Source organism: Sphingomonas sp. SP3 (genome assembly GCF_058514305.1).
Map to the genome: position 1 here is coordinate 936,578 of NZ_JBZSOE010000001.1, position 56,642 is coordinate 993,219.

At 64.1% G+C, this 56,642-nt stretch carries 52 protein-coding genes and 2 tRNA genes (2 of these 54 running past the window's edge); 24 read left to right on the forward strand and 30 right to left on the reverse strand.

Annotation, left to right across the window (positions count from 1 at the left end; genetic code table 11):
* Nucleotides 1–2,135 carry the 3' portion of an EAL domain-containing protein gene (locus AC4K8G_RS04975; RefSeq protein WP_491733065.1) on the forward strand. The gene continues 562 nt to the left of window position 1, outside the view, so the window shows 2,135 of its 2,697 coding nt (coding positions 563–2,697); its start codon lies off the left edge, out of view; the stop codon is at nt 2,133–2,135.
* Here AC4K8G_RS04975 and AC4K8G_RS04980 read toward each other — a convergent pair.
* From AC4K8G_RS04980 to AC4K8G_RS04990, 3 genes are all read right to left on the reverse strand, one after another.
* Nucleotides 2,132–3,409 (reverse strand): L,D-transpeptidase family protein, encoded by a 1,278-nt coding sequence (locus AC4K8G_RS04980; protein WP_491733066.1) that lies wholly within the window; start codon nt 3,407–3,409, stop codon nt 2,132–2,134. The two genes, AC4K8G_RS04975 and AC4K8G_RS04980, sit on opposite strands and share 4 nt — an antisense overlap.
* A 163-nt stretch (nt 3,410–3,572) precedes the next feature.
* The gene (locus AC4K8G_RS04985) at nt 3,573–4,070 is read right to left on the reverse strand and encodes a hypothetical protein (protein ID WP_491733067.1); all 498 of its coding nucleotides are present in this window, start codon (nt 4,068–4,070) and stop codon (nt 3,573–3,575) included.
* Nucleotides 4,071–4,198: 128 nt separating this feature from the next.
* Nucleotides 4,199–4,366 carry a hypothetical protein gene (locus AC4K8G_RS04990; RefSeq protein ID WP_491733068.1) on the reverse strand — a complete coding sequence of 56 codons (168 nt, stop codon included), beginning with the start codon at nt 4,364–4,366 and terminating at the stop codon, nt 4,199–4,201.
* Nucleotides 4,367–4,637: 271 nt separating this feature from the next.
* Between AC4K8G_RS04990 and AC4K8G_RS04995 the strand changes: the two genes are divergently transcribed.
* On the forward strand, nt 4,638–5,405 hold the full coding sequence (locus tag AC4K8G_RS04995) for a 2OG-Fe(II) oxygenase (RefSeq protein WP_491733069.1): 768 nt from the start codon (nt 4,638–4,640) through the stop codon (nt 5,403–5,405).
* Here AC4K8G_RS04995 and AC4K8G_RS05000 read toward each other — a convergent pair.
* Nucleotides 5,402–7,198 (reverse strand): acyl-CoA dehydrogenase C-terminal domain-containing protein, encoded by a 1,797-nt coding sequence (locus AC4K8G_RS05000; RefSeq protein WP_491733070.1) that lies wholly within the window; start codon nt 7,196–7,198, stop codon nt 5,402–5,404. The genes AC4K8G_RS04995 and AC4K8G_RS05000 overlap by 4 nt on opposite strands.
* Before the next feature lie 119 nt (nt 7,199–7,317).
* Here AC4K8G_RS05000 and msrA point away from each other — a divergent pair, with 119 nt between their 5' ends.
* The 3 genes from msrA to AC4K8G_RS05015 all read left to right on the forward strand — a co-directional run bounded on the left by msrA (nt 7,318) and on the right by AC4K8G_RS05015 (nt 10,211).
* Nucleotides 7,318–7,911 carry a peptide-methionine (S)-S-oxide reductase MsrA gene (gene msrA, locus AC4K8G_RS05005; protein WP_491733071.1) on the forward strand — a complete coding sequence of 198 codons (594 nt, stop codon included), beginning with the start codon at nt 7,318–7,320 and terminating at the stop codon, nt 7,909–7,911.
* Between the two features lie 116 nt (nt 7,912–8,027).
* Nucleotides 8,028–9,476 carry an amidophosphoribosyltransferase gene (purF, locus tag AC4K8G_RS05010; RefSeq protein WP_491733072.1) on the forward strand — a complete coding sequence of 483 codons (1,449 nt, stop codon included), beginning with the start codon at nt 8,028–8,030 and terminating at the stop codon, nt 9,474–9,476.
* An 18-nt stretch (nt 9,477–9,494) separates the two neighbouring features.
* Nucleotides 9,495–10,211: an SDR family NAD(P)-dependent oxidoreductase gene (locus tag AC4K8G_RS05015; protein WP_491733073.1), complete on the forward strand. Its 717-nt coding sequence runs from the start codon at nt 9,495–9,497 to the stop codon at nt 10,209–10,211.
* Here AC4K8G_RS05015 and AC4K8G_RS05020 read toward each other — a convergent pair.
* The 9 genes from AC4K8G_RS05020 to AC4K8G_RS05060 form a co-directional block, all read right to left on the reverse strand.
* Entirely contained in the window at nt 10,208–10,936 is a 729-nt protein-coding gene (locus AC4K8G_RS05020) for a TorF family putative porin (protein WP_491733074.1), read from the reverse strand. The genes AC4K8G_RS05015 and AC4K8G_RS05020 overlap by 4 nt on opposite strands.
* A complete protein-coding gene (locus tag AC4K8G_RS05025) occupies nt 10,887–12,113 on the reverse strand; it encodes a S8 family peptidase (protein ID WP_491733075.1) in 1,227 nt (408 codons plus the stop codon). Before AC4K8G_RS05025 ends, AC4K8G_RS05020 begins: the two co-directional genes overlap by 50 nt.
* Complete coding sequence (locus AC4K8G_RS05030; RefSeq protein ID WP_491733076.1) at nt 12,110–12,730, reverse strand: zf-HC2 domain-containing protein; 621 nt, start codon at nt 12,728–12,730, stop codon at nt 12,110–12,112. Before AC4K8G_RS05030 ends, AC4K8G_RS05025 begins: the two co-directional genes overlap by 4 nt.
* Nucleotides 12,731–12,739: 9 nt before the next feature.
* Nucleotides 12,740–13,357, reverse strand: coding sequence for an RNA polymerase sigma factor (locus AC4K8G_RS05035; protein WP_491733077.1), 618 nt, complete (start codon nt 13,355–13,357; stop codon nt 12,740–12,742).
* Nucleotides 13,358–13,715: 358 nt separating this feature from the next.
* Nucleotides 13,716–14,963 carry a class I SAM-dependent methyltransferase gene (locus AC4K8G_RS05040; RefSeq protein ID WP_491733078.1) on the reverse strand — a complete coding sequence of 416 codons (1,248 nt, stop codon included), beginning with the start codon at nt 14,961–14,963 and terminating at the stop codon, nt 13,716–13,718.
* A gap of 10 nt (nt 14,964–14,973) precedes the next feature.
* On the reverse strand, nt 14,974–15,948 hold the full coding sequence (locus tag AC4K8G_RS05045; RefSeq protein WP_491733079.1) for a metal-dependent hydrolase: 975 nt from the start codon (nt 15,946–15,948) through the stop codon (nt 14,974–14,976).
* A 14-nt stretch (nt 15,949–15,962) separates the two neighbouring features.
* Nucleotides 15,963–16,973, reverse strand: a complete 1,011-nt coding sequence (locus AC4K8G_RS05050) for a 2-oxoacid:ferredoxin oxidoreductase subunit beta (RefSeq protein ID WP_491733080.1) — start codon at nt 16,971–16,973, stop codon at nt 15,963–15,965.
* Between the two features lie 70 nt (nt 16,974–17,043).
* Complete coding sequence (locus tag AC4K8G_RS05055) at nt 17,044–18,924, reverse strand: 2-oxoacid:acceptor oxidoreductase subunit alpha (RefSeq protein WP_491733081.1); 1,881 nt, start codon at nt 18,922–18,924, stop codon at nt 17,044–17,046.
* 80 nt (nt 18,925–19,004) lie between these two features.
* Entirely contained in the window at nt 19,005–19,991 is a 987-nt protein-coding gene (locus tag AC4K8G_RS05060) for a DUF1176 domain-containing protein (protein ID WP_491733082.1), read from the reverse strand.
* Nucleotides 19,992–20,036: 45 nt separating this feature from the next.
* On the opposite strand from AC4K8G_RS05060, the gene AC4K8G_RS05065 reads away from it, so the two are divergent.
* The 4 genes from AC4K8G_RS05065 to AC4K8G_RS05080 are packed head-to-tail and all read left to right on the forward strand — an operon-like array spanning nt 20,037 to nt 24,023.
* A complete protein-coding gene (locus tag AC4K8G_RS05065; RefSeq protein WP_491733083.1) occupies nt 20,037–20,507 on the forward strand; it encodes an RNA pyrophosphohydrolase in 471 nt (156 codons plus the stop codon).
* Between the two features lie 44 nt (nt 20,508–20,551).
* On the forward strand, nt 20,552–21,760 hold the full coding sequence (locus AC4K8G_RS05070; protein ID WP_491733084.1) for a hydrolase: 1,209 nt from the start codon (nt 20,552–20,554) through the stop codon (nt 21,758–21,760).
* A complete protein-coding gene (locus tag AC4K8G_RS05075) occupies nt 21,757–22,773 on the forward strand; it encodes an arginine N-succinyltransferase (RefSeq protein ID WP_491733085.1) in 1,017 nt (338 codons plus the stop codon). The genes AC4K8G_RS05070 and AC4K8G_RS05075 overlap by 4 nt, the downstream gene beginning before the upstream one ends.
* Nucleotides 22,773–24,023: an N-succinylarginine dihydrolase gene (locus AC4K8G_RS05080; RefSeq protein WP_491733086.1), complete on the forward strand. Its 1,251-nt coding sequence runs from the start codon at nt 22,773–22,775 to the stop codon at nt 24,021–24,023. The genes AC4K8G_RS05075 and AC4K8G_RS05080 overlap by 1 nt, the downstream gene beginning before the upstream one ends.
* Before the next feature lie 70 nt (nt 24,024–24,093).
* On the opposite strand, the gene AC4K8G_RS05085 is transcribed toward AC4K8G_RS05080, so the two are convergent.
* From AC4K8G_RS05085 to AC4K8G_RS05095, 3 genes are all read right to left on the reverse strand, one after another.
* Nucleotides 24,094–24,216, reverse strand: coding sequence for a hypothetical protein (locus AC4K8G_RS05085; protein WP_491734463.1), 123 nt, complete (start codon nt 24,214–24,216; stop codon nt 24,094–24,096).
* A gap of 157 nt (nt 24,217–24,373) precedes the next feature.
* Nucleotides 24,374–24,709: a hypothetical protein gene (locus AC4K8G_RS05090; RefSeq protein ID WP_491733087.1), complete on the reverse strand. Its 336-nt coding sequence runs from the start codon at nt 24,707–24,709 to the stop codon at nt 24,374–24,376.
* A gap of 52 nt (nt 24,710–24,761) precedes the next feature.
* Entirely contained in the window at nt 24,762–25,022 is a 261-nt protein-coding gene (locus AC4K8G_RS05095) for a hypothetical protein (protein ID WP_491733088.1), read from the reverse strand.
* A 237-nt stretch (nt 25,023–25,259) separates the two neighbouring features.
* Here AC4K8G_RS05095 and AC4K8G_RS05100 point away from each other — a divergent pair, with 237 nt between their 5' ends.
* From AC4K8G_RS05100 to AC4K8G_RS05120, 5 genes are all read left to right on the forward strand, one after another.
* Nucleotides 25,260–25,436, forward strand: a complete 177-nt coding sequence (locus AC4K8G_RS05100; RefSeq protein WP_491733089.1) for a hypothetical protein — start codon at nt 25,260–25,262, stop codon at nt 25,434–25,436.
* A gap of 527 nt (nt 25,437–25,963) precedes the next feature.
* A complete protein-coding gene (locus tag AC4K8G_RS05105; protein WP_491733090.1) occupies nt 25,964–27,043 on the forward strand; it encodes a hypothetical protein in 1,080 nt (359 codons plus the stop codon).
* A 209-nt stretch (nt 27,044–27,252) separates the two neighbouring features.
* Nucleotides 27,253–29,718 carry a hypothetical protein gene (locus AC4K8G_RS05110; RefSeq protein WP_491733091.1) on the forward strand — a complete coding sequence of 822 codons (2,466 nt, stop codon included), beginning with the start codon at nt 27,253–27,255 and terminating at the stop codon, nt 29,716–29,718.
* A 72-nt stretch (nt 29,719–29,790) separates the two neighbouring features.
* Nucleotides 29,791–29,867: transfer RNA gene (locus AC4K8G_RS05115), tRNA-Arg, on the forward strand.
* A 22-nt stretch (nt 29,868–29,889) separates the two neighbouring features.
* Entirely contained in the window at nt 29,890–30,387 is a 498-nt protein-coding gene (locus tag AC4K8G_RS05120) for a hypothetical protein (RefSeq protein ID WP_491733092.1), read from the forward strand.
* Here the strand turns inward: AC4K8G_RS05120 and AC4K8G_RS05125 are convergent.
* From AC4K8G_RS05125 to AC4K8G_RS05140, 4 genes are read right to left on the reverse strand one after another with little or no spacing between them, the layout of a single operon-like run.
* Nucleotides 30,384–30,962, reverse strand: coding sequence for a GNAT family N-acetyltransferase (locus AC4K8G_RS05125; protein WP_491733093.1), 579 nt, complete (start codon nt 30,960–30,962; stop codon nt 30,384–30,386). The genes AC4K8G_RS05120 and AC4K8G_RS05125 overlap by 4 nt on opposite strands.
* Nucleotides 30,955–31,944 carry a porphobilinogen synthase gene (gene hemB, locus AC4K8G_RS05130; RefSeq protein WP_491733094.1) on the reverse strand — a complete coding sequence of 330 codons (990 nt, stop codon included), beginning with the start codon at nt 31,942–31,944 and terminating at the stop codon, nt 30,955–30,957. Before hemB ends, AC4K8G_RS05125 begins: the two co-directional genes overlap by 8 nt.
* 18 nt (nt 31,945–31,962) lie before the next feature.
* Complete coding sequence (locus AC4K8G_RS05135; protein WP_491733095.1) at nt 31,963–33,426, reverse strand: MATE family efflux transporter; 1,464 nt, start codon at nt 33,424–33,426, stop codon at nt 31,963–31,965.
* A gap of 9 nt (nt 33,427–33,435) precedes the next feature.
* Nucleotides 33,436–36,192, reverse strand: a complete 2,757-nt coding sequence (locus tag AC4K8G_RS05140) for a valine--tRNA ligase (protein ID WP_491733096.1) — start codon at nt 36,190–36,192, stop codon at nt 33,436–33,438.
* Nucleotides 36,193–36,298: 106 nt separating this feature from the next.
* On the opposite strand from AC4K8G_RS05140, the gene AC4K8G_RS05145 reads away from it, so the two are divergent.
* The gene (locus tag AC4K8G_RS05145) at nt 36,299–38,023 is read left to right on the forward strand and encodes a cellulase family glycosylhydrolase (RefSeq protein WP_491733097.1); all 1,725 of its coding nucleotides are present in this window, start codon (nt 36,299–36,301) and stop codon (nt 38,021–38,023) included.
* Here AC4K8G_RS05145 and AC4K8G_RS05150 read toward each other — a convergent pair.
* From AC4K8G_RS05150 to AC4K8G_RS05160, 3 genes are read right to left on the reverse strand one after another with little or no spacing between them, the layout of a single operon-like run.
* Nucleotides 38,020–38,448, reverse strand: coding sequence for a DUF2497 domain-containing protein (locus AC4K8G_RS05150; protein WP_491733098.1), 429 nt, complete (start codon nt 38,446–38,448; stop codon nt 38,020–38,022). The two genes, AC4K8G_RS05145 and AC4K8G_RS05150, sit on opposite strands and share 4 nt — an antisense overlap.
* Nucleotides 38,449–38,463: 15 nt before the next feature.
* Nucleotides 38,464–40,023 carry a TolC family outer membrane protein gene (locus AC4K8G_RS05155; protein ID WP_491733099.1) on the reverse strand — a complete coding sequence of 520 codons (1,560 nt, stop codon included), beginning with the start codon at nt 40,021–40,023 and terminating at the stop codon, nt 38,464–38,466.
* Between the two features lie 14 nt (nt 40,024–40,037).
* On the reverse strand, nt 40,038–40,688 hold the full coding sequence (locus AC4K8G_RS05160; RefSeq protein WP_491733100.1) for a protein-L-isoaspartate O-methyltransferase family protein: 651 nt from the start codon (nt 40,686–40,688) through the stop codon (nt 40,038–40,040).
* Between the two features lie 207 nt (nt 40,689–40,895).
* On the opposite strand from AC4K8G_RS05160, the gene AC4K8G_RS05165 reads away from it, so the two are divergent.
* Nucleotides 40,896–40,969, forward strand: a tRNA-Cys gene (locus AC4K8G_RS05165).
* Between the two features lie 48 nt (nt 40,970–41,017).
* Here the strand turns inward: AC4K8G_RS05165 and AC4K8G_RS05170 are convergent.
* The 6 genes from AC4K8G_RS05170 to AC4K8G_RS05195 are packed head-to-tail and all read right to left on the reverse strand — an operon-like array spanning nt 41,018 to nt 46,996.
* Nucleotides 41,018–41,881: an RDD family protein gene (locus tag AC4K8G_RS05170; RefSeq protein WP_491733101.1), complete on the reverse strand. Its 864-nt coding sequence runs from the start codon at nt 41,879–41,881 to the stop codon at nt 41,018–41,020.
* The gene (locus AC4K8G_RS05175; protein WP_491733102.1) at nt 41,871–42,896 is read right to left on the reverse strand and encodes a stage II sporulation protein M; all 1,026 of its coding nucleotides are present in this window, start codon (nt 42,894–42,896) and stop codon (nt 41,871–41,873) included. The genes AC4K8G_RS05170 and AC4K8G_RS05175 overlap by 11 nt, the downstream gene beginning before the upstream one ends.
* Entirely contained in the window at nt 42,893–44,197 is a 1,305-nt protein-coding gene (locus AC4K8G_RS05180) for a DUF58 domain-containing protein (RefSeq protein ID WP_491733103.1), read from the reverse strand. The genes AC4K8G_RS05175 and AC4K8G_RS05180 overlap by 4 nt, the downstream gene beginning before the upstream one ends.
* Nucleotides 44,194–45,150, reverse strand: a complete 957-nt coding sequence (locus AC4K8G_RS05185; protein WP_491733104.1) for an AAA family ATPase — start codon at nt 45,148–45,150, stop codon at nt 44,194–44,196. Before AC4K8G_RS05185 ends, AC4K8G_RS05180 begins: the two co-directional genes overlap by 4 nt.
* Entirely contained in the window at nt 45,147–46,364 is a 1,218-nt protein-coding gene (locus AC4K8G_RS05190) for a hypothetical protein (RefSeq protein ID WP_491733105.1), read from the reverse strand. The genes AC4K8G_RS05185 and AC4K8G_RS05190 overlap by 4 nt, the downstream gene beginning before the upstream one ends.
* Nucleotides 46,361–46,996 carry a DUF4129 domain-containing protein gene (locus AC4K8G_RS05195; protein ID WP_491733106.1) on the reverse strand — a complete coding sequence of 212 codons (636 nt, stop codon included), beginning with the start codon at nt 46,994–46,996 and terminating at the stop codon, nt 46,361–46,363. Before AC4K8G_RS05195 ends, AC4K8G_RS05190 begins: the two co-directional genes overlap by 4 nt.
* A 274-nt stretch (nt 46,997–47,270) precedes the next feature.
* Here AC4K8G_RS05195 and AC4K8G_RS05200 point away from each other — a divergent pair, with 274 nt between their 5' ends.
* Nucleotides 47,271–47,978: a hypothetical protein gene (locus AC4K8G_RS05200; RefSeq protein WP_491733107.1), complete on the forward strand. Its 708-nt coding sequence runs from the start codon at nt 47,271–47,273 to the stop codon at nt 47,976–47,978.
* On the opposite strand, the gene AC4K8G_RS05205 is transcribed toward AC4K8G_RS05200, so the two are convergent.
* On the reverse strand, nt 47,923–48,924 hold the full coding sequence (locus AC4K8G_RS05205) for a GlxA family transcriptional regulator (protein WP_491734414.1): 1,002 nt from the start codon (nt 48,922–48,924) through the stop codon (nt 47,923–47,925). The two genes, AC4K8G_RS05200 and AC4K8G_RS05205, sit on opposite strands and share 56 nt — an antisense overlap.
* A gap of 163 nt (nt 48,925–49,087) precedes the next feature.
* Here AC4K8G_RS05205 and AC4K8G_RS05210 point away from each other — a divergent pair, with 163 nt between their 5' ends.
* The 7 genes from AC4K8G_RS05210 to astD form a co-directional block, all read left to right on the forward strand.
* Entirely contained in the window at nt 49,088–49,459 is a 372-nt protein-coding gene (locus tag AC4K8G_RS05210) for a cupin domain-containing protein (protein WP_491733108.1), read from the forward strand.
* On the forward strand, nt 49,459–50,457 hold the full coding sequence (locus AC4K8G_RS05215; protein WP_491733109.1) for an alpha/beta fold hydrolase: 999 nt from the start codon (nt 49,459–49,461) through the stop codon (nt 50,455–50,457). The genes AC4K8G_RS05210 and AC4K8G_RS05215 overlap by 1 nt, the downstream gene beginning before the upstream one ends.
* Nucleotides 50,457–51,338, forward strand: coding sequence for a PhzF family phenazine biosynthesis protein (locus AC4K8G_RS05220; RefSeq protein ID WP_491733110.1), 882 nt, complete (start codon nt 50,457–50,459; stop codon nt 51,336–51,338). Before AC4K8G_RS05215 ends, AC4K8G_RS05220 begins: the two co-directional genes overlap by 1 nt.
* Before the next feature lie 76 nt (nt 51,339–51,414).
* Nucleotides 51,415–53,631, forward strand: a complete 2,217-nt coding sequence (locus AC4K8G_RS05225; protein ID WP_491733111.1) for a beta-glucosidase family protein — start codon at nt 51,415–51,417, stop codon at nt 53,629–53,631.
* Nucleotides 53,628–54,221 (forward strand): SCO family protein, encoded by a 594-nt coding sequence (locus tag AC4K8G_RS05230; RefSeq protein WP_491733112.1) that lies wholly within the window; start codon nt 53,628–53,630, stop codon nt 54,219–54,221. Before AC4K8G_RS05225 ends, AC4K8G_RS05230 begins: the two co-directional genes overlap by 4 nt.
* Before the next feature lie 6 nt (nt 54,222–54,227).
* The gene (locus tag AC4K8G_RS05235; RefSeq protein ID WP_491733113.1) at nt 54,228–55,577 is read left to right on the forward strand and encodes a protein adenylyltransferase SelO family protein; all 1,350 of its coding nucleotides are present in this window, start codon (nt 54,228–54,230) and stop codon (nt 55,575–55,577) included.
* On the forward strand, nt 55,564–56,642 hold the 5' portion of the coding sequence (gene astD / locus AC4K8G_RS05240; protein WP_491733114.1) for a succinylglutamate-semialdehyde dehydrogenase. The gene runs 385 nt beyond the window's last position; only the first 1,079 of its 1,464 coding nucleotides appear in the window; its start codon is at nt 55,564–55,566; the stop codon falls past the right edge of the window. Before AC4K8G_RS05235 ends, astD begins: the two co-directional genes overlap by 14 nt.

Here is a 56,642-nt window from a genome sequence, read left to right on the forward strand (position 1 = left end):
TCCTGCCGGCCTGCGTGGCGATCCTATCGCTGCTCCTGTTCTTCTACAGCATCGCCAGCGCGCGCAGCTTCCTCGCGGCCGGGCGAAAGCGCCTCCGGCTCGAGCTCCAGGCGCGCAAAGCGCAGCATTTTGTCGACGAGTTCGAATCGACGGGGCGCGGATGGTTCTGGGAAACCGATTATCTCGGCACCTTGTCCTACGTTTCCCAGCAGCTTGCCGACGATTTCGAGTTGCAGCCCGAAGATCTGCTGGGACGGCAGTTCACCGACCTGTTGTCAGTCGACACCGAGGCCTCGGACACGATCGAGGAGCGAAAGACGCTCGGCTTTCACCTGTCGGCTCGCTTTCCGTTTTCCGACGTCGTCGTTCGCCCGGCGAGCGACCAAGATGTCCACTGGTCCCTTTCAGGTAACCCGATATTCGACGACCGCGGCCGCTTCCTGGGCTTCCGGGGTATCGGCACGGACCTAACCGAGCAGCGCCGCTCGGAACGCGAGATCACGCGCCTCGCCCGCTTTGATTCGCTGACCGGCCTGCCCAATCGCGCGATGATGCGCCAGACGCTTGAGGAAGCGCAGCGCAACGCGGCTCACCGGCAAAAAGGCTGCGCGCTGTTCATGATCGACCTCGACCGGTTCAAGAACGTGAACGACACGCTTGGCCATCCAATCGGCGACGCGCTGCTTCGCCAGGTCGCCGATCGGCTCAAGTCGGTGATGGGCAACCACGGCCAGGTCGGACGGCTCGGGGGAGATGAGTTCCAGGCGGTACTTCCTGGAACGGTCGACATGGGCCTGCTCGAGTCCCTCGCGAGGACGCTGATCGACCAGGTCTCCCGCCCTTACCTGATCGAGGGCCATAAGGTGATGATCGGGGCGTCGGTCGGGATCGCGATCGGTGACCCGGGAAAAATCAGCGCTGATGCGATGGTCCGCAACGCCGACCTTGCGCTTTACGCCGCAAAAGGGGCGGGGCGCGGCAAGCACTGCTTCTATCAACCGTCGATGCACAGCGAAGCGGCCGAACGGCAGCTCCTCGAGAACGACCTTCGCCAGGCAATCGACCGGGGCGAGCTCAGCGTCGCTTACCAGCCCATAGTCCATGCCGCCGGCGAGGACATTTCCGGGTTCGAGGCGCTGGTCCGCTGGCAGCACCCGACCCGCGGGCCGATTTCGCCGACGGTCTTCGTTCCCCTGGCCGAGGAAGCGGGCCTCATCGGAAAGATCGGCGAATGGGTCCTGCGCACCGCGCTCGAAGAGGCGGCGAACTGGCCGAACCATGTGCGCATCTCGGTCAACCTTTCGCCACTACAGTTCAACGACCCCAATGTCGTCGCGATCGTCGCCAAGCATCTCAGGGGCACCAAGGTGCAGGCCGAACGGCTCGAGCTAGAGATCACGGAAGGAGTCTTCCTTGCGGAAGGCGACACCACCGATGAGACATTCGCCAAGCTGAAGGGCCTCGGGGTCCGGCTCGCACTCGACGATTTCGGGACCGGCTATTCGTCGCTTGGTTATTTGAAGAAAGCGCCATTCGATAAAATCAAGATCGACCAGAGCTTCGTCCGCGGCGCGGCATCAACCAGCGCAACCAACCGCAACGCAGCGATCATCCGCGCCATTGTTACCCTCGCCGAGACGCTGGGCATGGACACCTGCGCCGAGGGTGTCGAGACCCACGACGACCTCCAGCTGATCCGCGAGCTCGGAGTCAGCATGGTCCAAGGCTACATCTTCGGACGGCCCAGCCCCGCAGACGCCGCGCGCGAGCTTGCGAACAGCGTCACCGTCGAAGCGGATGGGTTCCAGTGCAGCCGCGAGCAGCGCCATCGCCTGATGCGCCGCGCGATCACCAGCATCGACGGCCAGAGCGTGGAAGTCAGGCTTCGCAACATCTCGTCGATGGGCGCGCTGGTCGAGTGCGACCTGTCGGTCTCACCCGGTACCGAACTCGCGATCGATATCGTCGGCGTCGGACCGGTGCGCGGCATTGTACGCTGGGCCCAGCCAGGCAAGTTCGGCGTGCAGTTCGGCAATGAGTTCGACCTCGCGCGGCTGGCGCCTAAACGCGAGAAATCGAATCCGGTCCAGATGCTTCGCCCGGCCTATTTCGACCAGCAGCGAGGCGCGGGTTAGCGGCTCGCGATCTGGCGCGTGGCGGCGCGATCCTTGCCGTAGAAATCGTCGAAATAAACGATCGAGGTCCCGCTCGGCACTGCCGTCAGATAGGTGATGTAGAGCGGTATCGGCGTCGGCAGGTTGACATTCTGCTCCGGCTTTGCACCCTGCGTCTTCGGCGGACGTCCGTTGAACAGCCAGCGGGCAAAGCGCGGCGCGTCTTCCAGGCGGACGCAGCCGTTGCTCTGGAGCCGCGCGGCCTCGTCGATCTTTTCCTTTTCGGGCGTGTCGTGCAGCCAGATGCCCTGCGGATTGGGGAACATGAACTTCATCTTCCCCATCGAATTCGCCGGACCGGGCTTCTGGCGCATGCGCACCTTCTGCCCCGCGGCGACCGCTTTCCAGTCGATCGACATCGGATCGATCACGCGCGCGTGGTCGGACCAATCCGAAAGGACCTCATAACCCCGGTTCTTGAAGTAGGCGCGCCCTTCCTTGAGGATGGTCGGCGCGAGCTTCCGCGACGTGATGTCCGACGGCGAGTTCCAATAGGGGTTCAGCGCCTCATAGCGGATGAACGCGTTCATCATCGGCGTCTGGGCGATCGGATCGGGACGGCCCGCGACCACCCGCATCGAATCCACGACCTGGCCGTTTTCGTACATGTACAAGCGGGCGGCCGGCGGATTCACGATCACATAGCGACCGTTTCCAGCCGGAAGCGCCCGAGCGCGCTCCAGATTGGCCCTGAGCAATCGGCGCTCGGCATCATTGCGATACACGTGCGCCGCGAGCGCGGTGCGAAGCTGGCCGTAGATCGGGTTCATCCAGGCCATCTTGGACACGTAGTCAGAAAGCGACGGCGCCGCCGCGGCCTGCGACAGCAGTTCACGCTCCGACGGAGGCGCCGGACGTAGCTCTCGATCGATGTAGATGATGCCGATGTTGGGGTCGCGCCGAGTATCGCGGGCATAGGCATAAAGTGCCGAGTTCAGCATCGCCGATGCCTGCTGCACGGCGGCCGGATTCCCACTTTGGGCGGCCGCGACCGCGCGGCTTAGCCCCTTAACGTTATAGCGCTTGGGGTTCAGGCCGTCGGCCTGGGCAGTTGCAAGCAACTGAACCAGTTGCTGCGCAGCGCCCCCCGATTCCGGCCCGAACCAGCGCGGCCCGTACGCCTGTAAGCCTGGCGCCGCGACCGTGGCAGCGCCAGCCGTACCGGTGGCGAATGTCGCCGGAAGGGTCGCGCCAGCGGCCAAGGCGGCCGCCCCGAAAGCAAAAAGACTTTTCATCGAATCCACTTCTTCCCTGAAGCGCGCAAGCGCCCGCTCGAGGGCTGTAACGCACAAATGGCCTGCGGGTTTAGTCGGAACGCCTGACCCCCGCCTGAACTGCTCACAAAAAGAGCGCCGACCCGAAGGCCGGCGCTCCCATTTGACCGCTCGTCAACCGCGATTAACGGCGGTTGATGTCGACGTCGCGGACATAACCGCGATAGTCGACGTCGCATTTAAACGACAGGTCGGCTGCCTGGTTATAACCATAGCCGAGCGCGCCGTAAGCGCCGACACCATAGGGGCTATAGTTATTGTAGGCATAGCGGCCGCTGCTCGCGATACCGCGGACACGCGTGTAACCGTTGTTCTGGGTCACTCGAGTGACACCGAGCACCCGCGACTGGTTCATAGTGTTTGCGCCGAGAAGAGCGCCGATGATCCCGCCGATCGAGGTCCGGTTATAAAGCCGGTTCTGGACGGCAGCGGTGCACTGTTGAGCAGCGACGCTGCCATTCGCCGCACCGTAGGCATTGTAGCCGTAAGGGTTGGCGTAGCCATACTGGCTGTAGCCGTACTGACTGCCATAGGCATAAGGATATTGCGCCGAGGCAGGAGCCGCGGCCGCAACGGCCGTAACGCCGGCGATGCCGGCAAGCATTTTGGTCATCATGGTCATGGCTCGTTCCTCCTTCCGTGTGGTTGGAGCCGTTCGGGATTCAAACGAGCGGGCGGTATTAGAGGTGCAAGTTTCGTCGCGCCGAGGGTTCGGCTCGTCGTCGTACCGTGAACGCGTTGTGAATGGGTCTAATCGGTGGCAGGCGGCGGCTGGCGCGCCTCAAGCCGATCGGCGGCCACCTCGAAATCGAGCGCCATTTGCGTCAACTTCGCGCGGGCTTCAGCACCTTCCGCCACCCGCGCAAGTCGGCGACAGCGCTGCGCATGCTCGCGCAGGTCGGCGATCTCCTCCCTCATGATATTACCCTATCGAAAGTTAAGGGTCGTTGCCAACAGGGCGATTTGGGCGTTCGGGCCATCCGTTCGTCGAACTGGGGTATCGACGAAGGGATTTTCGCGTGGCTTCGTCGAACCGCCGCCGCCGCCCAACGAAAGTTAATGGGCGACGGTGATCCGGCCGCGAATCTCGGTCCGTGCAATGCTCGGTAGCCATCCTGCGTTGGCCCTTCCCCCAGCTCCGCAACTGGATCTGGGCCGGGTGTGCGCACAGCGATAGCGCGGACGGCCTATGACAAAGGCGTTTCCTGCTGCCACCTTGGCGGGGTCGAACGATGCCGAGTTCGAACTTAATCCGTCTCTGGACATAGGCCGCCTTGCAAGCAGCTTCGCGTCGCGCAGCCGGTTGCAGATTATGGAATTCCTCACCCCAGCCTCCGCGAACATGCTTCGTGCCGACCTCGAGGCGAGCAGCCGCTGGCGGCACGTCTTCAATGCAGCGGATCGTACCTACGAGGTCCCTGGCGAGGATTGGGACCAAACGCCGGCTGCCAATCGTGAGCCCGTGCTCAAGGTGATCAATGAGGCGGCCGCATTCGATTTCCAATATCAATATGACAATATCCGGGTGCCGGATCGGAGAGAGGAGCGGCTTCGGTCGGACGCTGTCGTCGACCGCTTCGCATATTTCCTGTCGTCGCCATCCGTACTCGAAACGCTCATGCAGATAACGGGGAGTACGCATCTCAAGTTCGCGGACTGCCAGGCAACGCGCTACCGGACGGGCGACTTCCTGACCCCGCATGACGACACGCTCGAAGGCATGCATCGTTGTTTCGCTTATGTCCTGAGCTTGACGCCGGACTGGTTACCGCGGTGGGGCGGCCTGCTCCATTTCGTCGATCGCGACGGTAGCGTCGATGAGACGATCACGCCGCGCTTCAATGCGCTGTCGTTGTTCGCAATCGGGCAAAGCCATTACGTGTCGCAGGTCGCGACCTACGCGCCGACGCCGCGGATTTCAGTGACGGGCTGGCTGCGCAGCAAGGCCCCCCGCTAAAAAGCTTCAGCCGGGATTTTCATCAGGGTTTCGGCGCCTGCCTCGACCTTCCGACGGAATGCGGTCGACATCGGCAGTTCGCGCTGGGCGTAAAAAGCGGCGGTGGCGCGCTTGGCCTCGTGAAAGGCCCGATCGTCCGTTCCGTCATCGAGCGCGCGCTGGGCTGCAGCTGCCATCTTGAGCCACATCCAGCCCAAACTGACGAGGCCCATCAATTCCATATAGGCGTAGGCCCCCGCTCCGGCATTGTCGGGATCGGCCATGCCGTTCTGGGCCAGCCACATGGTCGCGGCCTGGAGGTCGCCGAGCGCAGGCTCGAGGGCAGAGCCGAGACCCGCCGGATCGCCAGCGCCCTTTGCATCGACGATGTCCTTGCCGATCAGCTCGAAGAAAGCGCGGATTGCCCGTCCCCCTTCGCGCGGCAGCTTGCGGCCGACGAGGTCCATCGCCTGGATGCCGTTGGTGCCCTCGTAAATCTGGGTGATCCGCGCATCGCGAACGAACTGCTCGATGCCATGCTCGCGGATGTAACCATGGCCGCCGAGCACCTGCTGCGCATGCACCGCCGCGGCGAAGCCCTTGTCGGTGAGGTAACCCTTGATCACGGGGGTGAGCAGCCCGAGCAGGTCGTCGGCATTCCGGCGCTCCGCCTCGTCTGGCGAGCGGCGCACGAGATCGACCAGCAGCGCACCCCACAGCACCAGCGCGCGGCCACCCTCGTTCCAGGCGCGCGCCTCCATCAGCATCCGGCGAACGTCCGGGTGGACGATGATCGGATCGGCCTTGGCGCCAGCCTCGCGCTCGCTTTCCTTGAGCGCGCGGCTCTGGCGGCGGTCCCGGGCGTAGGCGGCGGCATTCTGATACGCGACTTCGCCTTGCGCCAGGCCTTGCAACCCGACGCCGAGCCGCGCCGCATTCATCATGATGAACATGGCCTGGAGGCCCTTCTCCGGCTCGCCGACCAGCCAGCCCTTGGCCCCGTCGTAATTCATCACGCAAGTCGCGTTGCCGTGGATCCCCATCTTCTTTTCGAGGGCTCCGCAGCCGAGCGAATTGCGCTCGCCGAGACTGCCATCCTCGTTCACCAGGAACTTCGGGACCACGAACAGCGAGATGCCCTTCACATTGTCCGGCGCGCCGGTGATTTTTGCGAGCACCAGGTGGATGATGTTCTCGCTGAGATCATGCTCGCCCGACGAGATGAATATCTTTGTTCCGGTAATCGAATAGCTGCCATCCTGATTGGGATCAGCGCGGGTCTTCAACAGGCCAAGGTCGGTGCCGCAATGCGGCTCGGTCAGGTTCATTGTTCCGGTCCATTTGCCGGTCACCATGTTGGGGACGTAGGTCTGCTTGAGCTCGTCGGACGCCTTGACCAAGAGCGAGGCAATCGCGCCCGAAGTCAGACCCTGGTACATTTCGAAGCTGTGGTTGGCGGAAAGCACATATTCGCCGATCGCCGTGCCGATGATCTGGGGCATGCCCTGACCGCCATATTCCTCCGGCGCGGTCAAGGTCGGCCAGCCGGCCTCGCAGAACTGCTTGTAAGCGTCCTTGAAGCCCGGCGGCGTCGTGACCGAACCATCGTCGTTGCGCTTGCACCCGACCTCGTCGCCGACCTTGTTCAGGGGCTGGAGGACCTGTTCGCAGAACTTGGCCGCCTCCTCGAGGATGGCATCGACCAGGTCGGGCGTCGCGTTGGAGAATCCCGGCAGGTTCGAATAGCGGCTGAGCCCGAGGACGTCGTTGAGGACGAAACGCGTGTCCTTCACTGGCGCGTTGTATATGGGCATCCCGCTTACCTCCGTGTCAGCACGGTAAGGCGCGACGGCAGTAGCGACAAGCCGGTCTAGGGGCCAAGTGCAACCTTGGTTCAGGCTGTTCCGTATAAGGGTGGTAAAGGAGATTGATCATGAAGCTCGCGCTCACCCTTGTTCCGTTATTTGTCGCGAGTGCAGCAAGCGCTGCCCCGCACACCGAAACCGCCGTTCTCGCCGGCGGCTGCTTCTGGGGCATGGAAAGCGTCTACGAACATGTGAAGGGCGTGAAGGACGTCGTTTCTGGGTTTGCCGGCGGCTCGGCGCGCGACGCAAATTACGACAGTGTCAGCACGGAAACGACCGGCCACGCCGAAGCGGTCAAGATCACTTACGATCCGAGCCAGGTCAGCTACGCGCAGCTGTTGCAGGTGTTCTTCACGGTGGCGCACGACCCGACTCAGGTGAACCGCCAGGGCCCGGATAGCGGGCCGAGCTACCGCAGCGCCATTTTCCCGCAGAACGCCGGCCAGACCGCGGCGGCGAAGGCGTTCATCGCGCGCCTTCAAGCCTCTCACGCATACAAAGCGCCGATCGCCACGAAGATCGAGCGTGGCGGCTTCTATCCGGCCGAGTCCTATCATCAGGACTTCGCCCGGCTTCATCCCTTCTATCCGTACATCGTCATCAACGATCGGCCGAAAGTGATCGCACTGCAGCGAAAATTCCCCGCCCTTTACAAAGGCTAACGCGCCTAAGCGGTTAAAATTTCACGCTTTATTCAGCCTGGGGGCGACAAAGCCACCCCATCACACTATATGGCGCTCGAAACGGCCGCCGCTGGCGCTTGGGGACCTGACCAACCATGCTGACGACCAATCCCTTCGACGACGACAAGCTGCGCGAGGAATGCGGGATCTTCGGTATTTGGGGTGCCGACAACGCCGCGAGCTTCGTCGCGCTGGGGCTTCACGCACTTCAGCACCGCGGACAGGAAGCCGCCGGCATCACCAGCTATGATGGCAAGCATTTCCATTCGCACCGCGCGATGGGACACGTCGCCGGCAACTTCGACCGCGACGACATCATCCGGAAGCTGGCCGGCCGTTCGGCGATCGGCCACGTGCGCTATTCGACGACGGGCGAGACGGCGCTGCGCAATGTCCAACCCCTGTTCGCAGAGTTGAACGAGGGCGGCTTCGCCGTGGCCCACAACGGCAATCTGTCGAACGCGATGAAGCTCCGCCGCACGCTCAACCGCCGCGGCTCCATCTTCCAGTCGACCGGCGACACCGAGGTGATCATCCACCTGGTCGCGACGTCGGACCTGACCAACAATCTCGATCGCCTGACCGATGCGCTTAAGCAGGTCGAAGGCGCTTATTCGCTCGTCGTGCTGACCGACGAAGGTCTCGTCGCATGCCGCGACCCGCTCGGCATTCGTCCCCTGGTCATGGGCAAGCTCGGCGAAGCGACGATTTTCGCGTCCGAAACCGTGGCGCTTGACGTGGTTGGCGCGAGCTTCGTCCGCGACGTCGAACCCGGCGAGCTGATCCTGGTCAACGACAGCGGCATCCGGTCCTTCCGCCCGTTCGGGAAGGTCGCAGCGCGGCCATGCATCTTCGAGCATGTCTATTTCTCGCGGCCCGACAGCATAGCCGAGGGCAAGTCGGTTTATGAGGTTCGCAAGAACATCGGCGCCGAGCTCTCGCGCGAAGCGCCCGTCGAGGCCGATTATGTCGTACCCGTCCCCGACAGCGGTGTCCCTGCGGCCCTCGGCTTCAGCCAGGCGAGCGGCATCCCGTTCGAGCTTGGCATCATCCGCTCCCACTATGTCGGGCGCACCTTCATCCAGCCAAGCCAGGAAGTGCGTCACCTCGGCGTCAAGCTGAAGCACAACGCGAACAGCGCCTTGGTCGACGGCAAGAGCATCGTCCTCGTCGACGATTCGATCGTTCGCGGGACGACCTCGGTGAAGCTGGTGCAAATGATGCGCGACGCGGGTGCGCGCGAAGTGCACATGCGGATCGCCTCGCCCCCGACCCGGCACAGCTGCTTCTACGGCGTCGACACGCCCGAGCGGGCCAAGTTGCTCGCCGCGCAGATGAGCGTCGAGCAGATGCGCGACTATATCAACGCCGACAGCCTCGCCTTCATCTCGATCGAAGGCCTGTACCGCGCGCTGGGCGAAGAGCGCGACAACGGCGTGCCGCAACGCTGCGACGCCTGCTTCACGGGCGATTACCCGACGACGCTCACCGACCTTACCGACAAGGAAGGCCCGGCGGCGCTGTCTTTGGTCGCGAGCCGCTAAGCGGCTAGAGGCCGCTCGATGACCGATTCGAAGCCATTCTCGGGCAAGCTCGCCCTCGTGACTGGGGCCAGCCGAGGCATCGGCGCTGCGACTGCCGAAGCCCTTGCGGCTAAAGGCGCCCACGTGATCCTCGTCGCGCGCACCTCCACAGCGCTCGAGGAAGTGGAAGAGCGGATCCATAACGCCGGGGGGAGCGCGACGATCGCACCGCTCGACCTCACGCAGGGCGAAGCGATCGGCAAGCTCGCCGGAGCCGTCGCCGAGCGCTGGCAGAAGCTCGACGTGCTCGTCCTTAATGCGGCAATGCTCGGCTCGCTGACGCCGGTGCAGGACATCGATCCAAAGGAATATTCGCGCATCCTTAGCATCAACCTGCTCGCCAACCAGGCGCTGATCGCGGCCTTCGATCCGCTGCTGAAGAAGGCTGACAAGGCAGACATCGTCGGGCTGACGTCCTCGGTCGGGAGCGATCCGCGCGCCTTCTGGGGGGCGTATGGATCTTCCAAGGCCGCGCTCGAAGGCCTGCTCGGCGCCTACGCCGATGAGAGCGCGTATCTCGAGCGGATCAAAGTTCACATCGTCGACCCGGGCGCGACGCGCACGCGGATGCGCGCCAATGCGTTCCCCGGGGAGGAGCCCGAAAGCGTGAAGCCTCCCGAAGTGGTAGCGGAGGCGATCATCCAACGCCTGCTGGCGGACGCGCCGACGGGGCAGAGGGTTCGGGTCGAAGCTTAAAAGACGAAGGTCGCGCCAGCGATCAGGGCACGGCGGCGATGCACGCCATCGTCATAATAATCCCGGCCGGGGCCACCGTCGCTTAGCGCAACATGGAGCGAGACCGGGCCGATCTCCCGGCTCGCGCCAATGCGCCAATCATATTGGATCCGCGATCCGAAGCCCGGGTGAAATCGTACTTGGCTGCCGATGTGCGCAGTCAGCCGCAGCTTCCGCGCCGGCCTGAAACCGGCATCCACTTCTCCGTAAGCGGCCCAATGGCCCCAGTGATAATGGTTCGGCGCCAAGTAGATATGCGAGGAAAATATCCGCCCAATCAAACCCGCATAGATCTCCGTATAGCCGTTCGATGGCTGGTAAGCGCTGTATCGCGAGTAATGGGAATTGATGATCCCGACGTCGATGGTGGGGCCATTTTCCAGCCGCTTCGCGTAACCGACGTTTTCCTGCAGGGCGAGCGGGCGAATGCCATACTCAGAGCTCCGCAGGAGGCTTCCGGACAGGCTTCCGTAAAATCCGCTTGGGTCATCGTAGGAAAGGTCGAGCTGGCCGACGGGATCACCGCCGCTCAATGAAATCCCGCGAAAGCGCGCTTCGGTGAATAGGGATGCTGTCGCGCCGACGCCCGCCGCGGCGGGCACGCTCAAGCCAACCAAGATGAAAGCGGCGGCGGCCCTAACGGCGAAGCATGGCCCGCGCCGCGCCAGGGGCGCAGGAGCAATCACATCTCAGCCCCGCATAAGCCAGCGTCGCACAGGCATCGACAATTCCCCCCTGGGCAACGAGCGTTGGACTGAGCTTCGACTGGCGCTGGCGAACCAACGCAAACAGGCCGCTGACATTGGCGGCCGCAAACGAGCTTCCGTTGACCAGGAACCATCGTCCGCCGGGCTGCGTGGTAGGCACATCATGGCCAGGTGCAATGTACACGTGCGGATGTCTGACTGCCAACGAAGAGTCCGTCACCGCCACAACGCCTGGAACCGAAGCCGGGAAGCCACCATCGCGCTGGCTGCTGTCGAAGGCGGCGACCACGGTCTCGCCATTCGAGACCGCGAGCCGGATGAGCTGCCGGAGCAGCCGGTCGTCCGGGCCGCTGAGGCTCATGTTGATGATGGGCGCCTTCTGATTGATTGCAAAATAGAGAGCCTTGGCGAGGCTGAAACTGTCGCACAGCGTATTGCCCGGCGCCTGCCAGCATGCCCGGAGGCCGAGCAACTTTGCGGCGGGCGCAACGCCGGCGAGGCCGACACCGTTGCCGGCCTTGGCCGCGATAATCCCGGCGACGCCAGTACCATGCTGTTCTGCCGCCATCGAACGGCCGGATACGAAGTTGCGATTGACGATCACTTGGCCGGCGAGATCCGGGTGGGCGGCATCAATCCCGCTGTCAATTACCGCGACGCGCACGCCGTTACCGGTCGACAGGTGCTGGAGCTTCGCCAGTTGCCACTGCCGTGCGGTCGGCTGCGCCGGGAATAACGGGTCGTTGGGGGCCGCCTCGCTCTGCGCCTTGAAAACCTGAACCGGCTCGGTCCATGCGACGCGGGAATCCCGGGCCACATCGTTGGCGGCTTGTTCGACGGATCGGTCAGCGGGCACTGCCATGATCAAGCAATCGACCCCGAGCATCGGCATCGGCCAATCCTCGACGAAGGTGAGACCGAACTGCTTCGCAATGCGGCGCGCAAGCCGCTCGCGCGCACTTCGCGACAGGTCGTCGCCGTAGCTTCCCGCATAAGCCGCTCCGGGACGGAAATGGTCCGCCGGATGCGGGACCATCACCATGATCTGGCGGTCGGGTCGCGGCGCCTGCTGCTGCGCGAATGCAGGGATCATCCACGCAGCAGCGGCCGCGGCCAATGCGATCGCAACGATCTTGATGGCCTTGTTCGGTGTCATGACGCCTGTCCGTCGATCGGCTCTGCCATCACCACTTCGGGCCGCTTGCGCAGCGTAGCGATCGCGGCAGTGCGGCTCTGATCGGGAATATGGAGAACGTAAGCATCGGCATCGGTCGGGCCGCCGACAAGCTCCGCGCCCGTGTCATTGAGCAATCGCCGAAGCTGGTCTTCCCGCGTCTGCGGTTGGAAAATTACGATCGCATTGGCGCTGGCGACGACCGGAGCCGAACCAAGCGCGCGATAAGCGGCGGTCGGCTGGTTGAGGTAGCTCACCGTAACGGCAGTCACAGCCACCACAGCCAATTGCGCAGCCATCAGCCCGGCCATTCCAGGCCGGCTTATCGGATGCCACCAGTTGGAATTGGCGGCGACCGGGGACGCTGCTGCGGGACCGAGACGTTCGCGAAGGCTCGACCAGCTCGCTTCCACTTCAGGTGAATAGTCGCGATATTCCGCGGCCAGGGCGCGCTCGGCACGAAGCTCAGCCTGGCAGTCGGCGCATTCGGTCAAATGCTTCTCGACGCGCTCGCGGTCGGCAGCGTCAAGCTTACCGGTTACGTACCACGGAAGCAGTTCTTCGGCTTCATCATGCGGGTTGGCGGATGGGTCGTTCATCTTGAGCCTCTACAACCAATCGCGGGCATCGCCCGGAATAACGGTCTTCAGCTTGCGGCGAGCGTGAAACATGCGCGTCTTCACCGTGTCGATCGGGCAATCCATGATTTCCGCGATCTCGCGATATCCCAGGCCGTGGAAATAGGTGAGGTCGACCACCGCGCGATGATCGGCCGAAAGAGACCCCATCGCCTCGACGAGCGCGCTGTGGCTGCGGCGGTTATGAAGCTCTTCGTCCGGTGCGATGTCCGAGCTTTCCTGGTCGTTATCGGGCAGGTCTGGCAGCGGCTCGTCCCAGCGCATGCGGGCCTTCACCCCCTGGCGGTAGGCAATCGCAAAAATCCAGGTCGAGACCTTGCTCGCTCCCCTGAAATTTCCTGCCGTGGACCAAACTGCCATCATTGTGTCGTTCAAAACCTCTTCGACCAGCTGCGGCCGCTTCACGATGTTCACCAGAAAGCGCGAGAGCCGCGGCTGGTACTGCCGGTACAGCTGCTCGAACGCTTTCGGATCGCGCGCAGCGATACGCTCCAGCAACTGCGTGTCCCTGGGTGCTTCCTGTCTTTCAAAAGCCGTTTTCGGCCGAGCCCCCATCAATCGCACGATCACGCCTTCGATCTTGTTCATCGCGTGGGTGCCTCAGATGCGGAAAAAAGTTCAACGCCGACCCGTTTCCCGATTTTAAAGCAAAGCGAGACGCTTCACCAATCGACTTTTTATCCCCAGCAAAGTGCTGACTTCGTTAGATTTTCACCCGCCCGGAATTTGGGTGGAGACGCCGATCATGGTATAGACCGAGCCGCGAGCATTCCTGTTCGCGGGAAGGGCGCCGGATGCTCGCGCGTTTGAAACGCGGGAGGAGTATCCAGTCATGGAACGCACTTTCGGAGAGAATTGGCGCAACGCTGTGTTCGGGCTCGCGCTTACTGCCGCCGTGATCGGCGGCGGACTGGCAGCCGCCTTCTGGTGATCACGATCGCGGCGGTCAGTTCCTGACCATCGTGACCTGCGCGACATCGATCGCGCCGCCGCGAAAGCCGCCCTCGCAATACATCAGATAATAGCGCCACAAATTGTGGAACGCTTCGCCGAACTCGGCGAGATCGCCGCGTGCAACGGCGAGATTGTAGCGATTGCGCCAGCGCTTCAGCGTTTCGGCATAGTCAAGGCCGAAGCCATCGCGGTCTTCCCATGACAGTCCGTGCTCGCGAGCGAGGGTTTCGAACTGCAGCTCGTCGAGCAGCATTCCGCCCGGAAAGATGTAGGTCTGGATGAAGTCGGCGTTGCGCGCATAGCGGTCAAACAGTTCGTCACGCATGCTAATGAATTGAAGCGCCGCGCGACCGCCGGGCCTCAGGTTGCGCGCGATACAATCGACATAGGCCGGCCACCAGCGCTGGCCGACCGCCTCGACCATCTCGACCGAAGCGACCGCATCGAACTCATCAGCGGTGTCGCGATAGTCCTGAAGGCGGATCTCGATCCGGTCCGACAATCCTGCCTCGGCGATCTTCCGGTCCGCCCACGCCTTCTGTTCTTTTGACAGGGTGAGTCCGACGACGGAAACACCGCGCCTGGCGGCGGCAATGGCCAGGCTGCCCCAGCCGCAGCCGATCTCGAGCAGCCGCTGGCCGGGCTTGAGATCGAGCCGATCGAGCAGCAGCGCGACCTTGCGCCGCTGCGCGCCCTCGAGGCCCATTTGCCGATTGGCGAAGCGCGCCGAGCTGTAGGTCATCGTCTCGTCGAGCCACGACGAGTAGAAATCGTTGCCGAGATCGTAGTGCGCCGCGATGTTCTTGCGTGCCTTTCGCGGGGCATTGTCGCGCAGCCGGTGCGCGAGCGCGTTCACCAGCCGGAACGGCCCCTTGGCCCGCCCGACATCGCCAAGGGCGACGGCGTTGGCCGAAAACAGCTCGAAGATCGCGACCGGGTCGGGGCTTGACCATTCGCCAAGCGTCCAGGCCTTGTACCAACCGACCGAGCCAGAGGTTGCGAGCCGAACTAGCGAGAGCCAGCTCGACAGGTTGACCACAGCAGCGGGTCCCGCCGAGCGATATCCAATGCGGCGCATTGTTCCGTCGGGCAGGATCGCGTCGAACCCGCCGCACGCCATGCGCTCGTCGATCTGGTCGAGGACCATGGTGAAGGCAGGGGAGACTAAGCGGGCAAGAATCCCTCCGCCCGTCGAAAAGCGGCGGTCGGCGTGCACCAGATGTTCGCCCCGGGTGCTCATGATGGCCGAGTTATGAACTGGGAGGCGGATTGTCGAGCGGAACGAGGAAACTCGAATGCTGGAAGAAGCTGCGTACGCGCTTCGGCACGACCCGCGACCGCAGCGACGTGTAGAAGCGCTGGTCGGTCAAATAGGTCTTGCCGTCGAGGTGCAGCACGATCGGCATTCGCGACCAGACGAGAAAGGCGCGCACGTGGCGCTCACTCGCCTTGGCCTTCGCGAGCGCCGGATCATCGAGGCCGAGCGGCTGCACAGTCGGATCGAGCTTTACGCCATTGCGAAAATCGAACGACCCGCTGCCGAACGATTCCTTAGTCCTCCATTCGATCGAGCGCCGCCAAAAGGCGAACGGCGGCGGGCTGGAAACCACGAGCGTCGGCTCGAAGCCGCGATGGCGCAGTTGATCGGCCGCGGCATGCTCGACCCTCGCGCTCTCGCCGAGGTTGAAGGCGATGTAGCCCAGCATGAGCAAGCCTGCGATTTGAGCCGGCCGGCCGGGGTGCGGCTGGCGGAGGTCCCACCGGCGGGCTGACCAGCAGATACCGACGATCATCAGCAGCCAGTAAACCCAGTCGACGATGAAGATCGCGTCGCCGGAGCTCCAGCGCCAGCTGACCGGCGCGAGGAGAGCGATGGCGTAGGTCGTGAGCCAGTCGAGGAACGGGTGAGTGAGGACCGCGATGAAGGCGACAAGATACAATGGGGCGGGCCTGAATGCCAAAGCGTCCGGCCCGCCCGGTCGAAGGCGGTTGAGCAACCACAGGAAGCCGACGATCGCTGCGGCGAGAAACGGCCACGCGAACACCGCATGCAGGGGCCCGCGGTGGAATTCGATGCCGTCGACCGGGAAGGCGAGCGGCGCGAAGACATCGATGTCGGGCGCGTTGGCGCCGAGCAGACAGGCGGCCATGGCAAAGCGCGAACGACGACGAAGCCCCATCTCGCCGAGCAACGCGCCGGCCAATGTGTGGGTGATGTTGTCCAATCAGGCCGCGCGGATCACTCGGGTCGCGGCTCCTTTTCGACCTGCCAGGTCTGGCCCTTGGACACGAGCGCCTGGAGGTCCGGCGTCTTGCCTGATGCGGCTGCCGCATTCTGTTCGACCACCGCGGATTCAAACGTCGGCGCCGGGTCCTCATAGATGACCCCCAATGCAACCGGGAAGCTCGGCGGCATTTCGATCAGCATGGCCGCGACGCCGCGGTTCTTGGGGTCGTGCACGATCACCGACGGATCGTCGCCCTCGACCACCTTGAGGCACAGCCGCTCGGTGTCGAGCGCGAGACCCTTGGCGCCGCCCGCGAACAGCATCTTCTCCCCCGCCTGCAGCCACAACTGCTTGTCCTGCGCGACCGAGCGCTCGGTGAAGCTCGCAAAGACGTCGTCATTATAGACGACGCAATTCTGGTAGATTTCGACGAAGCTCGCGCCGCGGTGGGCGTGCGCTGCCTTGAGTACATCGGGCAAATTCTTGTGGACGTCGATGCCCCGCGCAATGAAGCGCGCGCCCGAGCCAAGAGCAAAAGCGCACGGCGTGACGGGCCGGTCGACCGAGCCGAACGGGGTCGACGGCGAGCGCGTGCCGACGCGAGACGTGGGCGAGTATTGGCCCTTGGTCAGCCCGTAGATCTCATTATTGAACAGCAGGATCTGGCAGTCGAGGTTGCGGCGAAGCACGTGCATCGTGTGGTTGCCGCCGATCGAGAGCGCGTCGCCGTCGCCGGTGATGATCCACACGTCGAGCTCGGGATTGGCGAGCTTCACGCCGGTCGCGACCGCGGCGGCGCGGCCGTGGATCGTGTGGAAGCCGTAGGTCGACATGTAATAGGGAAAGCGGCTTGAGCAGCCGATGCCGCTGATGAAGACGGTATTTTCGCGCGCGACGCCAAGGTCAGGCATCGTCCGCTGCACGGCCTTCAGCACCGCGTAATCGCCGCAGCCCGGGCACCAGCGGACCTCCTGGTCCGATGCCCAGTCCTTGGCGGTGGTGACGGGAGTCATGTCGTTCATGGGGCCAGCCAGTAAATGATGAGGACGATCGCGATCAGCATGATCACCATCGGGAAGACGTTCATGGGTTTCACGTCAGTGCCCGATCTATCGCCGCCTCGATTTCGGCGATGCGGAAGGGGTGGCCGGATACCTTCGTCAGCGGCTGCGCGTCGACCAGGTACTGGTCGCGGAGCAGCGTCTTGAGCTGTCCCATGTTCATTTCAGGCACGAGGATATGTTTGAAGCCCTTCAATAGGACAGACATGTTTTTGGGCATCGGCCAGATATGGCGAATGTGGACGTGGGCGACGTCCCTGCCCTCGGCGATCTTGCGGCGCACCGCCTGGTGGATCGGGCCGAAGGTCGAGCCCCAGCCGACCACCGCAAGCTCCGCGCCCTCGCGGCCGATGCATACGTCCTGGTCGGGGATCGAGTTGGCGACGCCGAGCACCTTGGCGGCGCGGGTGTCGGTCATCTCCTGGTGGGCCTGCGGCGAATAATCGATGTTGCCGGTACCGGGCTGTTTCTCGATCCCGCCGATGCGATGCTCGAGCCCCGGCGTGCCGGGCTTGATCCAGGGCCGCGCGAGGCCGTCGCCGCGGGCATAGGGCATGACCCCCTGCCCTTCGGCCGGCGGCGTGTCGAAGAATTTGACCGGGAAGGGCGCGTAGCCGCTCATGTCCGGCACGCGCCACGGCTCGGCGGCGTTGGCGATATAGCCGTCGGTCAGCAGGATCACCGGTGTCATGTAATGCGCCGCCACACGGCACGCCTCGATTGCGCAGCCGAACGCGTCGGCGGGCGAGCGCGCGGCGATCACCGGAATCGGGGAATCGCCGTTGCGGCCATAGACCGCCTGATAGAGATCGGATTGCTCGGTCTTTGTCGGCAAGCCGGTCGACGGGCCGCCGCGCTGCGAATTGACGATCACCAGCGGCATTTCCGTCATCACCGCGAGGCCCATGGCTTCGGTCTTCAGAGCGATGCCCGGACCCGACGACGAAGTGATCCCAAGCTGCCCCGCGTAGCTTGCGCCGATCGCCGCGCAGATCGCCGCGATCTCATCCTCCGCCTGGAAGGTGGTGATGCCATATTCCTTGAGGCGCGAGAGATGGTGGAGCAGCGCGGAGGCCGGCGTGATCGGATAGCCGCCAAAGAACATCTTCAGGCCTGCGAGCTGGCACCCTGCGACAAGGCCCAGCGCCAGCGCTTCGGCACCGGTGACGGTGCGATAGAGGCCCGGCTCGGCGGGCGCCGCGGCGATATGGTGCTGCTTGAACGGAGCGCCCATCTCCACCGTCTCGCCGTACGCGTGCCCAGCGTTGAGCGCCGCGATATTGGCTTCGGCGAGCTCGGGCGCCTTGGCGAACTTCGCCTTCAGCCAGTCGACGATCGGCTGGCGGTCGCGGTCGAACATCCACAGCGCAAGGCCGAGGGTCCACATGTTCTTGCAGCGCAGCGCTTCCTTGTTGCCGAGGCCGAACGGCTTCACCGCATCGAGGGTCAGCTGCGAGATGTTGAAGTGGACGACCTGCCACTTGGACAGGCTGCCGTCCTCGAGCGGGCTCTGCTCGTAACCGGCCTTGGCGAGGTTGCGCGCGGTGAACTCGCCTTCGTCGGCGATGATCAGGCCGCCTTCGCGCAGCGCCTCGGCATTCACCTTCAGCGCCGCGGGGTTCATAGCGATCAGCACGTCGGGCTGGTCGCCGGCGGTCTCGATCGCCTTCGAACCGAAATTGATTTGGAAGGCGGACACGCCGAACGTCGTGCCCTGGGGCGCGCGGATCTCGGCAGGAAAGTCCGGGAAAGTCGCAAGGTCGTTACCAGCGAGCGCGGTCGACAGGGTGAACTGGCCGCCGGTCAGCTGCATGCCGTCGCCGCTGTCGCCGGCGAAGCGGACCACGACGGCCTCAAGCGCCGGACGGGCCGTCGCTTCCTTTTCGGTGAGAAGATGGGTGGCTGTCGCCACTGACGAGTCCTTCACAAACGCGAGTGCTTGGGGTCGTCCTCTTTAGGACTGTGAGTGCGGATTCGCCACCGTCTTGTCGATCAGCGGTCAATCACCCGCGCGCGCCACACCGAGATGAAGTCGATGACGCCCCGGCACTCGCCCATCGTCTCGATCGCGACGAGGCGGAACTGCATCCCATCCCACACATAATGCTCGCGTCCGCCGCAATCGCCGATGCCGCGGCCTTTCATCCCTCCGTCGAGCCGTCGCGTCTTCGCGTTCCATGACAAGTTGTAGTGGAGATCGCCGTCGTCCTGCGTCTTGTCGTCGTCGAATTTGGCCGGCTGCGGCGGGCGCCCATCGACGATCACGAAATTGTCCGAGATGTAATTGTAGGCGCCGCTCTGACAGATGAGCGTGACCATCGCCAGGCTGTGCGTCGCATCGAGCCGATCCGCGCTGACGAGGTCGGGGTCCTTTTCATCGGGGCAGTCATTGTCCTTTCGGACCTTGGCGACGAACGCCGGCGACAATTTTGCCGCCGGCTTGGCGGAGCCTTCAACACTGTAGCGGATCGGGAGTGCCGGCGGCGGCGGCACGCTGCTGTCCGGCTTGTCGCCGCGACGGACCAACGCGCTGCGGGTCCCTAGCCGATGCTGCTGCTCATCCATGTACAGCAGCGCGGCCGTCGCGCCATTGACAAGCACGTCACCGGCAGACTTACCGGAAGTGTCGAAGGCTTCGACCGATTTGGCCGACCGTAGGATGTCGAGAAGGCGGACCGCATCGCGCGGTGCAACGACGAAGGCGTCGTCGTCATTCTTCTTGAGGCGCAGGCCAATCGCCTCGCCATCCGCGCGAAGGTCGGCAGGGCCTTCGTCGAAGCCGCGCAGCCACACCTGCGGCACGGCATTGGGCTCGGGACCGCGCCTCACCGTCACCGTCACGCCGACGTCGGCTTCCGGCATCATCGCCGAAGCCTGGCACAGCCGGCCGTTATCGCAGCCGACGATCCAGTCCTTGAACGTCTTGAGCACGCCCATCTGTGGCCCGATCGCGGCGGCAAGCAGGAAAACCCCCAACATGAGCCCAGTCTAGTCCGCCGGAGCTTCACCGGCTAGGCGAGCTTTATGTCTGATAGCGATCAATATCGACGTGGGGTCGGCGTCATGCTCCTCAATCAGGAGGGCAAGGTGTGGGTCGGGGCGCGCATCGATAATGACGCGGACGCCTGGCAAATGCCGCAGGGCGGGATCGATGAGGGCGAAGAGCCGTGGGCGACCGCGCTGCGCGAGGTTGAAGAAGAGACCGGCATTGCCCCGCACTTGGTCGAGCGCATCGCGGAATGCCCCGAGCGCCTCAGGTACCGGCTGCCTGACGAGCTCATCGGCGTGGTGTGGAGAGAGCACTGGGTCGGCCAGGACCAGGACTGGTTTCTGTGCCGTTTCCTCGGCCGCGACGAGGACGTGAACATCGCGACGCCGCACCCCGAGTTTCGCGCCTGGGAATGGGTGGAGCCCGCGCGGCTGCCGGAACGGATCGTCCCCTTCAAGCGCGACCTCTATCGCCGCTTACTAAGCGAGTTCGCGCAGTACCTCTAGGTGCCGGGGTGGCGTCCCTCATTCGGCGCGGCTAGGAGCCAGCCATGGGGGAATTGTCGACCACCGAGCGCGACACGATCGATCGCGCCGCCGCTTCACCGATGCTTGACCAGGTTCTTTCCTGGGCGGCGGTCAACAGCGGCTCGCGCAACCTCGCTGGCCTGGAGACGATGGCCGGCATCCTCGCCGACGCTTTCGCGGCGCTTCCCGGCGCGCTTCGGCTCGAAGCGCCGGGCAAGGTTGACACCGTCGACAGCGCCGGGCGCACGGTCGCAATCGAGCATGGCCGCCATCTTCATCTCAGCGTCCGTCCGTCCGCGCCGATCCAGCTCCTTTTCACCGGCCACATGGACACGGTGTTCGCCATCGATCATGCATTCCAGACGACCGATTGGCTCGAAGACGGCGTGCTTGGCGGCCCCGGCGTCGCCGACATGAAGGGCGGAATCGCAGTCATGCTGGCGGCGCTGAACGCGGTCGAAAATAGCCCGCTGGCCGACCGCTTCGGTTACGAAGTCGTGATCAACAGTGACGAGGAAGTCGGCTCGCTATCGTCGGCGCCGCTGCTCGCGCGTTCGGCGAACGGCAAGCGCGCCGCACTTACGTACGAGCCCGCGGCGCTGCCCGATGGAACGCTCGCCGGTGCTCGCCCGGGAAGCGGCAATTTCGGTATCGTGGTGCGAGGCAAGTCCGCGCACGCGGGCCGCAATCCTGAAGACGGGCGCAATGCGCTGCTTGCTGCTGCCGACCTCGCGCTGCGGCTGGCCAACCTCAAGCGCGATGGCCTCAGCGTCAATCCATCGCGGATCGAAGGCGGAAGCCCGAGCAATGTCGTGCCTGACCTCGCCGTGTTGCGCGTCAACTTGCGTCCGCGCACACCGGAGATTGAGGCCGAGGCCAAGCGCGCAATCGATGAGATCCTCGCCGCAATCGCCGCCGAGCATGACGTGCAGGTCGAGGCCAAGGGCGAATTCGGCCGGCCTCCAAAGCCGCTGACTGCCGACGCCGAAGCCTTGTTCAACCTGGTCAAGAGGGCTGGCCACGACCTCGGTCAGAAGATCGGCTGGCAACCGTCGGGCGGCGTCTGCGACGGCAACAATATCGCCGCTTGCGGCGTCCCCGTCGTCGATACGATGGGCGTGCGCGGCGGCAAGATTCACAGCATGGAGGAATATCTGATCGTCGAGAGTTTGGCGGAACGCGCCGCCTTGTCCGCGCTCACTATCATGCGCCTCGCCAACGGTGGCCGATGACCTATCGCCTTCGCGCCGCGCGCGCCGATGACGTCGATTCCTTACTGTCGCTGGCTGAGCTCACCGGCGGCGGTTTCACCAATCTCCCCCCCGACCGCCCGACGCTATCTGCGAAGATCGAGCGCGCCGGGGCGGGCTTCGGGCGTGCCGACGATACGCCCGGCACCGATCTTTACGTGTTCATGCTCGAGCACGTGCCGACAGGTGCGGTTCACGGCACCTGCCAGATCTTCGGCGCGGTCGGGATCGAACGGCCGTTCTATTCATACCTGATCTCGACGCTCACCCAGAAGAGTGAGGAGCTAGGCCAGATTTTCCGCAACCAGACGCTCAACCTCACCACCGATCTCGAGGGGTCGAGCGAGGTCGGCGGCCTGTTCCTGCATCCCGATGCGCGCTCGGGCGGCCTCGGCCTGCTCCTTGCGCGGTCGCGCTACCTGTTCATCAGGGCGCATCGCCAGCGCTTCGGGGACATGGTGCTGGCCGAACTTCGCGGGGTGCTCGACGAGCATGGCAATTCGCCGTTCTGGGATGCGCTCGGCGGCCGCTTTTTCGGCATGGCCTTCCCCGAGGCCGACGAGTTCAACGCTACCCATGGCACGCAATTCATCGCCGACCTTTTTCCCAAAGCGCCAATCTATGTCGCGATGCTCCCGGAATCCGCGCAAGCCGTGATCGGCAAACCGCACCCGACCGGCCAGGGCGCGCTCAAGATGCTCGAGAGCGAGGGCTTCGTGTGGGACGGCTATGTCGATATTTTCGACGGCGGTCCGACGGTTACGTCTCGCGTCGACCAGGTGAAAACCGTCCGTGAGGCCGCCGAATTTCTCGTCGCGGATAAACCGGCGACGGACGGCACCTCGATGCTCATCTCGACTGGAAGGCTCGACGAGTTCCGCGCTTGCTTCGGAACGGCCGCGGACCTGGGCAACGGAAGCCTCGCCATCGATGACGAAGCCCGCCGCCTGCTCGACGTGACCGCGGGCGACCCAATCGCGGTGGTCGCGCGCTGATGCCGCTCCGCGAGATCAACTTCGACGGGATTGTCGGGCCGAGCCACAATTATGCTGGGCTCAGCATTGGCAACCTCGCGTCGACCAAGAACGCGGGCCATGTGTCGGAGCCGAGGGCTGCGGCGCTCCAGGGCCTCGACAAGATGCGCGCCAATCTAGCGCTCGGTCTGTCGCAAGGGATCTTGCTCCCTCACCCGCGACCCAACCGGGCGTGGCTGGGCGAACTTGGCGCGACGATCGAGGATGCCGATGCGGTGCTTGCCGCAAACGCGATGTCAGCCTCGGCGATGTGGGCCGCCAATGCGGCAACCGTGTCGCCCGCGCCCGATACCGCCGATGGCAAATGCCACCTGACGGTCGCCAATTTGAAGACCATGCCGCACCGCAGCCACGAATGGCCCGCGACACTCGCCCAGTTGCGCGTGGCATTCGCCAGCGATGCGTTCGCGGTGCATGCCGCGGTGCCGCCGGCATTCGGGGACGAGGGCGCGGCGAACCACATGCGGCTGACATCCGCGCACGGCGAGCCCGGCGCCGAAGTATTCGTGTACGGCGTGTCGGGCGGCGCGTTTCCAGCCCGCCAGCACCTCGAAGCCTCCAGGGCCATCGCCCGGTTGCATCGACTGGATCCCGATCGCGTCGTGTTTGCCCAGCAGTCCGACGAAGCGATCGCGGCGGGCGCCTTTCACAACGACGTCGTCGCGGTCGCGAACGAGCGCGTGCTGTTCGCGCATGAGCTGGCGTTTGCCGACAAGGCTCCGCTGATCGCGGCTTGCGAGCGGCTCGTGCCGGGCTTGGATTATGTCGAAGTGCCGGTCGCCGAAGTGCCCCTTGGCGATGCGATTCGTTCGTACCTGTTCAACGCGCAGCTGGTGACCCTGCCAACTGGCGAGAACACATTGATCGTGCCGACCGAGGCGCAAGACACGCCCTCGGTGTGGACTTGGATCCAGAAGCATATCGCGGGCAACGGGCCGATCCGCCGCGTCGAAGTGGTCGACGTCCGACAGTCGATGGCCAACGGCGGCGGCCCTGCCTGCTTGCGCCTTCGTGTCGTTGCTGACCCAACGACCGTCGACTCCCGTTTCATGGTCGATGATGCGAAGCTGGATTGGCTTGCCGATGTGATCCGCCGCCACTGGCCCGAGCAAATCCATCACGACGACCTGCAGGCGCCCGCGCTGGTCGCGGATATCGAGCGCGCTCGCGGCGCCCTGCTCGAGGCTCTCGATTTGGGACAGCTGCTGTAAGGTTAATTGACGATTAGGAGTTTTCCTTAGCAGGGGAATGGCTCAAATCCGGCGTTGGCACGTTGCGTGCTTAACTATTGGAATGAGGTCCATGCTCCGCAAAATCGGCCGCCTGTTCACGATCAAGACCCGTCTCGAGGCGTTCCTCGTGATTTACGCCATCGCTGTCGGCGCGATCGAACGCGGCCAGCATTATATGGCCGTCTATCCGGGCTGGGGCGGATGGATGCTGGCGCTGGCCTGCACCGGCGTCGTGTTCCTCGCCGGGGGAAAACTCCTCGATGCCGTTCGTCCGGCGGAGCCCGCCGTGGTTCGCGGACCTTATGCGGCGCCGGCCCGGCGCCACGCGCTTATTGGTCGTAGTCGACCCATGCCCCTGCAGACGCGTCGCGGTTCAGAGTCACGGATTTCACGTCACATAGATTGACGCCGGCCCAGGTCACCGGGTTTCCGCCGACCGTCGCCTTGATATCGAACGCGCAATCCGGATCGTTGAAGCTAACTGATCCACGGGCACCGGCCGCCGGTGCCGTGCCCAGCGGCTTCCATTCCTGAGTCCCGGCGCGCCTGATCGACAGGCCGGCGAGGCCGCCGTCCGTGCCATTAACAAGCGTGAAGTTGGAGGCACCGGCCAAAGCCGGAGCCGACAGGCCGAGCGCGGCCAACGCCAGGACGAGCTTCTTCATGCGGCGGGCATACACCCGCGCGCATGAAGCATGAAACAAAATTTCGCTTAGATTAAGCGGCGTTGAGCTCGGCGTAGCTCGGCCGGCGGCCGCTCCAGAACAGCGGCGCCGCGGCCGGGCCGTGGTTCGACGCTTCCTTCAACGGCAGGGCCGTCGAGCAGAACGCGCATTCGGCCGACAGGCGGCCGATCAGCCAATGCGTGCGGCCGCAGCCGGGGCAGTGGTTGACTTCGCCATCATGGTACACGGCGTGATAGCCGCGGGCATTGGGATTGAACTGCCCCGCGCGGCGGGACTCAATCGAACTCAGCATGGTGCTTTCCTTCGAAACCATTTTGAAGGCTCAACGAGCGTCGAGTCGTTAGGTTTCAAAGACGATTCGTGAACTTTGCTTCAGTGTCGCTCGAGGGCCACTTGCTGTTCCATCGCGGGACAACAGTCGTTATGGATGCGAATCCATCGGCAGTTGGTTCCACCCTGCTGTGGATATTAACCATCTCTTAGCTATTCGGGGTGATGGTCTGGGGGTTCTCTAGCGGAGGGGGAGCCGGTGGAATCGAATGAGCGTTATTACCGCCGACGCGCGGTAGAGGAACGGATTGCGGCGCAACGGGCGGTCACCGAGGCCGCGCGAACCTGGCATGCCAAGCTCGCCGAGGACTTCGCCGCACGCGCCAGCGAATATACCACCGCCGCCGTTTGCACCCAGACTGCTATCGCTGGTTAGTATTGCCTTCCAGGCCCGGACTTCGCAGTGACGGGCGCATGGAGGACTGGGAACAGTTTTTCGAGGAAAAGAGCCGCAGGCGCGCCGATGTTGAGCGGCGCCGCGCGCGTGACCGTTTTGTCAGGACGGCGCTAGCAGCGGTGCTGATCGCAGGCCTGATTGTGGCGGCAGTTTACATCTCAAGCTGAAAAAGAGGCCCGCTCCCGCGCCAGCGAAGAGCGGACCCCCTGCTTGCCGGTCGCAGGGCAATCCGTCGGCCGGCCGACATTCCCTACGCTTAATCGCATTTGCGCTCACCTTATCGAAAGTTGTGTTTCCGATCCGAGGTGTCCCGACTCTCTCTCGGTCGAGGCAAACCGGGACAACAACATGGATTGTCCTAAACCCGGACAGGCGATCACCGGTTAACTTTCGATAACCTTTTTCGTTATCCGCGACTTGTTTAACAAGAAGTTAGCGGAGTCGAGTCGCCTCTACTCCACTGGGCAGTGCGTCCAAACAAACTGAGGCGAAGGGGCAATATACCAATGAAACGCGCAATTATCGCAGCGGCGGCGCTTCTGTCGTCGACCATCATGTCCACGCCGGGCTACGCTACGGTGAGCGGCGTGACCACGCCGTCGCCCGATCCTGCCGGGCTGGATGCAACCAACCTCGCCGCCGCGCAGCTGGTGTGCGACGGTGCCGCTACGCTCGCAGACGCCGATGGCCCGGCTGAGCTCAGCGACCACTATGCTGGTGCCGTCAACGAAGGCACGGTCACGCTTAAGAGCGGCCCGACCGAAGTCGGCACCGAGACAGATCGCACGCTGACCAGCGACAAGACGCCCGGCACGAGTGCGACCTACACTCCTGCGCATCGGGAGATTCTTGGCGATCCGTACCGCAACGGCGGAAGCGTCAATATGTTCGGCATTCAGCAGTCGGTTGGCGGCTATTACAGCACGAGCCAATACGACTTCGACGCGCAGTTCACGACGACCTTCACGCACCCCTATACGTGCGACATTTCGAAGGAAGTGTATCATGCTGCGGTGCACATCGAAGGTGAGCATCATGACGCCGTGCACCACAACCGCACCGGTCACTGGGTCCTTAATCCGGACTTCCACGGCAACGAAGAGGCCGCGACGCAGAACTGTATCGCGTTCAATTCGTCGCTGCCGGCGGGACCGCCGCAAGGCGGCCTGACCCAGGCCAACTGCCTCTATATTGTTGAGACGGAGGCGTACGACGATCCAGCCTATGACGATCCCGACACGGACATTCCCGCTTATTGGGATGAGCCGGTTGCGGTCGGAAACGTCCCTGGCGGTTCGTTCGACCAGACGCAGACTGATACGCTGAGCGGTCATGAGGACAATGGCGCGGGCTATTTCGACGCGGCAACGGTCATCATCGGCCAGGTCGTGGTTTGCATCTCGCCGACCACCGGTACGGCCAAGAAGCCGGGCGCGTGGGTGCTCAAGAACGGCTACACGGGCAGCAAGTGCACGACCGCATGGTATAGCGGAACGTCGCCGTACAGCCTGAGCAACTATGCCGGCACCAACATTCCGAACCTGAACACCGGCAGCCACAACTGGGTTACCGTTCCGGTCAACTAAGTTCGGCTAGCCTTGTACGAGTTGAAAAGCCCCGCCGGCCTTCACCGGCGGGGCTTTTTCATTCACCATTCTATAGTAAAAAGTACGCCAGGAGGGCAGCCGACGTGAGTATTCACGGGCTTGGAGCGGGGGGGCTTCGACTTCATTACCGGCAACTGAAGCGAGGCGCTTTAGCGGTGCTGCTCGCCGGTGCTGCAATTCCTGCCGAAATGGCCGTGGCTGCCGCAGCCCAAACACCGAACGATGACCAAAACCGCGAACCGATCATCATTACCGCGCCCTTGTTTCGCGACATTCAGCCGGAACGAAACCTCGATCCCGACGCAATCGAAAGCTACGGCGTCAGCACGATCGACGAGCTCATAGGCGAGGTTCAGGTCGAGCTTGGCGCGGAATCCGACGAGCCGCTGATCCTCGTCAACGGCCAGCGGATCAACGATTTGTCGGAGATCGGCGCGTTCCCGGTCGAAGTGCTCAATAACCTACAGGTGTTGCCGAGAGGGTCTGCGGTCGCGGTTGGCGGACGCGCTGGCCAAAGGGTCATCAGCCTGACGCTGAAGAAGCAGGCGAGGACGGTGACAGCGACGGCCGCCCACAAAGTCTCCACCGACGGTAACTGGAATGGCGAACGCGGCGAAGGCATCCTGACCTGGATCAAGGGTAACAAGCGAGCCAATCTGACCTTGCGCGCCCGCGATGAAAGCTCCCTGCTCGAGAGTCAGCGCGGCATCCTCCAGCCCGCGCCGCGCCTGCCCTACGCGCTGACAGGCAATGTGGTCGGCTACCCAAACTCCACCGGCGAGATTGATCCGGCGCTCAGTATACTCGCGGGCCACATCGTTACCGTTACGCCCGTGCCGTCCGGCAGCGCCCCGACGCTCGAGGACTTCCTCGCCCATGCGAACCAGCCGACGGCCACCGACCTAGGCCTGTACCGGACGCTGCGGCCGAGCACGCGCAATTACGACCTCAACGGCACATTCGCGACGCCGCTGGCCCCATGGCTGACCGTGAACGCCACGGCGCGGCTCAATCGCAGCAGCAGCCATGGCAAGCGCGGCTTGCCGGCGGCGCTTTTCATCGTCTCGGACACCAATGCGTACACGCCCTTTGGGAACGATGTCGGACTTGCCTTTTACGGGCCGACGCCGCTTCGAAGCACGGGCCACCGCAACGGCGGCGACGGGAACGTGACGTTCAACGCCAATTGGGGGCGTTGGAACGCGACCTGGAACTCCAGTTACCAGCAATCGAAAACCGTCAGTCGGACGGAAAGGGTCAGCTCGTCCAGCATCCACGTCGACGACGATGTGAATCCCTTCGCCACGAACCTCACCGACTTGCTCACGTTATCGAGCAGCCGGTTCACATCGCGGGCGAAGACAACCTCCTCGGTACTGACCGCCAACGGACCGCTGACCAACCTACCCGCCGGGCCGATCATTGCGACGGTCGAGGGCAAGGTCGTCTGGGATCGTATCCGCTCCGACAGCTTCTTTGGAAGCAGCGACACGCGCAGCGATTTCCGCCGTAATGAGCAATCCGTTCGCGGGGCCGTCGACATTCCGCTCACAAGCCGTGACAGCAACGTTCTCGGCGGCGTCGGCGACCTCGATGCCAACCTCGAATATGGCGTGAGCCATTTCTCTAACGTCGGTACACTCAATCATTATGCTGCAGAGTTGAACTGGCAGCCCGTCGAGGCGCTTCGGATCACGGGATCTTTCGAGCGGAACGACGACCCGGCGGCCGCCCAGACTCTGGGCGATGCCGTCACAATCACACCCGACGTGCGCACTTTCGATCCGCTGACCGGTCAAACCGTCGACGTGACCCAGATCACGGGCGGCAATCCGGACCTGAAGCCGCAAAAAACCGAAATCCGTCGCCTGAACGCGCTCTACAAGCTCGTGCCGAAGCTCAATCTGCAGTTGAACGCCGAGTATACCGACACCAACCGCAAGGATTTCGTGTCAGGCCTGCCCGAGGCCAGCGCCGCGGTCACTCTCGCCTTCCCCGACCGTTATGTTCGCGACGTGAACGGAGTGCTGACAACGGTCGATCTGCGGCCGGTCAACTTCGACTCCGAACGTGAAAAGAGGCTCCGCTGGGGCTTCAGCATGAACACCAAGATTGGTGGCGATCCAGTCTCGGCCGGTCCGCCAATTAAAGGCGCCAAGCGCGCGCCGCGCAGGCCAAGCACCTTCCTCCAACTCACTGCCAACCACACGATGGTGTTTTCCGACGAAATCGTGATCCGGAAAGGACTCGATCCCGTCGACGTACTCGGCGGCGGCGCCATCGGCATCGGCGGTGGACGCCTGCGCCACCAGATCGATGCTTCCGCCGCGCTAACCGCGGGCGGGACTGGCGCCCGCATTGGCATCAGCTGGCGCGGGAAGAGCGAGCTTCAAACGCGGGTCGGCGGGGTCACGGACACGCTGCGCTTCTCGCCGGTCATGCTGATCAACGTCCGCGCCTTCACCGACATGAGGCGATTTTTCCCCCATTCCGACTGGGCGAGGAGCCTTCGCTTATCCGTGGACGTCCTGAACATTTCCAATGACCGGCAGGAAGTCTACGATTCCCACCGCAATACGCCGCTGCCTTACCAGCCCGGCTATCGCGACCCGCTAGGCAGGACGATTGAGTTCGAGATTCGCAAGGTCTTCTAAGAGCCGTAAGCCAGGGTTGCGTGAGGCGGCGGACGCCCCTATGTCGCGCCCCTGCCGTTTCCCGGCATCCGCGCGCCCGTAGCTCAGCTGGATAGAGCACCAGACTACGAATCTGGGGGTCAGAGGTTCGAATCCTTTCGGGCGCGCCATTTTCCTCTTAGAGCGTCGGCAATGCGCCGCCTCTCGGTCCTTCTCATCCTGACGATCAGCGCCTGCGCGTCGCCGGGCGGGCCTTACCCGTCGCTGCAACCGCGCGCGGCCGAGGCGATCGACCCGCGCGTCCCGGTCGAGCGGCCGCTCAACGACCGTCCGGTGACTGCGGGCCTCGCCGCCCAGTTGGCCCAGCTCGTCGTCCAAGCGCGCAGCGGGGACGCGGCTTTCGCGCCCGCAGTGGCCGAGGCCGAACGCCTCGCGTCGGCGGCCGGTGCGCCGCAGAGCGAGGGCTGGACCGTTGCCCAGGAAGCCGTATCGGCCGCAATCTCGGCGCGGGAGCCAACCGTGAAGGCATTGTCGGATGTCGATTCGCTCGCGGCGAATGCCCTGCAGACGCAGGGCGGGATCGCTCCCAACGACCTTGCGGCGATTCAAGGGGCGGCTTCAGCAATTGCCGCCATCGAAAGCGCGCAGGCAGCACGCATCAAGGCGCTGCAGGGGCGCTTGGGCAGCTAGGCCAGCGCGGCTGCCCTCGCGGCAGGCCAATCGGCTGCATCAAGCGTGTAAACGATCTGCGGGTTGGTCTCCGGTCCGAAGCGGGTGTCGATGAAATCGAGTTGCTCGGCGCGGGTCATGCCGAGCCGCTTCATCAAGCCCTGGCTCGTCTCGTTGGCCGGGATGGTCATGGCGATCACGCGTGGGTAGCCGAAGGGTCCGAACGCGAGCTCCAGGCTCGCAATCGCGGCCTCCTTCGCGATACCCTGCCCCCACGCGCTCTCGCGCAGCCGCCAACCGATCTCAGGCACGCCCGCGAGTTCTTGCGGCGCTCCGGGCGTATTCACGCGCTTCAGCCCGCAAAAGCCGAGAATCTCGCCCCCGGCCTTGTCCTCGACGATCCAGAAGGTGTGGCCGTAGTCCCGCTGGTACAGCCGCAACCGCTCGAAGCCCTGGTTCCACTCCTCGAAGGTCTGGACCCCGCCCAAGTGACGCATCACCGGCTCACTATTCATCACATCGTAGAAGGCGCGGGCGTCGGGCTCGCCCCACTCGCGCAGGATCAGCCGCTCGGTTTCGGCGACGACCTTAGCCATTGATCAGGCGGGCGGCGTCCACGGCGTGATAGGTGAGGACGCCGGTCGCTCCGGCGCGCTTGAAGCCGAGCAACGTCTCGAGGATCAGCGCGTTGCGGTCGCCGGCCCCGGCGGCCGCCGCATGCTCGATCATCGCATATTCGCCGCTCACCTGGTACGCGAAGGTCGGAACGCCGAACGCGTCCTTCACCCGCGCAATGACGTCGAGATAAGGCAAGCCGGGCTTCACCATCACGAAATCCGCGCCCTCCGCGAGATCGAGCTCGACCTCGCGCAGCGCCTCCTCGATGTTGGCAGGATCCATCTGGTATCCGCGCTTGTCGCCCTTGAGGCGCCCCTGGCTGCCGACCGCCTCGCGGAACGGGCCGTAGAAGGCCGATGCATATTTGGCGGCGTAGGCCATGATCGCGACATTCTGGTGTCCGGCGTCCTCGAGCGCCTCGCGGATCGCGGCAACGCGGCCGTCCATCATGTCCGACGGTGCGACGATATCGGCCCCCGCCGCCGCCTGCACGAGGGCCTGGTCGCGAAGCACGTGCACAGTATCGTCGTTGATGACATTGCCGGCCTCGTCGGTGAAGCCGTCGTGGCCGTGGGCGGTGTAAGGGTCGAGCGCGACGTCGGTGAGGACCAGGATCTCGGGCACCGCATCCTTGATCGCCTTGATCGCCCGGCAAATGAGGTTGTCGGCGTTGAACGCCTCGCGCGCATCCTCGGTGCGGAGTTCGTTGGGCGTGTTGGGGAACAGGGCGATGCACGGAATGCCGAGGTCGGCGGCCTCGCGCGCCTTGCCGGGAAGCCGGTCCACGCTCCAACGCGACACGCCCGGAAGGGAGCCGATCGGCTCCTCGCAATCGTAGCCGTCGCAAATGAACAAAGGCCAGATGAAGTCGCTCGGATGCAGGCGGTGCTCGGCCAGCATCGCACGCATTGCCGGCGACGAACGGCCGCGGCGCATGCGCAAGGCGGGGAAAGACGTCATGGGCAAGCGCCTATAGCGCTAGCCCGCCGGATTCAAAGCGCCGCCGGGCTCGCGGGTCGCCAGTGCTTCTTCGGTCGTTTCTTCCTCGTCGCACGGTTCGGCGGCCATGCGGGCCTTCCGCCAGCCGCCCTGCAGGTAGTAGCCAACCGCCAGTGCGAGGTTGATGCATGAGGTCACCGGGAAGCTGGTCCAGATCGCGTCCGCGCCGAGCCAGCCGTAAGTCGCGTAGATGTAGCCGAACCGGATCGGCACCAGCCCGATCGCAAGAATGATTAACGGCGCCCACACCGCGCCATTGGCGCGGACCGTCGCGAACAGCACCATCATCACGCCGAAGAGGAGGAAGTTCCAAGTCGCGACCAGGTGGATATGGCGTGCAATCGGAAGCCCCGGGCTCTGCGGCCCCATGAACAGGCTCAGCACGGCGCGGTCGGTGACCGTCATCAGCACAATGAGCGCGCCGGTGATTAGCACCGACTGGATGACGCCGACCCGCGTAATCTGTCCGACACGGTCCCACCTGCCGGCGCCGATGTTCTGCGCGGCCATCGCGCTGACCGCGGCGCCCAACGCCATCGCCGGCATCTGGACATAGGTCCACAACTGCAGCGCGACGCCGAACGCCGCCGCTGTGTCGACGCCTTCGTGATTGACGAGGCCGACGAGAGCCAGCGCCGACAATGAGATGACGACCATCTGAATGCCCATCGGCATTCCTTTGACGATGATCGTTTTGAAGATCGAAAGGTCGCACCAGAGGTAGCGCAGCTCATTGCCGCGCAGCCGCAGCGGCAAGTCCTTGATGTAGATGTAGGCAACCAGCCCGAACAGCGCGACGTAGTTGGCGATCAGGGTCGAAAAGGCCGCGCCGGCGATCCCCATCTTCGGAGCTGGACCCAGGCCCAGGATGAAGACAGGGTTGAGGCCGCTGTCGAGCACGACCGACAGGATCATGAACCAAAGCGGGGTCATGCTGTCGCCCGCGCCGCGCAACGCCATCATCGCCAGGGTCAACAGCAGGATCGGCGGCATCGCGAGGAAGATCACGCTCAAATAAGCATGCGCGAGCTCCGTTGCTTCGGCCGGCGTGCCGAGCAGGGCGAGGATGGAATGCGACAGAAAGTATCCAGCCGCGGCGATGATAATCGTCACCACCAGGAACGACCCGGCCGCGGTTCCGAACACCTTCCGCGCACCGTCGACATCCTTCCGGCCCCATGCCTGGCCGATGAGGATGGTCGAGGCCATGCCGAAACCGAAAACAAACGCGGTCAGCAGGAACATCACCATGTTGGCGTTCGACGTTGCCGCGAGCGCGTCCTCGCCGATGAAGCGGCCGACGCAGATCGCGTTCACCGTGCCGTTCAGCGACTGGATGATCGAGCTGGCGAGCGTCGGCAGCGCGAACTTGAGCAGTGTCGGCGAAATGCTGCCCTGCGTCAGGTCGCCGCGCGCGCTCGGTCGAGTTGCTGCGTCTACCATTCGTGTCCTTTAGCCGAGCCGCTCCAACGCGGCGCGAAGCCGTTCGGCCTCAGCCGACTTCGCTTCATGGTCCGTGCGCGCTTTCTCGACCGCCTCGGGCTTGGCGCGCTCGGTGAAGTTCGGGTTGCCGAGACGCGCCGCGAGGCTGTCGCGCTCTTTCTCCGCGGCCTCGGCGCCCTTCGACAGGCGCGCCTTTTCAGCGTCCAGATCGATCGCATCGCCGATCGGAAAGGCGATGGTCGTGCCGTTGACAACGATCTGCGCAGAGCTCGGCGGGGCAGTATCGGCCTCAACCGGCGCTTCGAGCTTGCCCATGCGCGTCAGGGTCGTGGCATTATGGCCGAGCCGCTCTACGAGGCTCGGGTTACCAAGCACATGCGGCGTCAGGGCAGCGCTCCAGGGGATGTTAAGCTCGGCACGCATCGTCCGAACCTCGGCGATCACCGCGATCAGTGAGTCGACCTCACGCGTCGCCTGCGGATCGACCTGCGCCTCCGGCGCGGGCCATTTGGCGACGATCAGCTCGTAAGGCCTCTCGCCCATCGCGTTCCACAGCTCTTCGGTGATGAAGGGCATCAGCGGATGGAGCATCACCAGGATCTGGTCGAACGCCCAGGCGGCGACGCGCTTGGTCTCCTCGTCGAACGCGCCTTTGATCAGTTCGACATACCAGTCGCAGAAGGTGCCCCAGACGAAGTGATAGATGGCGTCGGCCATCTCGTCGTAGCGGAGCTCGTCGAACGCGCGATCGAGCTTGGCCAACGTCCCGACAACCTCGCCAATGATCCAACAGTTGACCGGAAGCTCGGCCGCGGGCGCGGCAATGCTCTCGCTCGCACCAACGCCGTTCATCTGCAGGAAGCGCGCGGCGTTCCAAATCTTCGTCGCGAAGTTGCGGTAGCCCTCGACCCTCTTCTCATCGAGCTTGATGTCGCGGCCCTGGCTTTCCATCGCCGCCAGGGTGAAGCGCAGCGCGTCGGCGCCATATTTGTCGATCAGGCCGAGCGGATCGACCGTGTTGCCCTTGGACTTGGACATTTTCTGGCCGTGCGCGTCGCGGACAAGCCCGTGGAGATAGAGCGTCTTCCACGGCGGCTGTTTCATGAACTCGATGCCCTGCATCGCCATGCGCGCGTCCCAGAAGAACAGGATGTCGAAGCCCGAGATGAGCACGTCATTGGGATAGTGGCGCTTGAGGTCTTCGGTTTGCTCAGGCCAACCGAGGGTCGCGAAGGGCCAAAGCGCCGACGAGAACCAGGTGTCGAGCACGTCCTCATCCTGGCGCAGCGTTTGGTCGCCCGCTTCCTTGCGCGCTTCCTCCTCGCTCTCCGCGACGAAGATCGTGCCGTCATCGGCATACCAGGCCGGGATGCGGTGACCCCACCACAGCTGGCGCGACACGCACCACGGCTGGATATTCTCGAGCCAATTGTACCAGGTCTTCTTCCACGTCTCCGGCACGACCCGGATCTCACCGCTGCGCGTCGCCTCGATTGCCGGCTTCGCGAGCGTTGCCGCATCGACATACCATTGGTCGGTCAACATCGGCTCGATCACCACGTTCGACCGGTCACCGAACGGCTGCATAATCTTCTTGTCCTCTTGCCTGATCATCAGCCCTTCGGAATCGATGTCGGCGACGACGCGCTTGCGCGCTTCGTAGCGGTCGAGCCCGCGATACACTTCAGGCACGAGGTTCAGCGCGTCGACTTCGTTGGCGCTGGCGGCTTCGCCATGCGCGATCGCCTTCGCCCGGTTTGAGGATTCCTCATAGGACGGGCCGTCGGTGCGCATGTGCGCGGTCTCATCCATCAGCCGGTACATCGGCAAATTGTTGCGCTGGGCGACGCCATAATCGTTGAGGTCGTGCCCGCCGGTGATCTTCACCGCGCCCGAACCGAAGTCCGGATCGGGATAGGTATCGGTGATGATCGGGATCAGGCGGCGATGTTCCTTCGGCCCGACCGGAATCTCGCAGTAGAGGCCGACAATCGGCCGGTAGCGCTCGTCATCCGGATGAACCGCGACCGCGCCGTCGCCGAGCATGGTTTCGGGCCGCGTGGTGGCGATCGAGATATAGTCGCGTTCTTCCTCGAACAGGATTTTCCCGTCCTCGTCGCGCTCGACATATTTGTAGGTGGCCCCGCCCTCGAGCGGATATTTGAAGTGCCACATGTGGCCGTCAACTTCGCGGTTATCGACTTCGAGGTCGCTGATCGCCGTCTGGAACTTCGGGTCCCAGTTCACCAAGCGCTTGTCGCGGTAGATGAGGCCGCGCCTGTGCAGCTCGACGAACGTGTGGATGACCGCCTGTTGGTAGCGCTCGTCCATGGTGAAGCGCTCGTGCGCCCAGTCGCATGACGCGCCGAGACGGCGAAGCTGGCGCGTGATCGCCCCGCCCGACTGAGCCTTCCACTCCCACACATGCTCAAGGAAGGCGTCTCGGCCGATATCGGCGCGCTTGACGCCTTGCGTCTCGAGGTTGCGCTCGACCACCATCTGCGTCGCGATGCCGGCATGGTCGGTGCCGACCACCCACAAAGCATCCTTGCCGAGCATCCGCTCGCGCCGGGTCAGGACGTCCTGAAGCGTATTGTCCAGCGCATGGCCGATGTGCAGCGAGCCGGTGACGTTGGGCGGCGGCATGACGATTGTCCACGGGGTCGCGTCGGGCCGGTCGGGTCGGAACAGGCCTCTGTCTTCCCAGTGCGCGTACCAGCGATCCTCGATCGCGCGGGGTTCGAAGGTCTTGGGAAGCTCTGACATGGTTCGGCGGTTAGCGATGCCGCGCTGCAGCATCAACCTTGGCAGCTTGCGGCCGCCACGGATCGCCCGCAGAAGGCCGCGATAACGTTATCAGACGGAGGCGTTGATGCAGCGGCTGTTGCTGGGACTGGCGGCTTTGGCGACGGCGACAGCAGGTGCGGCGGCGCCCGCGCCCGGCTTTCTCAGCACCAGGGGCACGGAAATCGTCGACGGCACCGGCCAGCCGGTGATCCTGCGCGGCATGGGCCTTGGCGGCTGGATGTTGCAGGAAGGCTATATGCTGAAGCTCGGCGACCTCGGGCAGCAGCATGTGATCCATCGCCGCCTGGCCGAACTGGTCGGGCAACAATCGGTCGACGAGTTCGAGCAAGCCTGGCTCGACCATCATATGACCAAGGCCGACATGGACGCGCTTGGCCGCTGGGGCTTCAACTCGGTCCGCCTGCCGATGCATTACAACCTATTCCTCGACCCCTCTGCACCCGCCGGGACCGACCGCTGGAACGAGGACGGCTTTCGCCGCATCGACAGGCTGCTCGACTGGGCGGCGGCGAACCGCATGTGGGTGATCCTCGACCTCCATGCCGCGCCCGGCGGCCAGGGCACCGACCTCGCCATTTCCGACCGCGACCCGACCAAGCCGTCGCTGTGGGAGAGCGCCGAGAACCAGCGCCGGACGGTGGCGCTGTGGCGGGAGATCGCGCGGCGCTACGCCGACAATCCGTGGGTCGGCGGCTACGACATATTGAACGAGCCCAATTGGGACTTCGACGGGCCCAACGGCGGCCATGGCTGCGAGGACACCCACAACCGGCCGATCAGCGCGCTCTACAAGGAGATCACCGTCGCAATCCGCGAGCATGACCGCAACCACCTGATCGTGATTGAGGGCAATTGCTGGGGCAACAATTACCGCGGCATCACTCCTGACTGGGACGACAAGCTCGTCCTCAGCTTCCACAAATATTGGAACAAGAATGATGCCGCTTCGATCGCGGCGATCTCTAAGCTGCGCAGCGACACTGGACGGCCGATTTGGCTCGGGGAGAGCGGCGAGAATTCGAACGCCTGGTTCCGCGATGCGATCAAGCTGGTCGAGCATAATGGGATTGGCTGGTCATGGTGGCCACTGAAGAAGCTCGGCTTCAACAATCCGCTGGAAGTGGTGCCCAACCCCGGCTGGCAAAAGGTGGTCGACTGGCTGACCCACAAGGGTCCCCGTCCCGATCCGGCGAAAGCGCGGGCAGCGATGATGACGCTTGCGACTCACGACGTCGATTTCGCCGACAACGCGATCCATCCCGACGTGGTTGATGCGATGATCCGCCAGCCGCATTCCGACCGCGCCTTGCCCTTCCATGACCGCCGGCTGGGGAGCGCGCCTATGGAGATCCAGGCAGTCGATTATGACCTTGGCCCGCCCGGAATCGCTTATGCCGACCGCGTCGATGCCAACTATCACGTCGATACGGGCAAGGAGCGGACCGAGTGGAACGACGGGCGCACCTACCGCAACGACGGCGTCGACATCGCGCGGGACCCGGACGGGATGCCCTACGTGACCGCGTTCGAGGCGGGCGAGTGGATGCAGTATACGCTGGACGTCGCCGAAGCAGGATCGCGAGGAGTCACGCTGACGATTGCCTCCGATGCGGCCGCCAGGCTCGCCATCTCAGTCAATGACGGTCCCGCAGTCTCAGGGGAAATTCAGGCTGGCAGCGGTTGGCGGACGATTTCCGCGCCGCCGCTTGTCCTCCAGCGGGGCACGAACAGAGTGAGGGTGGCGGTAATCAGCGGGACCGTGAAGTTGAAGACTATCCGCGTGCTCTAAAGCGGTTTGCCGGTAATCCGGGTGATTTCGCGCTTCACATGCTCGTCGACCATCTGCGGCAGGTGCTCGTCGAGCCATTGCTTGAGGATCGGGCGGAGCATCTCGCGAACCATGTCCTCGAGCGGATTGACCGGCGGTGCGGCCGGAATGGTCGCCGCGACCGTCTGCAGCTGCTCGAGCGCTTCGCGGCTGTGGCCGGCGACGCCTTCATCCAGAAGCGGCGGGCCGAGGTCGGCCGGAGGCGCAAGCGGCTCATCAAGCTCGAGGACATCGTCCTCGGCAGCCGATGCTTCTTCCGGAAGCGGCTCCTCCTGGTCGTCGCCAACGATGCTGGGCGCCGCGCCGGTGCGCAGTTCCTTCTCCTCCGCGATCACCTTTTTGATCGAGGCGAGAATGTCTTCCATCGAGGGCTCACGAGACGCCATGGCCGGCGATATCGCTTATTGAGGCTGCGGAGTCACCCCTACGGGCACTACAACCGGCCGTGCATCCGCGGCGCGTGGCGAAATGCCGGTCTGGGATGCGGGCGGCGGCGTCTGCGGCGAATAGAGCAGCGGTGGGGTGACCACTGGGGTCGCCGGCATTTCCTGCGGGTCGACTGTGCGCGTCGCAACCGGCTTGTGCCGAATATCTGACGCCCAGTCGCTCCAGTTGTTGGCGACGTGGCGATAATTGCCGAGCGGGTCATACAGCGGCCCGCCGTCGAGGCCGAGGTCCTGCGCCTGCGCCTGCCCCATCGCGTTCAGCAGTTGGAAGCCGGCAACATAGGCATCGCGCTTGGCCGTGACCAAGGCGACCTGCGAGTTCAGCAGTTCCTGCTCCGCGTTCAGCACATCAAGCACGGTACGGGTCCCAACGCTCTGCTCGGCGCGCGCACCTTCGAGGGCGAGTTCGTTGGCCTGGACCGCGACGGTGTTCGACTGGATCGCCTTCTGTGCCGCGTCGTAGGTGGCGAAGGCCGAGCGAGTGGTCGCAACGACTGCGCGCTCAGTGCCAACGACCCGTTCCAGCGTCTCACCTTCGACAGCTTGCGCACGCCGAGTGTTGGCGGCGGGCAGTCCACCCTGAAACAAAGGAATTCCGAGGTTCAGCCCGACCGTCGTCTGCGTGCCAGTCCGGGGGTTGGGCTGACCAAGGAAATCGTCGCCGTTGCTGCCGAGGCTTCGGACGTATGTGCCGCTTCCGACTGCGGACAGGGTCGGCAGGCGCCCGGCCTGCGCAACACGGACGTCATAGCCCGCGGCAACAGCTTGGCGGCTGATCGCGACCAGGTCCGGGTTATTGGCCAGCGCGATCTGCACCGCCTGGTCGGCGTTCGCCGGAAGGGGCGGCAGCGGCGGCGGCGGGGCGAGCGTCCCGGGCTGGTGGCCGATCACCTGGCGGTACGTGGCCTCGCTTGCGGTTTCCTGGCCCTGCGAGGTCGCCAGCTGCGACCGGCCGAGCTGAAGCCGCGCTTCCGACTGGGCGACGTCGGTCTTGGTCAGGTCGCCGATCTCAAATCGATCCTTGGTGGCTTCGAGGTTGGTCTGGAGGACCTTCACGTTATTGGCGTTGAGCTCGACGATCGCGCGGTCGCGGATCACGTCCATGTAGGCCGCGACCGCTTGGGTGAAGACATCGCCTTCAACCGCGCTCAGCGTGGCCCGGCCAGCGTCAACACGGGTCTTGGCGGCGTTGACCGAGTTCCTGACGCGGCCGCCGTTGAATAAAGGGTAGCTGATGTCCGCCCCGACCGAGACGTTGTTCTTCGAGCCGCCCGTATCGAGGATGCCGGTGCGGCTGATATCGCGGTTGAGGCCGACGCTCGCGGTGAGCTGCGGGCGACCCGCAGCCTTGGCGATCGCGACATTGGCATCCGTCGCTTTGAGGTCCTCGCGCTGACCTGTCAGCGTCGGATTGGTCTGGTAGGCCGAAACCAGAGCATCGCGCAGCGTGTCCGCGCTTGCCGTGCCGGCGAGCAGGCCAGCAATGATCGAACCGGTAATGAGCTTGCGGATCACGCCAGCGGTCCTTCTTAGAAAGTGAACGCCCGCGGGCGCGCGAAACCGGGCAACGCGGGCACGCCAGCATCGCCGATGGAGAGGTAACCGAAGGCGCCCCCGGCCTTGCGACCGATGATCAGCCGGGCGACGCCCCGATCGATGAGCGCTGCGCCAAGCCGACCGCCCTCGGCCAGTTGGTCGATGATCGCGTCAGGCAGAAATTCGACCGCGCCGTCGAGCAGGATGAGATCGTAAGGCGCGCCGTCGGGGTGGCCAGCTTCAAGCGGACCTTCGACGACCTTGACCTTGTTAGAGCCAGCCGCCTTGGCGAGCTCGGCCGAACTTTCCAGCGCGGTGACCTTGAGGCCGATGGCCGTCAGGACGGCGGCGGAATAACCGGTGCCGACGCCGATCACGAGCGCGCGCTCGCCGCGCTTCGGCGCCATCTGGGTCAACAGCTGCCCAAGCACGCTCGGCGCGGCCATGAAGCGGCCGTCACCGATGGCCACGCCGCGGTCCACATAGGCCAGCGGGCGCGTGTGCGCCGGAAGAAAGCGCTCGCGCTCGATCGACCCCATCGCCTCGAGGACGCCGGCGTCGGTCACGCCCTGCGGACGAAGCTGGCTTTCGACCATCGCTTCGCGCGCGGCGGCGAAATCGGGAATCGGGGACTGGACCGTCATGGCTGTTATATGCCGCTAATACACCTAGAGTTCAAGCTATCCCCGCGAGCGGGCGCTGAGCGCTGCTCCATATCGGCAGCAGCTGGCATCGCCAACCGCCGTTGATCGAAAGATGGGCAGTCAACGCTGCTTCTTCAATCCATGGGTCGAGCGGTGGTCGGGCTTGACGGCCACGCCAAGCTCGCAGAAAGGCAGCGCTCCCTCCGAGGCCCGATGGCGGAGTGGTTACGCAGAGGACTGCAAATCCTTGCACGCCGGTTCGATTCCGGCTCGGGCCTCCACGCACATTTTCCCAATCAAGGTCAGTCGAGGATTCGGTTAGCGTGCCTCTATTGCGCGTATTTGCTGTCGCGCCTGTGGCCGACCATTAATCGCGCTTCGAGATGGCCACAGAGGGCCGCGTAGTAATCGGACAGGAAGCCATAGTCGTCGCCGTCGTCAGGAAGGCTCGCCTTTCCGCGAATAGTTCGAGCTACGGTAGCGACGGCATCGGGGTTTTCGTTTCGAAGGACATCCTCGAGGGTTTGCAGCTCGAAGACCCCGTAGAGTTCGAGCGCCGCGTGAGGGAATGTGCGTCGCGGCCGGTGCGCGCTCCCGACCAGATCCGCGGAGAGGCCGGACTTCTCGGTGTGAACCACCCACGTCCCGGCGACGAGGTCGCCAATCCGTAACCTGTCGCGATTAAACAGCGGAAAGAATAGAAAAATCCCGCTCCACAATAAGGCGAAGATGACAAGGAACGTGTCGGCAATACCCTGGGCGAACTGGGCGCCGAGAAACGAGAGCGGAAGGAAGACCTCGATCTCCCGCATTGCGTTGCGGGCAACGACGGCCGCGCCGGTGAGCCGCGCCCCGTCCCGCGCGACAACGCGGAGGCCAAGCATGCGTTTGCCTGGCGTGGCGCCGCGGCTACCCATCTCGAACAGCGAGAACCAGCCGTTGCGCAGGATGAAGAAACCGACCAGCCACAAAACAGCCAGGACTTGCCTCGCGCTCTGTGCGCCTTGAATTTTCGAAAAAAGGTAAAGCAGCCCGATGGTCAGCGCCAGAAGTGCGAAGGCCATCAGCATGAAGTCGATGATGAAAGCCGCCGCACGGCTTCCGGCGGAGCCGAGCTCGAGACGCAGGTCGACTCCTTCGGGCGTGATGAAGGTCCGCTTAAGGCTGCGAACCTTGAGGGCGCTACTCGCCACGCGCCCTCTTTCTCGCGGGTAGCGCATAAAAATAGGCCAGCCAGCCAATCAGCATCGAAGATCCGATCAGCATCCTGAGGCCGTCGTTGTTCACCGTTTGCCGCCCCACCCCTTCGAGCAGCCCGGCGACCGCGAGCATGACCACGCACCCGCCCATTGCCGTCGCCGCAACCCGGCCGGCATCGACCGCCGCATCCATGCGCGCAGATCGACCGGGGAAAGCGATGGTGATTCCAATGCGCATCCCCGCGGCGCCCGCGATGCAGATCGCAAATATTTCCGTGGTCCCGTGGATCATCAGCCACGCAATCACATTCGTGCTCAGCCCCTTGGCCGCGAACACGGCGTAGAAAGCCCCGAGCATGAGCCCATTGTAGAGGATAAGCAGTATCGTCGGGACCGCGAACGCAAAGCCCAGGGCAAAGGCGAATATCGCAATCTGGCTGTTGTGGGTGAACAGGAAGGTGGCAAAGGCGCCCAGCCAGCCCTGCTCCTTGGTATAGAGCGTGGATCGCAGGAATTCGGCCGACGCGGATGGATCACGGCCATCGCTCAGGCCTTCCGGGATGAAGCTGTAATACCAGCTCGGGTCGCTCCGGATCAGCAAATAGGCGAGCAGCGCGGCGCTGAACGTGATCGCGACACAAAACAGTGTCTCGCGCCACAAGCTCTGCACCGCATTGGGCCAGCTCTGGCCGAAGAATCGCACTATCTGACGCCACGCGGGCGTCTGCACTCCGTAAATCTGGAAATAGGCACGGGTGCAGAGCCGCTCAAGATAACTGATCAGCCCCCGATCGAGCGAGGTGTCCCGGGCAACCGAAAGCGAGGATAGCGTGGTCCGATAAAGACCCGGAAGCGCGAGGAGATCGTCATCGCGGAGCGTCCGGATGGACCGTTTCTCCATGCGCGCGACAATGTCCTCAAGCCGCGCCCAATCCGCTTCATGCGCCTGGCGGAAGCGTGTCGCGTTGACCAGCGGCGCCTCGCCCCGTCCGACTAACGGCGCATTCACAGCAAGTTTCTCTTCTTGAGGTCCAGATAACCTTGGACGAGCCGCTCGCTCACTTTGTCATACTCGCTCTCGATCACGTGAACGCCAAGGTGTTGCAGGCGGGAAATCGCCACGCGCCGATCCTTCAGCAGATCAGCAGCCGTAATCGCCCGGGTGACGTCGTCCGCGGTCTGCGGGTCGTCAGTCGCGATTGTCTCCAATTCTTCGTCGCGAAGGACGACGGTCAGGACCAGATGCGTCTCGACGAGCCGGCGTAAGGCACGGAGCATGAAATCCGCGGATACCGTGTCGGTGAACTCGGTAAATAGAATGACCATCGATCGCCGGGTGAGCCGCGCGCCGAGGGTGTTCAGGGCGAAGGCATAATTTGTCTCATCGCCGCTATAATCGATCTCCGCCGCAAGGCGCTCGAGCTCGGTGAATGCACCCCCGCCGGACACGAAACCGCTGGCCAGGCGAGGTCTTGAATCGAAGGCGTTGATGGCCACTCGATCACCGAGCTTAAGGGCAATCCATGCCGTCAGAAGCATCGCGGAAACGCAGCGGTCCACGCGCGCTATTCCCGCGACGGGCTCGCACATTTGCCTGCCGGTATCGACGGCAAAGACGATCTGGTTGTTACGCTCGGTACGATATTGCTTCGCCAGCAAGGTCATGTGCCGCGCCGACTGCTTCCAGTCGATCGAGCGGCGATCCATACCGGTTCTGAAGTCCACCAGCGTATCGAAGTCGGCACCCTCGCCGCTGGCGAGTTGGGCAATGAGGCCCTCGAGCGCATAGCGCTGAAACACTTTGGCGCCCTGATCATGGACAGGGCGAATGTCGGGCAAAACCGGAAAGGCGCCCTCGATATCTATCACCCCCTGATGCCAGGTCAGGCCAAGCGGGCCGGTCCAGCGCAGCCACAAGCGCTCAAAGCGCGCGACACCGCGCCGCAACATTTCGAGCGGCAACAAAACGGCCCCTCGCCCGCCCTCGAGCGGAACCCTCGTCCGTCCATCATCCTCTGCCGCGACCAGGGGGGAATTTTGCAGCGCCACCCACGCATTTCGCGCTCCCTTGCGAACAGTCACCGTAACCGCGCAATCGCGGGATTCTCCGACATAAGCGTGCGCTGGAAAGTCCACTTGTGCACCGGCGGGCGACATGCCCCGAAAAGCGTCGAATGCGGTCAGCAGGAACATCGCCAGCGGCCATGTAAGCGCGAGAAACCACCGCCCCGGCTCCATCGCCGCGAACAGCAGCGCAAGCGGTGCGCCACTTGCGGTGGCGATGACCGCGGTTCGGGTCGGATAGATCAACGCGGTGCCTCGATCGCCTCGATTATCAGGCCGACGATCTCCTCGACCTTGCGCCCGTTGATCTCCGCCGCGGGCGACAGAATGACCCGGTGGCGCAGCAGCGCGGGCGCGAGCATCTTGACGTCATCGGGAATGACAAAGTCACGCCCGTCGAGCGCGGCACGCGCTCGTGCGGCCCCGGCGAGCATCGCGCCAGCACGCGGGCTCGCGCCCGTTTCCAGTTCCGCATTCTCGCGCGTGCCCCTGACCAGCGCCGTAATATAGTCGATGATCTCGTCGACCAGCCGTACCTCGCTAACCGTCTTGATTGCGGCCGCAATGACCTTCGGATTGCCGCAGCGCTTCACCCCCCACGCCGACGGATTCATGGCTTCCTTTTCGGCGCCATGCGTAGCGACGATCCTCCGCTCCTCCTCAAGCGACGGATAATCGACGGTCTGCTTGAACAGGAAGCGGTCCAGCTGCGCCTCGGGAAGAGGATAAACGCCCTGCTGCTCAATCGGGTTTTGAGTGGCAACGACCATGAATCGGTCGCTCAGCGGATGACTTTCGCCATCGACCGTGACCTGGCCCTCCTGCATGGCTTCGAGCAGAGCCGCCTGGGTCTTGGGAGGAGTGCGGTTGATTTCGTCGGCCAGCAGCAACTCGGTAAAGATCGGGCCGCGCGTCAGGGAGAAACTCGACGTCTGGAAGTTGAACAGGTTGGCGCCGATGATGTCTGCCGGCATCAAGTCCGGCGTGAACTGGATCCGGCCGAAATCGAGGCCGACCGCATGGGCGAAGCTGTGCGCGAGCAGGGTTTTTGCAGTCCCGGGAGGACCCTCCAGCAAAATGTGTCCGCCGGCGAGGAGCGCGACGAGCATCAACTCGACGCTCGTGTCCTGGCCGACGACCGCTTTGGCGATCTCCCCCCTGATGGCCCCGGCCAGCTCCTGGACTTGTTCGATCTTCACCCTTGAATCTCCTTGAGCCATTGATTGAGCGACCGAGCAGCGCCGACGAGCTCTTCCCTGTTGCGGGCACGGGCAGTGGCATCCGCTGCCGCTGAAAAGCTGCGATTGGGATTGAGCGCATCGAGCCGCGCCCGCATCGAGGCAGTGTCGAGCGCCGTGGGCAGGCTGAACAATGCGATCGCCCGCTCGCGGATGAGATCGACGTAACGGCTGCCGAGATGTGCCTCCCGCCCGGCCTTGCGGATCAGCGCCGCGCTATTGTCGACCAGCGCGGCCTTTCCGAACGCGATCGCGCGCTCGCGCCTCCGCACCGGACCAAAGCGAATGAGCGCTTGCCAGCCTGCGAGCAGCATGGCGGCGAACACTGTCAGTGTGACAGCAAGAAACGGAGCGTCGAAAGCGAGCTTCAGCGGACTACGCGACCTGCCGAGCCCGTTGGCAGTGACGTCGAACAATACCGAGGTGGCACCGGTGCTGTTGAGATCGTCCAGCAGCGCCAGCCCCGAGCGCGCTTGCCGTTCATCGCCCATGCCATGGTTGTTGATCAAGTCGGGGTCGCTCAGCACATAGATGTTGCGCGTGCCGACGCGGGCCAGGACGATGGCGCCGGTCGACGTCGTCAGCAGCGGCTCGATGCCGGGCCCGCTGATCGACTGCACGACGGCGGGAGCGAGGAACTGCATTGCCGGCGGGGCTGCAGGATCGACGTTGACGAGCGGCTCGCCATGCCCCTTCGACCGAGCGACCTTGAGCTTGAGATCCGGCGCCAGCACGCTTTCCGGATTGAACGTCGGGGTGAGCCCTGAAACCCGAACCCAGCCCGGATGGGCGGGATCGGGCTCAGTCGACCATTTGGGGAACACGATGAGCGTCGTCCGGGGACCACGGGCATTAAGGATGTCACTCAGGTCAACGGCCCCCGCTTCCGGGGTGATTACAGCAAGATCTTCGCTGGACAGGTCATTCACGGAACGCACGATAACCGGATGACGTCCAGTCGCTTCGGCGAGCCGAACAAGTCCGCTGAAACCGGTTGCCGCTGGCGACAAAGCGTGAGCGCCCCCATTGCGTCCTGAGCGAAGATCCGGCGCGTAGGCCCCGAGGACGAGCATCGCGATGAACGCCAGCACGCCGATCCCGGTCATGATGAGCATCGTCGACGCGTTGAATGTGCGGTCGCCCGTTTCCAGCGGATGCATGCCGACGTCGCTCATGACCGCCACGCAGCCGGGAGCGCAAAATCCGAATAGGCTTTGCGTGCCTCGGACCAATCCTGCTGGCTCACCGCTCGGCCACCGAACAGGCTTCGCTCAACCATCAGCGCAATGTGGGAGAAGAGCGCCCGCGCCCTGGCCGGAATGACGTCGGACGCGGCGAGCTCGCGGCTGGTCAACGCCGGCCGGGCAAGCGCCGGCCGCCTCCCGAAAATGTGCTCGATGGAGCGGAACAGCAGGTGGTGAATTGCTTCTGCAAAATGCCCGTCACGCGCCAGCGCGTCGGCCTCGTCCCGCCACGAGCGGGCACCCTTCTCGTCCGGGCGCCATTCCTCGTCCGTTTCGAATTCCGCTTGTGATGCTGGCTGCGCTCGGCGCAGGCGCCACTGTCCGTGACGGATCCGATTGTACAACGCCCAAAGCAGCGCGGCGCTTCCCAGCGCGATCACGGTCCATAACAAGACTCGTGCGTAAGGTGCGTCGGGCAAGAAGCTCGCGAGCCAGTTGAAGAATCGGCCGACGGGTTTCAGGACCTCGCCGAGCCACTGAAGAAGGGCCTGCAGCCAGGCCGGCGGTTTTGGCGGCGGCGGCGTAGCCACAAGGTTGAATTGGTACGCGGAGTCGTGGCGCATCGCTTGATAGGCTTGCGCGAAACGAACGGCTTCGTCGGCCGTGCCCTGACTTGCGCCGCTGATCCCCGTCTCCTTCCCAAAGTTAGGGATAGTCCTGGCAGGGCTTCGTGCAAGCGTGGAAATCTCTGGACAGGCGTTCGCGGTTCGCGCAGCAACCCCGCGTCAGCAATGGGGGATTGCAATGGCTACGGCACCTGTTTTCGAAGAACGAAAAATTTCCGTAGGGCGGGTTTTTCAGCGCGCCTTCTCGGCCATTGGCAACAATCCAGTAGTGGTGTTGGGCTTGGCCGTGCTCGTCGGTGCGTTGCCGAGCCTGCTCATGACCTATTTGTTCGTCCAGCTCGGGCTGACTTCTCCGGAAGCAATCCAAAGTGGAGCAGTCTCTCCAACCGGCTTCGGCGCCGCGATCTTCATTTCGTCCGTCATCGGCATGGTCGTCGCCGCCTTGGTGCAAGCGTCGCTCACGCGGGCGGTGGTGTCGGCAAATGAAGGCCGCCGGGTGACGTTCGGAGAGAGTCTTTCCGCCGGTTTCCGCATGATCCTGCCCTTGATCGCCTTGAGCATCCTGTTCGCGATCGGCGTCGGCATTGGGTTCATGCTTTTGCTAATCCCGGGCATCATCCTTCTGTTGATGTGGGCCGTTGCCATTCCGGTGCTGGTCATCGAACGGCCCGGCGTCATCGCGTCTTTCGGTCGCAGCGCCGAGCTTACGAAGGGATCGCGCTGGAAGATCCTCGGGCTCTTCCTCGTATTGTTCATCAGCTACTGGCTACTGACGGTAGTCGTCGGCCTGGTCGGCCTCGGAATGTACGGAGCGACGAGCGGCGCGGGCGGGCTCACCGTCGCGAACCTTCTCGGCAGCGTCATCGCGGGCACGGTCTTCAACATTCTTTGGGGGACCATCCAGCCGTCGCTGTACGTCGAACTCAGGCAAGCGAAGGAAGGCCTCGCCGTAGAAGACTTGCAGGATGTATTCGCCTGAGCGAGCGTAGGTCGCGCGGACCAACGCCCAGCCCGCGCCTGATCAACCCTCGCAGCGTGGATGGGTCCGCATAGCCGACTCGGAAGGCGATCTGCTCGAACGGCAGGTGCGTCGATTCAATCAGCTCGATTGCGCGCTCGACCCGCAATTGCTGGAGGAACTGGATCGGCGACAGACCCGTCGCCGCGGCCACCCGGCGCGAGAACGTGCGGGGCGAATGGCCCGCCGCGCTGGCCAGGTCGTTGACGCTGATCGGCTCGTCCAGCCGCGGCCGTGCCCAGGCCGCCGCCTTGGCGATGCTTTCGCTCGACGCCGCAAGCAGGCCGATCGCCATATAAGGCGTCTGCGAACGACGCTCGTCGAGGACCATTTTTCGCGCGCAGACTTCAGCGACTTCCGCGCCGGCATGGCGCGCGACGAGGCCGACCATCAGGTCCATCTGCGCCATCGCCGCGCCGGCCGTGGTGAACAATCCGTCCGTGACGATGAGCTCGGCGCTGTCGAGGCGCACTTGCGGGAACATTTCGCTGAACACCGGCGCCAGCCACCAGGCGGTCGTCGCGCGGCGGCCATCGAGCAGGCGGCTGCTCGCCAGCAACAAGGTGCCGGTGCAGGAGCTTGCGACATGCGCTTCATTCTCGGCGGCGCGGCGGATGATTCGGCGCGCATGTTCAGCGTCACTCGCCGTTAGCCGATCGGCGTAGCTCGCCGCCTTGGACAGGCCCTGCGCGGGGACGATCAGCAGCTCGGGCGTCGCGTGCGCTGCCTCCGGGAAGGCCAGGAACGGCCGGAACAGCTTCGCGCCCGAGCCCTCGAGCCGAATGTCGAATGCCGGCGGCCTGCCGGCATTGATGCAGGCATGATTGGCCATCGCCAGCACGTCCAGCGTGACCGTGACGCTCGATGCCATGGCTCCATCGAGCGCGAGAACGGTGACCGGCAGCATCACGACATTTTCCTACTATTCAAGCGCTCGCACTAGTGGCCTATTCGACCATGATCGAGGATTTTTCGCCAAACGGCATTTTGGCAAATCCTCCCCGATCTTTGGCTATTCTCTCACTGGCCGCGACCGTGTTGCCGGCCATTTTGGCGCGCGGAGGTGGAACATGATTGACCGCACGCAACCGCTTAAAATCAACCTCGCCGAGAGCTTCGCGACATTCGACGAGACATGGTCGCCCAAGATCGTCGCCCGGTACAACGACAATGAGGTTCGGCTTTGCAAAACCGAGGGCGAATGGGTGTGGCACAAGCATGACGAGACCGACGAGCTGTTCGTAATCCTGGAAGGCGAGTTCGAAATGGCCTTCCGCGACAAGGTCGTGACTGTCGGGCCGGGCGAATTGCTGCTCGTGCCACGGGGCGTCGAGCATCGGCCGGCCGCGCGCAAAGGGGTCGTTAAGCTGATCCTGATCGACCCGGACGGGACGCCGAACACCGGGGACGTGAAGACCGCGACCCACGCGGTGGAGCTTTGATGCCGTTTCTTCTCGCGGCGCTCGCGGCCGCCGTCACCGCGCCAGCGCTGCCCGCTTCGACGCGAGTGGAAGTTGCGCCCGGCCGCTCACTGGCAATGACCTGTGTTGGCAACGGCCCGCAAACGGTCCTGTTCGATGCCGGGGGGAGCGACTGGTCGCTGGTATGGGCCACGATCCTGCCCCGGCTTGCGGATCGAGCCCGCGCCTGCGCCTACGACCGCGCCGGTTTGGGAAAAAGCGATCCAGCGCCCGTGGCGCGAACGCCATTTGCTATCGTCGAGGACCTGCACGCGCTCATCAAAGCGCGGTTCACCACACCGGTGGTGCTCGTCGGCCACTCGCTCGGCGGGTTCAACGTGAAGCTCTATACCGCGCTCCACCCCAAGGATGTCGCCGGGCTTGTCCTGGTCGACCCGTCCGAGGAGCGGGACTGGGACCGGACACGGGCGTGGGCGATTGAGAAATACGGTGCGAACACCGCTACCAAGGCCGAGCTCTCCGACAGGAGCTTCATCGCCGGGCTGATGGAGCGCTATCGCCGTTGCGCGACCATCGCGCAGCCAAATGGGCTCGACCCCTCGTCGCTCGACTATCGCCGCTGCTCCGATCCTCCGCGTCCGGCGCTCGGCGATCAGATCAATACCGAGCGGCAAAAGGTGCAGGCGACCGCTGGCTTCCAGGCCGCCCAAGCGTCGGAAGTCCTCAACAGCGTTTATGGCTCCGACGAATCGGACAAAGCCTACGCACAGTTGTTCCGCCCCGGCATGTTTGGCTCGAAGCCCCTCGTCGTCCTCACTCACCTCGAAGAGCCATCGACCGATCCGGTCGACCAGCTCGGCGCCGACCAGGGCCTGAAGCTCCACGAAGAGACCGCACGATTGTCGCTTCGCGGGCGTCATCTGCCGGTGAGCAGCTCGGGCCATTATATCCAGTTGGACCAGCCGGACGTTTTGCTGCAGGCGATCGACGGGGTTCTGGAGCAACTGAAGAAGGGCTGATGCGCAAATACGATTATGCGACCGTCGACGTGTTCACGACGACACGTTTCGGCGGCAACCCGCTCGCGGTCTTCACCAATGCAAAAGGCCTGACCGACGCCGACATGCAATCGCTCGCAGCAGAGATGAATTATTCGGAGACGACCTTCGTCCTGCCGCCGAAGGACCCAGCCAACAGCGCGCAGGTCCGCATTTTCAACCGAACCGCCGAAATGCCCTTCGCCGGACACCCGAACGTCGGCACCGCCTTCGTCCTCGCCCGGCTTCGCCCGGAGCTCGGCGACACGCTTCAATTTGAGGAAATGGCGGGCCTGGTCAGCGTCAGACTGGCTGGCTCAAACGCAGAGGCTAATGGAGCCGAGATCGACGCACCGCAACCGCTGCAGCTGCTCGGCGAAATCGATCCCGCCGCTCTCGCCCCGTGTATCGGGCTCTCGCCCGACGACGTGGTAATCGACACGCACCGGCCGGTTCGCGCGACCGTCGGCGTCGAGTTTGTGCTGGTCGAGGTGGCGGCGGACAAGCTCTCCAGCGCGGCGCCGGATCTCGCCGCCTTTCGCGCGCTCGCCGCGAAGCAGGAACCTGGCCGCCGCCTGTCGGTGTTCCTTTACGCGCGGGACGCCGCCGCGGTGCGCGCACGCATGTTCGCGCCGCTCGCGGGCACTTGGGAGGATCCGGCGACCGGAAGCGCCAGCGCGACCCTCGGCGCGCTGCTATTGCATCATTCGGGTGCCGACGATGTTTCGATCGACATCATACAGGGCGTCGAAATGGGCCGGCCGAGCGCGCTCAAGGTGAATGCGCATCGCGCTTCCGACGGTATTCGCGCGAGCGTGGGCGGCACCTGCGTCCCGATCTTCCACGGCTCGATCGAGATGTGACCGGCCCGTAAAACTGGACTGGACATCGCAGGCGAACATGGCGACTCCGATTGCCGCTCAGGCTCAGGGGTTTCGGATGAACAGGATCGCGTTGATCGCCGCTTCGCTCGCCATGCTGGTTGGGTCATCGGCGCAGGCCGCAGGGGCGGACCAGCCATGGCTCGATCCGAAGCTTTCGCCCGAATCCCGTGCGCAGGCAGCGGTCGCCGCGATGACGCTTGATGAAAAGCTGCGGCTCATCTTCGGCTATTCCGACCAGGCCATGACGGAGCTGTCCAAGGTGCCGGACGACATCGTCTCGCCCGAGCTCAAGACCTATGTCGTGACCCACCAGGTCAAGGGTTCGGCGGGCTTCGTGCCCGGCGTTCCGAGGCTCGGCATCCCCGACCAGACCCAGACCGACGCGTCGATCGGCGTCCGCAACAGCTTCATTCCCAGCACCGCTTTGCCGTCGTCGCTCGCGACTGCCGCGAGCTTCGATCCGGCGGTGGTCCGCGCGGGCGGGGTGATGATCGGCGCGGAGGCGCGCGCGACCGGCCACAACACGATGCTCTCGGGCGGCGTGAACCTGGCGCGCGAGCCGAGGAACGGCCGCAACTTCGAATATGTCGGTGAGGATCCTTTGCTTGCGGGCACGATGGCCGGAGCGCTGATCGACGGCATCCAGTCCAACCGCATCATCTCGACCATCAAACATTATGCCGTGAACGACCAGGAGACGCTGCGCACCTCGCTTGACGTGACCATTTCCGCCGCGGCGATGCGCCAGTCAGACCTGCTCGCGTTCGAGCTGGCGATCGAGAAGAGCTCGCCGGGTTCGGTGATGTGCTCCTACAACCTCATCAACGGACGCTGGGGCTGCGAGAACGATTACCTCCTCAACACCGTCCTCAAGGGCGACTGGGGCTATAAGGGTTTCGTGATGAGTGACTGGGGCGCGGTTCACTCGACCGTCGGCGCAGCCAACAATGGCCTCGATCAGTTCACCGGCTTTTGCTGCAAGGAAGACAAGGGCTGGTTCTCGCCGCCGGCAATGAAGGCCGCTCTCGCATCCGGTGCGATCTCGCAGGCGCGGCTCGACGACATGGTGACCCGTATCCTGTGGGCACTATTCGCGAAAGGGCCGGTCGACGACCCGATCAAGGTCACGCCCGTCGATTACGCGGCGCACGCTTTCGTCTCCCAAAAGGCGGCGGAAGAGTCGCTGGTGCTGCTGAAGAACGAGGGCAATTTGCTGCCCCTGCGGGGGGTCAGGTCGATCGCGGTGATTGGCGGCCATGCCGACAAGGGCGTGCTCGCCGGCGCGGGCTCGTCGGATGTGACGCCGCTCGGCGGCGACCAGAAGATCGGTGGGCATAGCTACTTGCCCTCACCGCCGCTCGACGCGCTTCGCAAGGAGCTCCCAAGGGCCAAGATCGCGTTCGACGCGGGTACGGACCACGCTGCGGCCGCAGCGCTTGCCGGCCAAGCCGACGTCGCGATCGTGTTCGTGACCCGCCACAACAGCGAAGGCTCCGAAGCCAGCCTGACCATGGTCGACAATCAGGACGACCTCGTCGCCTCAGTCGTCCGCGCCAACGCCAGGACCATCGTCGTCGCCGAGACCGGTGCCGCGATCTACATGCCGTGGGTCGATGACGTGCCGGCGATCCTCGAAGCCTTCTATCCGGGCATTCGTGGCGGTCCGGCGATCGCTCGCATCCTCACCGGCAAGGTCAATCCTTCGGGCCATCTCCCGATCAGCTTCCCGGCCTCGGCCGACCAGCTCGCGCGGCCGGATATTGCGGGCCTTGGCGAGCCTGACGGGACGCCGGCCGAAGTGCTCTACGACGAGGGAGCGGCAATTGGGTACAAGTGGTACGACGTGAAGGGCTACAAGCCGCTCTTCTGGTTCGGCCACGGTCTCAGCTACACCAGCTTCGCGGTGTCCGACCTCGCCGCAGCGCCCGACGGCAAGGCGATCAAGGCTAGCTTCGCAATCCGCAACACTGGAAAACGCGCGGGCAAGGGCGTCGGCCAGGTCTATGTAGCGCCCGCCGACTGGAAAAAGGCCGGCTGGGAAGCGCCCAAGCGTCTCGGCGGCTTCGCCAAGGCCGACCTCAAGCCGGGCAAGTCGCAGCGCATCGAGCTGAGCGTCGACCCGCGCCTGCTCGCCACTTATGAGGCCGCCAACAACAATTGGCACATCAAGGCCGGGGAATATCGCCTGCTGCTCGGACAGGCGGCGGACGACACGATGCAAAGCGTGACCGTGACCTTGCCCGACAGCCTGTGGAGCGCCGCACACCAATGAAGCGCCTTCGTTTGATCCTTTGGGCGCTCGTCGCCGTGGTTGCGGTCGCAGCCGGGGTTATGCTGCTTACGCACAGGAGCTCGACCGGCTCTTCCGGCTCGACCACCGCGAAGACCAATTTTGGGGGCGCATTCACGCTCACCGGCGGCGACGGCAAGCTGTTCTCGAGTCAGTCGCTCGAGGGCAAGCCCTACGCCATCTACTTCGGGTTCACGCGCTGCGGCGACGTCTGCCCGACGACCCTGTCGCGGCTGGTGAAGCTGCGGCGCGCGGCCGGGCCGGAGAAAGCGCTCAATATCGTCTTCGTGACCATCGATCCGGCCAACGACCGGCCAAAGGAAGTCGGCCAATATGCCGAGCTGTTCGGCTCGCCGATCATCGGCCTTACCGGCAGCCAGGCGCAGATCGACCAGGTGAAGAAGCAGTACGGCATCTTCGCCCAGCCCATGCCCCACGCGGCAATGGGCAAGCAGTTCGAGCATACGGCGACCGTCCTGCTGTTCGACCGCGGCGGCGAGTTCGTCGGCACGATTACGCCGACGGAGCCTGACGACAGCGCGATCGCATCGTTGAAGGCGCTGATCGGTTAGGGAGGGATGAGTTCTTACCGACCCGATCCGAAGATCCTCGACCTCGGTCCCGATTTTTACGATCCGGTCGAGCCGGCGAAATTCCCGAAAGCGATCCCCCGCTTCCTCAACCAGCGATGGGCAGAACGGGTTGGCCTCAATTTCGATGCTGCCGGCTGGGAGGCGCATTTCTGCCGCTTTGAACCAATGCCCGACAACGTGCCGCAGCCGCTCGCGCTGCGTTACCACGGCCATCAGTTCCGCGTGTACAATCCGCAGATCGGCGATGGCCGCGGCTTCACCTTTGCCCAGCTTCGCGACGACAGGGGTCGTCTGCTCGACCTTGGCACCAAGGGATCCGGCCAGACGCCCTACAGCCGCCACGCCGACGGCCGCCTGACCCTCAAAGGCGGTGTGCGCGAGGTCCTCGCGACCGAGATGCTCGAAGCGCTCGGCGTCAACACATCGAAGAGCTTTGCGCTGTTCGAGACGGGCGAAGAATTGGAACGCGAGGACGAGCCCTCGCCTACCCGCTCCGCGGTGCTCACGCGCCTCAGCCACGGGCACATCCGCATCGGCACGTTCCAGCGGCTCGCCTTCTTCGGGGAGGTGGACAACCTCAAGAAGCTCACTGCCTATTGTCTCGCCAATCTCTACAGCGAGCCAGGGGACGATCCGCTGCACCTGTTCGACCTCGTCAGCGAGGCGACTGCGAAGCTTGCGGCCTCTTATCTCGCGGCCGGTTTCGTCCATGGCGTCGTCAACAGCGACAACATCAACGTCACCGGCGAAAGCTTCGATTACGGCCCGTGGCGGTTCACGCCAGACTGGGACGCTGACTTCACCGCGGCTTACTTCGACCATTACGGGCTCTACAGCTTCGGCCGGCAGCCGGAGGCGATTCACTGGGACGTCGCGCAACTCGCCGGCTGCCTGTCATTGATCGCCGAAGCGCAAAAGCTAAGCGACATGCTCGGCGACTGGAGCAGGAGATTCGAAACCGCGCTGGTCGACGCCATGTGCCGGCGGCTCGGCGTAGCTAGCGATCGCGATGTGGCAGCCGCGCTCATCACCGCGCTGGCTTCCCGCGAAGTCCCAATTGACCGCGTCTTCTTCGACTGGCGCGGCGGGCGCGAACCAGGTGCGGCCGCCTACGCGTCCGAGCCCTTCCGGGCGCTGGCCAAGGCGCTGGAGGGTCGCACTCGAGTTCCCAAGCACCCATATTGGTCGGACGAGGGCCCTTGTTCGATGCATATCGAGGAGGTGGAAGCGATCTGGGCGGCGATTTCCGACGCCGACGACTGGCAGCCCTTCGAGGACAAGGTTAGAGCGATCCGCCGCATGGGCGAGGCAATGGAGCAGGATGCAGCAGGTTAAGGAAAAAGAGCGGAGCCACGCTGCCGCAAAGACCCTCACGTCGACCAACCCCGCCACCGGCGAGCAGGTCTGGTCGGGCGAGATCGGCGATGCCGCGGCCGAGGTCGCCGCAGCGCGCGAAGCCGCACCTGAATGGGCGGCGCGAAGCACCTCTTATCGCATCGAGGCCGTGCGCCGCTTTGCCAATGTCGTGCGCAAAGCCGCGGACGAGTTTGCCGAGCTGATTTCGAAGGAAACGGGCAAGCCTTACTGGGAGGCAAAGACCGAGGTCAGCGCGGTCGTCAACAAGGTCGACATCTCGATCGAGGCCTATGCCGAGCGCACGCCGCAGCGGAAGCTCGAGGCAGCGATGGGCAACAAGATTGCAATCCGCCACAAGCCGCATGGCGTGCTCGCGGTGCTGGGTCCGTACAATTTCCCCGCGCACCTGCCCAACGGTCACATCATCCCGGCACTGATCGCCGGTAACGCGGTGGTGTTCAAACCATCCGAAAAGACGCCTGGAGTCGGCGCCTTCCTGGTCGATTGCCTGCACAAGGCGAAGATTCCGCAGGGCGTGGTTCGGCTGCTGATCGGCGGTCCGGAGCAGGGCAAGGCACTCGCGTCGGAGCCGGGCATCGATGGCCTGCTTTTCACCGGCTCGGCCCGCGCGGGCCAGTCGCTCCATCGACAATTCGCCGACATGCCGCACAAAATCCTCGCGCTCGAATTGGGCGGCAACAATCCGCTGGTCGTGTGGAATCCCAAGGACATTCCGTCGGCTGCGGCGATCGCAGTCCAGTCCGCCTATCTGACCGCGGGCCAGCGGTGCACGGCCGCGCGCCGGCTGATTGTCGAGGAGGGCAAGGCAGACAAGCTGATCGCCGAGATCCAGTCGGTGCTCGACCGGCTCATCGTCGACCAACCATTCGCCGACCCGCAGCCGTTCATGGGGCCGGTCATCGACAATGGCGCCGCCGACCATGTCCAGGAGCAATGGCTCAACCTGATGATGAAGGGCGGCAAGCCGCTTCGTCGCCTCGATCGCCCCTTTGAGGAGCGGCCCTACCTGACGCCCGGCTTGAT

Bases quoted from the DNA above. Each gene is read 5' to 3' on its own strand.
- AC4K8G_RS04980 (WP_491733066.1), bottom strand. From the start codon at position 3,409: ATGAAAAGTCTTTTTGCTTTCGGGGCGGCCGCCTTGGCCGCTGGCGCG.
- AC4K8G_RS04985 (WP_491733067.1), bottom strand. From the start codon at position 4,070: ATGACCATGATGACCAAAATGCTTGCCGGCATCGCCGGCGTTACGGCC.
- AC4K8G_RS04990 (WP_491733068.1), bottom strand. From the start codon at position 4,366: ATGAGGGAGGAGATCGCCGACCTGCGCGAGCATGCGCAGCGCTGTCGC.
- AC4K8G_RS04995 (WP_491733069.1), top strand. From the start codon at position 4,638: ATGACAAAGGCGTTTCCTGCTGCCACCTTGGCGGGGTCGAACGATGCC.
- AC4K8G_RS05000 (WP_491733070.1), bottom strand. From the start codon at position 7,198: ATGCCCATATACAACGCGCCAGTGAAGGACACGCGTTTCGTCCTCAAC.
- msrA (WP_491733071.1), top strand. From the start codon at position 7,318: ATGAAGCTCGCGCTCACCCTTGTTCCGTTATTTGTCGCGAGTGCAGCA.
- purF (WP_491733072.1), top strand. From the start codon at position 8,028: ATGCTGACGACCAATCCCTTCGACGACGACAAGCTGCGCGAGGAATGC.
- AC4K8G_RS05015 (WP_491733073.1), top strand. From the start codon at position 9,495: ATGACCGATTCGAAGCCATTCTCGGGCAAGCTCGCCCTCGTGACTGGG.
- AC4K8G_RS05025 (WP_491733075.1), bottom strand. From the start codon at position 12,113: ATGACACCGAACAAGGCCATCAAGATCGTTGCGATCGCATTGGCCGCG.
- AC4K8G_RS05030 (WP_491733076.1), bottom strand. From the start codon at position 12,730: ATGAACGACCCATCCGCCAACCCGCATGATGAAGCCGAAGAACTGCTT.
- AC4K8G_RS05035 (WP_491733077.1), bottom strand. From the start codon at position 13,357: ATGAACAAGATCGAAGGCGTGATCGTGCGATTGATGGGGGCTCGGCCG.
- AC4K8G_RS05040 (WP_491733078.1), bottom strand. From the start codon at position 14,963: ATGAGCACCCGGGGCGAACATCTGGTGCACGCCGACCGCCGCTTTTCG.
- AC4K8G_RS05050 (WP_491733080.1), bottom strand. From the start codon at position 16,973: ATGAACGACATGACTCCCGTCACCACCGCCAAGGACTGGGCATCGGAC.
- AC4K8G_RS05060 (WP_491733082.1), bottom strand. From the start codon at position 19,991: ATGTTGGGGGTTTTCCTGCTTGCCGCCGCGATCGGGCCACAGATGGGC.
- AC4K8G_RS05065 (WP_491733083.1), top strand. From the start codon at position 20,037: ATGTCTGATAGCGATCAATATCGACGTGGGGTCGGCGTCATGCTCCTC.
- AC4K8G_RS05070 (WP_491733084.1), top strand. From the start codon at position 20,552: ATGGGGGAATTGTCGACCACCGAGCGCGACACGATCGATCGCGCCGCC.
- AC4K8G_RS05075 (WP_491733085.1), top strand. From the start codon at position 21,757: ATGACCTATCGCCTTCGCGCCGCGCGCGCCGATGACGTCGATTCCTTA.
- AC4K8G_RS05080 (WP_491733086.1), top strand. From the start codon at position 22,773: ATGCCGCTCCGCGAGATCAACTTCGACGGGATTGTCGGGCCGAGCCAC.
- AC4K8G_RS05085 (WP_491734463.1), bottom strand. From the start codon at position 24,216: ATGCTGGCCGCGTTCGATCGCGCCGACAGCGATGGCGTAAATCACGAG.
- AC4K8G_RS05090 (WP_491733087.1), bottom strand. From the start codon at position 24,709: ATGAAGAAGCTCGTCCTGGCGTTGGCCGCGCTCGGCCTGTCGGCTCCG.
- AC4K8G_RS05095 (WP_491733088.1), bottom strand. From the start codon at position 25,022: ATGCTGAGTTCGATTGAGTCCCGCCGCGCGGGGCAGTTCAATCCCAAT.
- AC4K8G_RS05105 (WP_491733090.1), top strand. From the start codon at position 25,964: ATGAAACGCGCAATTATCGCAGCGGCGGCGCTTCTGTCGTCGACCATC.
- AC4K8G_RS05110 (WP_491733091.1), top strand. From the start codon at position 27,253: ATGGCCGTGGCTGCCGCAGCCCAAACACCGAACGATGACCAAAACCGC.
- AC4K8G_RS05120 (WP_491733092.1), top strand. From the start codon at position 29,890: ATGCGCCGCCTCTCGGTCCTTCTCATCCTGACGATCAGCGCCTGCGCG.
- AC4K8G_RS05125 (WP_491733093.1), bottom strand. From the start codon at position 30,962: ATGGCTAAGGTCGTCGCCGAAACCGAGCGGCTGATCCTGCGCGAGTGG.
- hemB (WP_491733094.1), bottom strand. From the start codon at position 31,944: ATGACGTCTTTCCCCGCCTTGCGCATGCGCCGCGGCCGTTCGTCGCCG.
- AC4K8G_RS05135 (WP_491733095.1), bottom strand. From the start codon at position 33,426: ATGGTAGACGCAGCAACTCGACCGAGCGCGCGCGGCGACCTGACGCAG.
- AC4K8G_RS05140 (WP_491733096.1), bottom strand. From the start codon at position 36,192: ATGTCAGAGCTTCCCAAGACCTTCGAACCCCGCGCGATCGAGGATCGC.
- AC4K8G_RS05145 (WP_491733097.1), top strand. From the start codon at position 36,299: ATGCAGCGGCTGTTGCTGGGACTGGCGGCTTTGGCGACGGCGACAGCA.
- AC4K8G_RS05150 (WP_491733098.1), bottom strand. From the start codon at position 38,448: ATGGCGTCTCGTGAGCCCTCGATGGAAGACATTCTCGCCTCGATCAAA.
- AC4K8G_RS05160 (WP_491733100.1), bottom strand. From the start codon at position 40,688: ATGACGGTCCAGTCCCCGATTCCCGATTTCGCCGCCGCGCGCGAAGCG.
- AC4K8G_RS05190 (WP_491733105.1), bottom strand. From the start codon at position 46,364: ATGAGCGACGTCGGCATGCATCCGCTGGAAACGGGCGACCGCACATTC.
- AC4K8G_RS05195 (WP_491733106.1), bottom strand. From the start codon at position 46,996: ATGCGCCACGACTCCGCGTACCAATTCAACCTTGTGGCTACGCCGCCG.
- AC4K8G_RS05205 (WP_491734414.1), bottom strand. From the start codon at position 48,924: ATGCTGCCGGTCACCGTTCTCGCGCTCGATGGAGCCATGGCATCGAGC.
- AC4K8G_RS05210 (WP_491733108.1), top strand. From the start codon at position 49,088: ATGATTGACCGCACGCAACCGCTTAAAATCAACCTCGCCGAGAGCTTC.
- AC4K8G_RS05215 (WP_491733109.1), top strand. From the start codon at position 49,459: ATGCCGTTTCTTCTCGCGGCGCTCGCGGCCGCCGTCACCGCGCCAGCG.
- AC4K8G_RS05220 (WP_491733110.1), top strand. From the start codon at position 50,457: ATGCGCAAATACGATTATGCGACCGTCGACGTGTTCACGACGACACGT.
- AC4K8G_RS05225 (WP_491733111.1), top strand. From the start codon at position 51,415: ATGAACAGGATCGCGTTGATCGCCGCTTCGCTCGCCATGCTGGTTGGG.
- AC4K8G_RS05230 (WP_491733112.1), top strand. From the start codon at position 53,628: ATGAAGCGCCTTCGTTTGATCCTTTGGGCGCTCGTCGCCGTGGTTGCG.
- AC4K8G_RS05235 (WP_491733113.1), top strand. From the start codon at position 54,228: ATGAGTTCTTACCGACCCGATCCGAAGATCCTCGACCTCGGTCCCGAT.